The sequence below is a fragment of the Pseudomonas sp. 008 genome (assembly GCF_016861935.1).
Taxonomy (GTDB): domain Bacteria; phylum Pseudomonadota; class Gammaproteobacteria; order Pseudomonadales; family Pseudomonadaceae; genus Aquipseudomonas.
In genome coordinates, this window is the sequence record NZ_BOMA01000007.1 from 284,334 (window position 1) to 342,004 (window position 57,671).

The 57,671-nt window shown below is 60.4% G+C and carries 49 protein-coding genes (2 of these 49 cut by a window edge); 17 read left to right on the plus strand and 32 right to left on the minus strand.

Going from position 1 to position 57,671, the window contains the following annotated elements; translation table 11 throughout:
- The 6 genes from JUI81_RS16895 to JUI81_RS16920 form a co-directional block, all read right to left on the minus strand.
- Positions 1-729, minus strand: partial view of a hypothetical protein gene (locus JUI81_RS16895; protein ID WP_204124699.1) — the 5' portion only. Its footprint begins 489 nt before the window's first position; 729 of the gene's 1,218 nt are visible here — the first part of the coding sequence; it begins with the start codon at positions 727-729; its stop codon lies beyond the left edge, outside the window.
- Positions 730-779: 50 nt separating this feature from the next.
- Positions 780-1,280, minus strand: coding sequence for a CS1 type fimbrial major subunit (locus JUI81_RS16900; protein WP_204124700.1), 501 nt, complete (start codon positions 1,278-1,280; stop codon positions 780-782).
- Positions 1,281-1,294: 14 nt separating this feature from the next.
- On the minus strand, positions 1,295-2,035 hold the full coding sequence (locus JUI81_RS16905) for a molecular chaperone (RefSeq protein ID WP_204124701.1): 741 nt from the start codon (positions 2,033-2,035) through the stop codon (positions 1,295-1,297).
- 43 nt (positions 2,036-2,078) lie between these two features.
- Positions 2,079-3,344, minus strand: a complete 1,266-nt coding sequence (locus JUI81_RS16910) for a hypothetical protein (protein ID WP_204124702.1) — start codon at positions 3,342-3,344, stop codon at positions 2,079-2,081.
- 34 nt (positions 3,345-3,378) lie between these two features.
- On the minus strand, positions 3,379-5,901 hold the full coding sequence (locus JUI81_RS16915) for a CS1-pili formation C-terminal domain-containing protein (RefSeq protein ID WP_204124703.1): 2,523 nt from the start codon (positions 5,899-5,901) through the stop codon (positions 3,379-3,381).
- 109 nt (positions 5,902-6,010) lie between these two features.
- Complete coding sequence (locus tag JUI81_RS16920; protein ID WP_204124704.1) at positions 6,011-6,496, minus strand: CS1 type fimbrial major subunit; 486 nt, start codon at positions 6,494-6,496, stop codon at positions 6,011-6,013.
- Between the two features lie 509 nt (positions 6,497-7,005).
- Between JUI81_RS16920 and JUI81_RS16925 the strand changes: the two genes are divergently transcribed.
- Together JUI81_RS16925 and JUI81_RS16930 are read left to right on the plus strand one after the other, a co-directional pair.
- A complete protein-coding gene (locus tag JUI81_RS16925) occupies positions 7,006-7,587 on the plus strand; it encodes a PadR family transcriptional regulator (protein ID WP_204124705.1) in 582 nt (193 codons plus the stop codon).
- Positions 7,584-8,375 (plus strand): siderophore-interacting protein, encoded by a 792-nt coding sequence (locus JUI81_RS16930; RefSeq protein WP_204124706.1) that lies wholly within the window; start codon positions 7,584-7,586, stop codon positions 8,373-8,375. Before JUI81_RS16925 ends, JUI81_RS16930 begins: the two co-directional genes overlap by 4 nt.
- 175 nt (positions 8,376-8,550) lie before the next feature.
- Here JUI81_RS16930 and JUI81_RS16935 read toward each other — a convergent pair whose 3' ends face one another.
- The 3 genes from JUI81_RS16935 to JUI81_RS16945 all read right to left on the minus strand — a co-directional run bounded on the left by JUI81_RS16935 (position 8,551) and on the right by JUI81_RS16945 (position 10,977).
- Complete coding sequence (locus JUI81_RS16935; RefSeq protein ID WP_028939482.1) at positions 8,551-9,195, minus strand: Pr6Pr family membrane protein; 645 nt, start codon at positions 9,193-9,195, stop codon at positions 8,551-8,553.
- 2 nt (positions 9,196-9,197) lie between these two features.
- Positions 9,198-9,428 (minus strand): VF530 family DNA-binding protein, encoded by a 231-nt coding sequence (locus JUI81_RS16940; protein ID WP_018926655.1) that lies wholly within the window; start codon positions 9,426-9,428, stop codon positions 9,198-9,200.
- Positions 9,429-9,588: 160 nt separating this feature from the next.
- The gene (locus tag JUI81_RS16945; RefSeq protein ID WP_028939484.1) at positions 9,589-10,977 is read right to left on the minus strand and encodes a PLP-dependent aminotransferase family protein; all 1,389 of its coding nucleotides are present in this window, start codon (positions 10,975-10,977) and stop codon (positions 9,589-9,591) included.
- Positions 10,978-11,326: 349 nt separating this feature from the next.
- Here JUI81_RS16945 and JUI81_RS16950 point away from each other — a divergent pair, with 349 nt between their 5' ends.
- The 5 genes from JUI81_RS16950 (at position 11,327) to lon (ending at position 20,792) form a co-directional block, all read left to right on the plus strand.
- Positions 11,327-12,532, plus strand: a complete 1,206-nt coding sequence (locus JUI81_RS16950) for a benzoate/H(+) symporter BenE family transporter (RefSeq protein ID WP_019581594.1) — start codon at positions 11,327-11,329, stop codon at positions 12,530-12,532.
- Between the two features lie 139 nt (positions 12,533-12,671).
- Entirely contained in the window at positions 12,672-13,910 is a 1,239-nt protein-coding gene (gene glyA / locus JUI81_RS16955; protein WP_204124707.1) for a serine hydroxymethyltransferase, read from the plus strand.
- Positions 13,911-14,154: 244 nt separating this feature from the next.
- A complete protein-coding gene (locus JUI81_RS16960; protein WP_019581596.1) occupies positions 14,155-15,537 on the plus strand; it encodes a carbohydrate porin in 1,383 nt (460 codons plus the stop codon).
- 150 nt (positions 15,538-15,687) lie between these two features.
- Positions 15,688-18,096: a glucose/quinate/shikimate family membrane-bound PQQ-dependent dehydrogenase gene (locus tag JUI81_RS16965; RefSeq protein WP_028939485.1), complete on the plus strand. Its 2,409-nt coding sequence runs from the start codon at positions 15,688-15,690 to the stop codon at positions 18,094-18,096.
- A 278-nt stretch (positions 18,097-18,374) separates the two neighbouring features.
- Entirely contained in the window at positions 18,375-20,792 is a 2,418-nt protein-coding gene (lon, locus tag JUI81_RS16970) for an endopeptidase La (RefSeq protein ID WP_028939486.1), read from the plus strand.
- 145 nt (positions 20,793-20,937) lie between these two features.
- Here the strand turns inward: lon and JUI81_RS16975 are convergent, their stop codons facing one another.
- Positions 20,938-24,009, minus strand: coding sequence for an efflux RND transporter permease subunit (locus JUI81_RS16975; RefSeq protein ID WP_204124708.1), 3,072 nt, complete (start codon positions 24,007-24,009; stop codon positions 20,938-20,940).
- Positions 24,010-24,015: 6 nt separating this feature from the next.
- Positions 24,016-25,116 (minus strand): efflux RND transporter periplasmic adaptor subunit, encoded by a 1,101-nt coding sequence (locus JUI81_RS16980; protein WP_019581601.1) that lies wholly within the window; start codon positions 25,114-25,116, stop codon positions 24,016-24,018.
- Between the two features lie 94 nt (positions 25,117-25,210).
- Here JUI81_RS16980 and JUI81_RS16985 point away from each other — a divergent pair, with 94 nt between their 5' ends.
- Positions 25,211-25,855, plus strand: coding sequence for a TetR/AcrR family transcriptional regulator (locus tag JUI81_RS16985; protein WP_018926667.1), 645 nt, complete (start codon positions 25,211-25,213; stop codon positions 25,853-25,855).
- 36 nt (positions 25,856-25,891) lie between these two features.
- On the opposite strand, the gene JUI81_RS16990 is transcribed toward JUI81_RS16985, so the two are convergent.
- On the minus strand, positions 25,892-26,674 hold the full coding sequence (locus tag JUI81_RS16990; protein ID WP_018926668.1) for a class I SAM-dependent methyltransferase: 783 nt from the start codon (positions 26,672-26,674) through the stop codon (positions 25,892-25,894).
- A gap of 93 nt (positions 26,675-26,767) precedes the next feature.
- Between JUI81_RS16990 and JUI81_RS16995 the strand changes: the two genes are divergently transcribed.
- Complete coding sequence (locus JUI81_RS16995) at positions 26,768-27,388, plus strand: hypothetical protein (protein WP_019581603.1); 621 nt, start codon at positions 26,768-26,770, stop codon at positions 27,386-27,388.
- 35 nt (positions 27,389-27,423) lie between these two features.
- Here the strand turns inward: JUI81_RS16995 and JUI81_RS17000 are convergent, their stop codons facing one another.
- From JUI81_RS17000 to ppc, 6 genes are all read right to left on the minus strand, one after another.
- Positions 27,424-28,245 carry an oxaloacetate decarboxylase gene (locus JUI81_RS17000; protein ID WP_096481019.1) on the minus strand — a complete coding sequence of 274 codons (822 nt, stop codon included), beginning with the start codon at positions 28,243-28,245 and terminating at the stop codon, positions 27,424-27,426.
- Between the two features lie 31 nt (positions 28,246-28,276).
- Entirely contained in the window at positions 28,277-29,137 is an 861-nt protein-coding gene (locus JUI81_RS17005) for a DUF72 domain-containing protein (protein ID WP_026331883.1), read from the minus strand.
- Complete coding sequence (locus JUI81_RS17010) at positions 29,134-29,439, minus strand: hypothetical protein (protein ID WP_007940187.1); 306 nt, start codon at positions 29,437-29,439, stop codon at positions 29,134-29,136. Before JUI81_RS17010 ends, JUI81_RS17005 begins: the two co-directional genes overlap by 4 nt.
- A gap of 325 nt (positions 29,440-29,764) precedes the next feature.
- The gene (gene tsaB / locus JUI81_RS17015) at positions 29,765-30,439 is read right to left on the minus strand and encodes a tRNA (adenosine(37)-N6)-threonylcarbamoyltransferase complex dimerization subunit type 1 TsaB (RefSeq protein WP_028939490.1); all 675 of its coding nucleotides are present in this window, start codon (positions 30,437-30,439) and stop codon (positions 29,765-29,767) included.
- Between the two features lie 93 nt (positions 30,440-30,532).
- On the minus strand, positions 30,533-31,180 hold the full coding sequence (adk, locus tag JUI81_RS17020; protein ID WP_018926674.1) for an adenylate kinase: 648 nt from the start codon (positions 31,178-31,180) through the stop codon (positions 30,533-30,535).
- Positions 31,181-31,483: 303 nt separating this feature from the next.
- Positions 31,484-34,114: a phosphoenolpyruvate carboxylase gene (ppc, locus tag JUI81_RS17025; protein ID WP_028939491.1), complete on the minus strand. Its 2,631-nt coding sequence runs from the start codon at positions 34,112-34,114 to the stop codon at positions 31,484-31,486.
- A 202-nt stretch (positions 34,115-34,316) separates the two neighbouring features.
- On the opposite strand from ppc, the gene JUI81_RS17030 reads away from it, so the two are divergent.
- The 3 genes from JUI81_RS17030 to JUI81_RS17040 all read left to right on the plus strand — a co-directional run bounded on the left by JUI81_RS17030 (position 34,317) and on the right by JUI81_RS17040 (position 36,192).
- On the plus strand, positions 34,317-34,661 hold the full coding sequence (locus tag JUI81_RS17030; protein ID WP_019581608.1) for a hypothetical protein: 345 nt from the start codon (positions 34,317-34,319) through the stop codon (positions 34,659-34,661).
- A gap of 287 nt (positions 34,662-34,948) precedes the next feature.
- On the plus strand, positions 34,949-35,347 hold the full coding sequence (locus tag JUI81_RS17035; protein ID WP_019581609.1) for a DUF4398 domain-containing protein: 399 nt from the start codon (positions 34,949-34,951) through the stop codon (positions 35,345-35,347).
- A 56-nt stretch (positions 35,348-35,403) separates the two neighbouring features.
- Positions 35,404-36,192, plus strand: coding sequence for an OmpA family protein (locus JUI81_RS17040; protein ID WP_028939492.1), 789 nt, complete (start codon positions 35,404-35,406; stop codon positions 36,190-36,192).
- A gap of 254 nt (positions 36,193-36,446) precedes the next feature.
- Here the strand turns inward: JUI81_RS17040 and JUI81_RS17045 are convergent, their stop codons facing one another.
- The 14 genes from JUI81_RS17045 to JUI81_RS17110 form a co-directional block, all read right to left on the minus strand.
- A complete protein-coding gene (locus tag JUI81_RS17045; protein ID WP_007940182.1) occupies positions 36,447-36,776 on the minus strand; it encodes a hypothetical protein in 330 nt (109 codons plus the stop codon).
- Positions 36,773-37,687 (minus strand): alpha/beta hydrolase, encoded by a 915-nt coding sequence (locus JUI81_RS17050; protein WP_028939493.1) that lies wholly within the window; start codon positions 37,685-37,687, stop codon positions 36,773-36,775. Before JUI81_RS17050 ends, JUI81_RS17045 begins: the two co-directional genes overlap by 4 nt.
- A gap of 130 nt (positions 37,688-37,817) precedes the next feature.
- Positions 37,818-39,068, minus strand: a complete 1,251-nt coding sequence (locus JUI81_RS17055) for a flavohemoglobin expression-modulating QEGLA motif protein (protein ID WP_172901247.1) — start codon at positions 39,066-39,068, stop codon at positions 37,818-37,820.
- 63 nt (positions 39,069-39,131) lie between these two features.
- Positions 39,132-39,686 (minus strand): hypothetical protein, encoded by a 555-nt coding sequence (locus tag JUI81_RS17060; RefSeq protein WP_019581611.1) that lies wholly within the window; start codon positions 39,684-39,686, stop codon positions 39,132-39,134.
- 70 nt (positions 39,687-39,756) lie between these two features.
- Positions 39,757-40,473, minus strand: coding sequence for a TetR/AcrR family transcriptional regulator (locus JUI81_RS17065; RefSeq protein WP_007940176.1), 717 nt, complete (start codon positions 40,471-40,473; stop codon positions 39,757-39,759).
- A gap of 102 nt (positions 40,474-40,575) precedes the next feature.
- A complete protein-coding gene (lysS, locus tag JUI81_RS17070) occupies positions 40,576-42,078 on the minus strand; it encodes a lysine--tRNA ligase (RefSeq protein WP_018926680.1) in 1,503 nt (500 codons plus the stop codon).
- A gap of 109 nt (positions 42,079-42,187) precedes the next feature.
- A protein-coding gene (prfB, locus tag JUI81_RS17075; RefSeq protein ID WP_096481021.1) for a peptide chain release factor 2 occupies positions 42,188-43,283 on the minus strand; the annotation gives its coding sequence in 2 pieces (ribosomal slippage) (positions 42,188-43,210 and positions 43,212-43,283; 1,095 coding nt in all).
- 283 nt (positions 43,284-43,566) lie between these two features.
- A complete protein-coding gene (locus JUI81_RS17080) occupies positions 43,567-44,568 on the minus strand; it encodes a PleD family two-component system response regulator (protein WP_019581613.1) in 1,002 nt (333 codons plus the stop codon).
- A gap of 48 nt (positions 44,569-44,616) precedes the next feature.
- On the minus strand, positions 44,617-45,627 hold the full coding sequence (locus tag JUI81_RS17085; RefSeq protein WP_028939495.1) for a chemotaxis response regulator protein-glutamate methylesterase: 1,011 nt from the start codon (positions 45,625-45,627) through the stop codon (positions 44,617-44,619).
- Positions 45,624-47,933, minus strand: a complete 2,310-nt coding sequence (locus JUI81_RS17090; RefSeq protein ID WP_204124709.1) for a hybrid sensor histidine kinase/response regulator — start codon at positions 47,931-47,933, stop codon at positions 45,624-45,626. Before JUI81_RS17090 ends, JUI81_RS17085 begins: the two co-directional genes overlap by 4 nt.
- A complete protein-coding gene (locus JUI81_RS17095; RefSeq protein ID WP_028939497.1) occupies positions 47,930-48,613 on the minus strand; it encodes a chemotaxis protein CheW in 684 nt (227 codons plus the stop codon). The genes JUI81_RS17090 and JUI81_RS17095 overlap by 4 nt, the downstream gene beginning before the upstream one ends.
- Positions 48,610-49,884, minus strand: a complete 1,275-nt coding sequence (locus JUI81_RS17100) for a protein-glutamate O-methyltransferase CheR (protein WP_204124710.1) — start codon at positions 49,882-49,884, stop codon at positions 48,610-48,612. The genes JUI81_RS17095 and JUI81_RS17100 overlap by 4 nt, the downstream gene beginning before the upstream one ends.
- Positions 49,881-50,417 carry a chemotaxis protein CheW gene (locus JUI81_RS17105; protein WP_026346089.1) on the minus strand — a complete coding sequence of 179 codons (537 nt, stop codon included), beginning with the start codon at positions 50,415-50,417 and terminating at the stop codon, positions 49,881-49,883. The genes JUI81_RS17100 and JUI81_RS17105 overlap by 4 nt, the downstream gene beginning before the upstream one ends.
- Entirely contained in the window at positions 50,417-52,039 is a 1,623-nt protein-coding gene (locus JUI81_RS17110; RefSeq protein WP_019581619.1) for a methyl-accepting chemotaxis protein, read from the minus strand. Before JUI81_RS17110 ends, JUI81_RS17105 begins: the two co-directional genes overlap by 1 nt.
- Positions 52,040-52,338: 299 nt before the next feature.
- Here JUI81_RS17110 and ydcS point away from each other — a divergent pair, with 299 nt between their 5' ends.
- The 5 genes from ydcS to JUI81_RS17135 form a co-directional block, all read left to right on the plus strand.
- Positions 52,339-53,490: a putative ABC transporter substrate-binding protein YdcS gene (gene ydcS / locus JUI81_RS17115; protein WP_018926690.1), complete on the plus strand. Its 1,152-nt coding sequence runs from the start codon at positions 52,339-52,341 to the stop codon at positions 53,488-53,490.
- Positions 53,491-53,763: 273 nt separating this feature from the next.
- Positions 53,764-54,801, plus strand: coding sequence for an ABC transporter ATP-binding protein (locus JUI81_RS17120; RefSeq protein ID WP_204124711.1), 1,038 nt, complete (start codon positions 53,764-53,766; stop codon positions 54,799-54,801).
- Position 54,802: 1 nt separating this feature from the next.
- Positions 54,803-55,747 carry an ABC transporter permease gene (locus tag JUI81_RS17125; RefSeq protein ID WP_019581622.1) on the plus strand — a complete coding sequence of 315 codons (945 nt, stop codon included), beginning with the start codon at positions 54,803-54,805 and terminating at the stop codon, positions 55,745-55,747.
- A complete protein-coding gene (locus JUI81_RS17130) occupies positions 55,737-56,561 on the plus strand; it encodes an ABC transporter permease (RefSeq protein WP_019581623.1) in 825 nt (274 codons plus the stop codon). The genes JUI81_RS17125 and JUI81_RS17130 overlap by 11 nt, the downstream gene beginning before the upstream one ends.
- Positions 56,562-56,641: 80 nt before the next feature.
- Positions 56,642-57,671 carry the 5' portion of a gamma-aminobutyraldehyde dehydrogenase gene (locus JUI81_RS17135; protein WP_019581624.1) on the plus strand. It continues 395 nt past the right edge of the window, so only the first 1,030 of its 1,425 coding nucleotides appear in the window; its start codon is at positions 56,642-56,644; the stop codon falls past the right edge of the window.

The following is a 57,671-nucleotide window of genomic DNA, read 5'->3' on the forward strand; positions in this document are numbered from 1 at the left end:
GTTGAGGTTGATCAAATCGTCGTCGGGCAACATGACATCACCCATATCAAAATCCTGCTGCGGCCCTACGGTGTAGTTCATGACGCCCCGGTAAGTGCCTGTCGACATTTTCAGCGGATCGGGCGTGACCAGCTCATATGAAAAACCGACATCCTGATAGGCGAACCCAAGCGTCTCGGGAATCGGTTGGTAAGCCCGTTTCGCACAGGTCCCCGCATTGGCCGGCACTCGCCAGAAAAACGCGTAGTAATAGGTGGTCCCGTAACCCACGCCGCCATAATTGCAGGGCGCAGGCGCATTGACCCAAGAGGCGTCCCAAACACCTACGGGAAGCGCTTCCTTGATTGTGTAAGCCGCACCGATGCCATTGACGCGCATTTTTAACGTCTCGGCTTTTCCGCTGCCGTCATGGATGACCGTGACTTCCTTCCAGTACGACGGTGTCCGGAACATCGCGCCTTGACGTTCGGCATGCTCAGGCAGGATAGGCGCGATGGATCTGAATCGAATCGGTAGAGCGATGCTGAAGATGCCATCGGCGCAATAAGCCGGATGATCCTTGCAATACCCCCCTTGCGGGGTCGTGTTCTTGAATTCGTTGTGCATGGGCTTTGCCGGGTCCGGCCGAAACACTGCCGTCAGATCCACAGATACCGCGCCCGCCGACACAGTAAGTCCCCCGGTCAATAACAGCGCACTCAACTGGCTCGTTATTCTGATTTTGTCCATGATTCATACAGTCCTTTTGGGTGTTTCCATGCAAAGCCGGTGAGTGCGCATCACGCCCCCGGCAACACCGCATTGAAAATCATATTCACACTGCCGAAGTAATTACCGGGTTTGTAAACACCATCGGCCGGCGGTACAGGCACGATCTCCAGCAGCACCCGTTTACCCGGCGCCGCATCGCTCATCGATACCACTTCGCTGCTTTCCAGCTCGCTCAATACCTTGCCGTTGAACAGCACCCGCAAGCCAATGTCATGGGCATCGGTGCCGTTCGACAGATAAGGCCGGCCCTCAAGCCTTGCTTCAATCGAGCCGGCCTCATTTTTCACATCGAAGTACTTACGCAGACTGCCCAGCGTCGACGTCGTGAGGTTCCACGGCAGGCGTTGTTCAAGATGAACCCACCCAGGGTCAGAGGGGATCACGTAGAACGCCAGGGTCGGAATCGTCACGAACACCTCGAACGTACGCACTTCTCTGGCCGCATAGGCCCACGAGCTTGCCAGCAGGGCGGCAGCCAACATGGGCATGACAGTCAGTTTCTTGAACATGGTCACCATCCGGGTCAGCCCTTCACGTCGATTTTTTTGCCGCTCTCACCTTCGACCAAGGTGAAGTGGTACTCGCGACCGGCCTGCTTTTCGAACTGAAACGTGCGACCGGCCAGAATGTGATGCTTGGTCGTTGGCTGGCAGTCCTGCTCGTTCTTGATCGAGCAATCCTTGAACTCGTCGATCACCACCACCGTGTTGCCGTTGTTGCGGATCCGGTAGTTGCCCGACTCGTTCTCGATTGCGCTGTCGAAGCGCGTTTCCTTGGGCCGCACGAAAAACACCGCGCCGTAACCTGCCAGCACGGTGACCCCGGCGGACAGGGACTTTTTGTAGTCTTCGCGCTCTTCGCTGGAGACGGCGAATTCGTCTTCCTTCTCCGGTACGACCGGCACGAAACGCACCCGGAAGTAGCGCTCTCGATCGCGCTCACCCATGTACAGCAACCGTGTGCCCTGCATGCCGTTGGCCGGCACGATCAGCCGTGCGGGACTGGCCATCAAGCCATCCCGGGCATTGCCGTCGGCCTGGGTCTTGAGCGGCACTTCGCGCGAGGTGCCATCGGCTTCATAGAGGATTTCAAGGATGTTGACCTTGACGAAGGCCGTGCTGTCGCCGCCATTGAATACGCGCTTCAAGTAGGTACTTTTGTCGCCATCCAGATAGTCGTAAACGGTCCCGATATTGATGCTCGGTGCCGCGTGAGCCAGTTGCGCGAAAAGATAAAAACCAAACAGTGCCAACAGGTGTTTCATCGTACTGAACCTCGTTGAATTGAATGCTGCAAAGGGCGGCCCGCTAGATGTCTGAATCCCAGATCACCGTCACATTCCCGGAGTACTGCCGTTGTCGCTCGGGCCTTATCATTTGCGCGACTTCGTCGGGAGGAATCTCGAAGTGCAGCGTTCCCTGTCTTCGCTCCACATAGAAAGCCGGTTGAAATAATCCGGTACCGCTGCCGTCACGCAGCAGGGGGCGCCGTTCGACAGCGAGGCCATTGGCGTCGCTCAAACCGCGAGGCAGACTGACGCTGACGTTCAGGGGCACGATGTGACCGGACACCGGCTCGCGTAACGAGCAGGTCTTGCCGTCCTGGATGTATTCACACTCCAGGTTCATCTTGAAGCGCGAACTGGCCGTGATATTGAAGGTCTGGTCGCGGAACAGGCGCGTGGGTCTGCGCCCCTGCTGCAACCAGGCTTGCCAGCCGCCTTGCGGTAACAGCTCGACCCGATTGCCGCCGGGGGGTATCTCGACTTTGAGGGTGTGTTCGACGGTCAGGGTGAAGTCGAGCTGAATGATGTTGTCCGAGGGCGCGACGACATCGCCCAGATCGAAGTCGCCGCCCGGGCCGATCGAATAAACCTGCGTGCCCTGATAGACACCCGTGGACATCTTCAGCGGATCCGGCGTGCGCAGTTCGTAAGTAAAGTCCAGAGACTCGTAACCAAATCCGGGAATAAGGAATTTGGCCTGCTTGCCACACACCGTTTCTTCAGGCGTCAGCCAGAAGAATTGAAAACCGGTGTGACCGTAATAGGTTGTGGTGCCGATGGCCACGCACGGCCTTGGCGCTGTTCGCCAGTCGCTTCCCCACAAGGCCGTATGCGCCCTGACATACTCCGTTTCCCCTGTCAGCTCCATCACGGAATCGCTGAGCCTGTAAACGCCACCCATCCCGGCAATGCGCACCTCGACCGTGGCGGACTCTCCGGTCTCGCGGTTCAACACCGTCAACGCTCGCCAGGCGGCGGGCGTCTTGATCATCGCGCCTTTTCGTACGTCCTCATTGTTGGGCTGGATCGCGCCCTGGACTCCAACTTTCACGTGAGAGCGCAAACTGAATATGCCGTAACTTTTGCAGATGGCGGGGTAAGCCCAACAAAACCCAACATTGGGCGTGGTGTTCTTGAACTCGTTTTTCTGCGGGTTGCTTGGGTCAGGGTTGAAAGTGGCCGTAATCGGAAGCACGACGGCGACGGCCTGGAAGCTTGCCGCAACCAGACAGGCCCCGATGAAAAGAGCCACTAGCGTGCGCCATGGGAAAACAGTCGAAACATTCATCGATTTATGGACTCCAGAGATTGCACAACACACATCAACCGGCGCTCTGCGCGGCATCACCCACATCCGCCAACGTGTCTGGAGTGCAGCGCAAATCCCCGATCATCAACACATTGTTTTCCGTTCGCCCCTGGCTCGGGTCCAGCCGGAACTGACACAGCAACTGATTGCCGTGGCGCACTTCCAGGGTCGGTGAACCGGCGTTCATTTCCATCGAGAAGAAACCGTCCACCTCACTCACCCCACGACTGGCGTGGTTGATGATGTGGTGGCCCTTGAGCGGATTGCCCTGAGGGTCGATCAGGCGACCGAGCACGGTGAGGGTTTGCATCACGCGAATCTGCCGATAGCCCACGCCGCCCTTGTTCAGGTGATAGCTGGAACGGGCCGGTTGAATGGTCGCGGCGGGGACGTCGGTGCCCTCGAAATCGAAACTGACCGAACTGCTTTTGTAAGCCGTGATCGGCACAAAATTGCGCCCGGGTTTGAGCACCGCACTGCCACCACTCAAATCGTCGGCGCGCAGGATAATGCCGTCGATGTCCGATTCGACATCGATGATCATGCCGGCACCATTGCGGTGGTATTGGCTGGTCACGGCCATTTTTTGTCCGCCGACGGCCACGGTGCTGTCCAGGTTCAAACCGCCGGTGAGGTCGTTGTTGAACGACGAGCGCTGGATAAACCCGTCACCGTTGGCCAGGTCCGATTGCATCGACGCCATCGCGTTCAAACCGATGCCATAGGTGTCGGTGATCGCCGTGGCCGAGACGCTCTGCAGCAGGTGATCCTGCAAGTCTTTGCGGTAGGTGAGCGAGGCATTGTTGTCGCGCCCGCCGTCGCGATCGGTGCGGGTGCCGATGCTGCCGGACCACTGCTCTCCCGGGCCGCCCAGCGCGATGTTCACACTCAGGTCGAGGCCGCGATTGCGATCATTGCCCGAGCTGAAGCTGCCCGGACGGTCGAACAGCGACAGGCGCCAGTTGGCATCGCTGCCGAAAAGTCGAGTGCGTTGGCTCCATCCCAGATCCACGCCCGTCCCATTGGTGTTGCCTTCGCTGTGGGACACCCGGACGTTAGCCGAACTTTTGCTGGTAAGCCGGTGGTTTACCGATAACGACGAGTTACTGGTTTGCCCGATGAATACGTTGCGCTGTTGCACCCGCGTGCCGTCGGGCAAGGTGTCGTACAGCCGAGTGGTGTCGAGCCAGCTGCGGTTATGGCTGGCGACGAGGCTGCCGCTGCCATAAGAATAGAGTCCCTGCACATCAAGGCCGGTGCCGTAGTCTTCGGTCTTGTAGACGTTGGCGAAAAGGCTGGCGTTGTTGACGATTGCCCAGTCAACCGACGTACCGTATTGCAGCGAGTCGCGCACCTGCCGCCCTGTCAGGCCGAGGATCACACGCGGGTGCCACAGGAAGTTGAAGGCGGCACCGGCGGTTATGTCGCCGTCGGCCTGCTCTTCCCAGTTGCTGAGCAATTTGGATTCGCGACCGGCGAACAGGTTGTAGCGCCAGCGCTCGTCATGATTGCGCCAATTGTTCGGTTTGTAGACCAGCTCCAGGCTGCTGGAGGTGATCTGGCCGTCTTCGATCAGGCGCACTTCCACTTCATAAATACCGCCAGGTAACGGACGCGTATCGAGGGTCTGCAACCCTGCCGGGACGGCCTGAGTGTTGATCAGCAAACCGTCGCGATATATCTCCACAGAACCCTGTCGATTGGCCGTGACATAGATCGGATAAACCGCCGGTTTCGGATTGTTGATCGCCAGGCTGTCGGAGCTGCCATACATGACACCCAACGCGGTATCGGGGCTGGCGCCAAATGTACGCGGCTGACGGGTCAGGCCTTCGGAGTTGGGCGTGAAATAGCCCAGGCGCACAAAGTTGCCCTGCAATTCACGCTGGGTGAAAAGCTCATGCACGGCGTGATAAGTCTGGCTGTCGACACCGCCCAGGCGCGACAACTGCATATTGACCGCTTGGGTCCAGTTGCCCAGGCTGCTGCTGGCTTCCAGACCGTAACGACCACCGAGGTCCTGGTTCTGGCCGCCATTGAGGTTCAATTGGTTGCGCACGATCAAGCCAGTGCTGCCGCCTTCGGGCAGGTTGTAATACTGCTGCACCTGATCATCCCGTTCGGCGTTTTCCGTGAGGATCGACACCAGCGAGTTTTCGAGGCTGTAGTGCACGGCCAACAGTTGTTCGGGGCAGTTGGCCTGGCAGGCGCCCAGCGCCACGCCTTGTTTCAGATGGTTGGCCCAGATGTCGCGTTCGCTGGGCTTGATGGTGCTGTCGCTGACATCATTGAAGTCAACCAAGGTGATTCGATCATCGCGGGTTAATACGACCATCGCCTCACCGAGAAACTGTTGATCAAGTTCCACGCGCACCGCCAGCGGTACATCAAAGAAGTGTTCTTCGAAGTCGCTCGGTAAACCCTTGGCTTGCGCAAGCAAACTTCGAGGTGTGTGGCCGTTATCCGCTGGCGCGGCCAGGGCGGTTGCACAAAAACATAGGGCAAGCGCCGTCGCGATGGGAGTCATCGGGAACATGAACGAAATACTCTGAAGATAAGTGCGTTGAAACCCGATCGACAGGCAGTGGCTACCCATCGATCGGTAAGTGCTAACGAATAAGGCTGAGCCTTAAGTCATGGCTGACTTAGATGCGCGGAACGGCATCGAAAACCACGACTGGATTGGCCGTGTAAACACCTGTCTGAGTGCTGCCCGGCAGGGCGGCGCTAATCACCAGATCAGCCCGCATGCCGGCGTTGGATTCGATATCGCCGACCACTTCTTTGGAAGTACCGGTCAAGGTGACGCCGTTGAAGACGTAGGTCAGCGCGAGGAAGTCTTTGCCGTTGTGCAGGGGTTGCGGACCACCTTCCACATAAGCATTGACCGAGCCGAGAGAGTGACGAATGTCGTAAGTCGCACGCAGCGGGGCCAAGCTCTCGGTTACCACGTTCCAGGACATTTTTTCATCTTTACCGAAGTCAGGATTCACCGGTTGGGCGTGGAATTGCCAGGTGGGGATATTAGCGCTGATGTTGATGGACGAGCGTATCTCCTCCGCAGCGAACGCCACCGAAGAACTCAGGGCCAGGAGGGTCATCGGAACGGCGACTGCAAACTTCTTGAACATTATTAAGTACCTGTTAATTTCAAAGGATTGGTCCGTGGAAAGCATGAGTCGCCCGTATTACCGTCTTGATATAGAGGCAATCTGGCTCAACTTTCGACGAAGAGAATGATCAACCAATCCGCTGAGAAAGTAAGTACGTAACTTCCGAAGAGCATGTAGTAACAACTGCCCACAACCCGGTAGAAAAAACCCGTAAAATCAATATTTAAAACGTCCAACCGACAGAAACATACTACAAACAGTTTTATTAGAAAAAGCACACAGATTAGTTAAATACATTTCCTGTAAGAGAGGGACTACTTAGGCGCAACTATTAAAAATCATTCGCTGTTAGTTACGCACATTTAGATCAAACACTCTAAAACAACAAGCGACAAAACGACATGTCCCATGCCGCACTGAAGCCCGCCGCGATGCCCCCCTCGGGCAACGACCGTTGGTCCTGTTGGCTTGCTCTCTCAATAAGATATATCTTAAGTTGTATCTAAACACGACGAGAGAAAGCAAAAATGAGAGACCATCATTCCCCCCACCGCGAACACGGCGACGGCCGCGACGGCTTCGAAAAACGCCCAGGCCCAGGCCGCGAACGCGGTGGACGCGGACCTCGCGTATTCGCCCCTGGCGACCTGAAATTGCTTCTACTGGCGCTGATCGCCGAGCAGCCCTGCCACGGCTATGACCTGATCCGCCAGATCGAAAGCATGTTCGACGGCGCCTACAGCCCCAGCCCTGGCGTGATCTACCCGACCCTGACCTTCCTTGAAGAAAGCGAATTGATCCTGGGCGACGCCGAGGGTGGCAAAAAACGCTACAGCATCACCGACGCCGGACGTCTGTCATTAAGCGAGCAGGCGATTGCCCTGGACGGTGTGCGCATGCGCATCGAAGTCAGCAAACGCTCATTGCGCGGCCAGGACCGCCCGGCCGAGATCCATGAAGCGGTGCACAACCTGCGTCATGCCTTGCAAATGCACCATGGTCGCTGGAGCCCGGAAGAAATCCTGCGGGTGCGCGACCTGCTCAACAACACGGCCAAAGCCATCGTCGGCGGCCCCGCCGTTCAACCCGTTTCGGAGAAAGTCGAATGACCGACGTTATCGTGCCATCCCAAACCATTCACCGTGTCAGCCACGAGATCAAACGCCGTCGTCTACAAGTGCTGCGGGTGGTCGACCTGACGCCGCGCATGCGCAGGATTACCCTGGGCGGCCCGGAACTCGCAGGCTTCATCAGCCTCGGCACGGATGACCACGTCAAACTGCTGTTCCCACAAAACGCAGCGGAACAGGCAGCGCTGGAAACCCTGGTACTCGGCGCCGGCAAGGACAACGGGCCGATGCCCGCAATGCGCGACTACACGCCACGTCGTTACGACCTGGAGACGCTGGAACTGGACATCGACTTCGTGCTGCACGGCGACGGCCCTGCCTCAACCTGGGCCGAGCAGGCCAAACCCGGCCAGTTCCTGCACATCGGCGGGCCGCGTGGCTCGATGATCGTGCCGGACATCTTCGACAGCTACCTGCTGATCGGTGACGAAACCGCCCTGCCCGCCATCGCCCGCCGCCTCGAAGGCCTGGCCGCCAATCGGCGTGCACTGGTGATCGTGGAAGTGGAAAACGGCGCCGAACAACAACGCCTGGAAAGCGCCGCGCAAGTCGATGTGATCTGGGTGCTGCGCGAAGGAGGCAGAAACAACCTGCTGACCACCGTGCAACAGATCAAAGTGCCCGCCGGCAATCTGTACGCGTGGGTGGCGACCGAAACCAAAGTGTCGCGGCAGATCCGCCGGGTATTGCTCGATGAGCACGGGCTGGACGAGCAGTTTGTGAAGGCTGTCGGCTACTGGCGGCTGGAGGACAGCGACGAGGAATAAACGCTGTGCATGCTTTCTGTGGCGAGGGGGCTTGCCCCCGTTGCGTCGCGCAGCGGCGCTAAAACCTGCAACGGAGTTTTAACCGGCACAGCGTATTTGCTGATTTTGCGACTGCTTCGCAGCCGAACGGGCGCAAGCCCCCTCGCCACAAAAGCTCCCTCGCCACAGTCAGTGTTCACTTGCGATCCGTGCGCCACCGATCCAACCCGATCACCAGCAGTGAAATCAGCACAAACCCCGCCAGCAATCCCCCGGCGTTCACGAACACCTGTGGATAACCCAGTTTGTCGACATCAATGAACGGATAGGGATAAGTCGCCAGCAGATGCCCACGCCAAAGCACATAGCCGAAGTACACCAGCGGATAAATCACCCACAACGCAATGTGCCGCAGCCGCAACGTCCCCTTGGGTACACAAAACCACCAATAAACCAGGAACAGCAGCGGCATGACGTCATGCATCAACTCATCGGCCAGCCATTGCCAGCCTTCGGGATGCCATAAATGGCGCAACAACAGGCTGTACGCCACGCCGACCACCGCGATACTCACCGCAATTGCGCTGCTGACCCACGGCTGCAAAAACCAGCGTCGCGCCGCTGACTCGCGGGACGTCAGTTCGCAGGTCAGCACCACCGCCACCAGCGTGTTGGTCAGCACGGTGAAAAAGCTGAAAAAACTCACCAGCCCACCCAGCAGACTGGCCGCGATACTCCAGCGGGCATAGAGAATCAGGTACATCTGAATGCTCAAGCCCGCCCAGCCCAGAATCGCCGCCACGGCCACACAACGACGCCTCGCGGTCGAGGATTTGACCATGCTCAGACCGGGCGCTTGGTGCGCATCAGCTTCACGTACAGACGCTCGACCTTCTCCCGCGCCCACGGAGTTTTGCGCAGGAATGTCAGGCTCGACTTGATGCTCGGATCGCTCTTGAAGCAGCGGATATCGATACGCTCGGCCAGCCCCGACCATTCGTAGTGCGCAACCAGGGCGTTGAGGATTTGCTCCAGCGTCACGCCGTGCAGGGGATCAGGGTTGTGTTCGGTCATGCCGGGCCTTCGAACGATGAAAGGATGGGAAGCCGCGCACCTTAACGGAGGCTTTCGTCCGGTGGAAGGGCTCCGGACAGAGGCATTCGTCAGAGGCTGAATTAACTGTAGGCGAGTTGGCCATCATCCGAGGGACAAACGTCAGGAGATAGCGCCCGGCTCAGTAATAACGACGCGGGTCCGAATCGATCAGGCTGGCCAGCTTGGTCAGGGCAAACCGCAATTCGTCCTGGCTGGTGGGCGACATCAACACCAGTCGCACGCAGCGCGTAATGCCACTACGTTCGGCCTGGAACTGGGTACCGCTGAGGACCAGCACACCGTTGGCACGGGCCAGCATGGTGAATTCGTCGCTGGTCCAGGGTTCGGGCAATGTCAACCAGACGTGGTAGGCATACGGCTGAGTCTTGAGCTCGAAATTGGCGAAGATTTCCTGAGCGATCGCCTGCCGCCCGGCGGCTTCGTTGCGCTGAATACGGATCAGCTTTTTATCCAACCCCTCGGTGATCACATTGCTGGCCAACTGAGCGGTCAATGGCGACGGCATCCAGACGCTGCTGCGCACCATGGAGGTCAGGCGCGACAGCAGTTTCGGCGGGCTGTAGAGATAGCCAATCCGCAAGGCCGGCATGACCGACTTCGACAGACTGGTCAGGTACACCGAACGATCCGGGGCAAACGCCGACAACGGTTTGATCGACGGGTCGGTGGCCAGAAAACCGTAGATGTCATCGTCCAGGATGATGAAGTCGAACTCCTCGGCCAACGCCGCGATTTGCGCCCGACGTTTTTGCGACATGATCGCCGCCGTTGGGTTCTGGCACGTCGCCACGCAGACCAGCATCGCCGGTTTCTCACGCTGGCACAGCTCACGCAGCGCTTCGGGAATGATCCCTTCATCGTCCATTGGTACGCCACGCAGACGTCGTTCCAGGCCGTGGGCCAGGGAAATGATGCCGGGGTAGCAGAGCTCCTCGCAGAGCACCAGATCACCGGCGTTGGTCAGCGCACTCATTGCGACCATCAAACCATGCTGTGCGCCGGCGGTGATCACCACTTGCTGCCATTGCGCATCGGGCAACGAATGGCGCAGCCATTGCGCGCCCGCCTCGCGATGAGCCGGATGTCCGCCATCGGGGGCGTAATCGAGGGCATCGGCAAAATCCGTGCTTTTGGCCATGCCCACCAAGGCTCCGCGCAACCAGTATTCCAGGGTTTCGCTGTAAGGCTTGATGATCGAAAGGTCCAGTAACTCAGACTGCCCAAGATTCAGCGAGACGGCACTGTTGCTGGCCGGCAGTTCCAACTGTTTCTGGTTGAGCACATAAGTGCCGCGCCCTACTTCCCCCTGCACCAGACGCCGCCGATGGGCTTCGCTGTAGGCACGGCTGATGGTACCGGGCGTGACATTCAGCGTGGTGGCCAGCTCCCGCAGGGTCGGCAGACGATCACCTTCGTTCAACACGCCGTTGCTGATATCGCGCGCCAACGCGTCGGCAATCGACAAATACATCGGCTGGTTGAACTCGCTTAGCTGAGGAACCCACATGAATGACCGCTACCATCGTAGAAATGATGAATATCCGAGCATATCACAGGGAGGTCAGGCAACTAATAAATGGACTCAATCAATAAATTGAGTCGATTGACTCGGCGAATGAATCGAAAAGCATCTTTCACGAAAAATATTTTAAAACCACAAAATATATTTACAAATCAATTAGTTATTAAGATTAAATCCGACAAAATACACCTTGATAACAAAAAAGCATCTCGCAACAACCTACTCATCTATTGAATCAACTCAATTCATTCAAATACACTCATCTCGAATCGAAGCAATCGACTCAATCTCAATTCTGAATCACCGCGTGCCCGCCACGCCAAGTCGAGACATCATGGACACTCTCAGAAAGGATCTATCCCTGTCAGCGGTCATTGCAGGCTTCATCGCCGTGATCATTTCCTATGCCGGCCCGCTGATCATCGTGTTTCAGGCGGCCCGGGAAGCGCACCTGCCCAACGATCAAGTGTCGTCCTGGATCTGGGCCATATCCATCGGCAGCGGCATTACCGGTCTGTTATTGAGCTGGCGTTTGAGGATTCCGGTGATTACGGCATGGTCGACACCGGGTGCGGCGTTGCTGGTGTCGATGCTGCCCACGGTCTCCCTGCCCGAGGCCATCGGCGCCTATGTGGTGGCTTCGGTGATTATCGCGGTGGTCGGCTTGTCCGGCGCGTTCGACAAACTGATGAGTCGCCTGCCAAAAGCTATCGCCGCCGCCATGCTCGCCGGCATCCTGTTTCGTTTCGGCGCCGAACTGTTCACCTCGATCAAGCTGCAGCCGAGCCTGGTGCTGTCAATGATCGCGGCGTACCTGCTGTTTAAGCGCTTTTCACCGCGCTACGCCATCCTGTCGGTATTGATTGTCGGCTGCGCCGTGGCCGCCTCGTTCGGTGCACTCAACACCGGTTCGATCACCATCGATCTCGCTCACCCGATCTTCATCGCCCCGCAGTGGAGCTGGCACGCGATCATCAATATCGGCCTGCCGCTGGCCCTCGTCACCCTGACCGGGCAGTACGTGCCGGGCATGGCGGTGTTGCGCACCTCGGGCTACAACACGCCTGCGCGCTCGATCATTTCGGTCACGGCCATCGGCTCGATTTTGATGGCGCCATTCGGCTCCCATGGCTTAAACCTGGCGGCCATCACCGCCGCTATCTGCACCGGCCGCGAAGCCCATGAGGATCGCGACAAGCGCTACATCGCCGGGATCGCCTGCGGGGTGTTCTACATTCTGATGGGCATCTTTGGCGCGACCCTCGCTTCGGTATTTTCTGCCTTGCCCAAAGAGCTGATCGCCTCCCTCGCCGGCCTGGCCCTGTTCGGGGCGATCAGCGCCGGGCTGACCGGCGCCATGGCTGACGAGAAACAACGTGAAGCGGCGCTGATCACCTTCCTGGTCACCGCCTCGGGCATGAGTTTCCTGGGGCTGGCCGCGGCATTCTGGGGGCTGATCTTCGGGCTCGTGGCACATTTCGTACTGACCTACACCCGGGAAAGCAAAGCCGGCACCGTCGCCGAGGGCAGCCGACCATGACCGTTCGTTACGACTTCACGGGCAGGGTCTGAAAGACACGTCCATTTTTCTTTCCGACACCAGCAAATGCCAGTCACGGGTGCTGCCGTATCACGCGCCAGCCCCTTGGCTGAGGCACTTATTTAAAGGAATGCCCTCCATGAGCCTGCAGAATCTAGACCCCACCCTCGCTCGCCTGATCGGTCGCGAACGCAATCGCCAGGAAACCCACCTGGAGTTGATCGCCTCGGAAAACTACGTCAGCGAAGAGGTGCTGGAAGCCCAAGGTTCGGTGCTGACCAACAAGTACGCCGAAGGCTACCCAGGCAAGCGCTATTACGGTGGCTGTAAAGTGGTCGACGAGATTGAAAGCCTCGCCATCGAACGTGCCTGCAAACTGTTTGGTAGCGAATACGCCAACGTCCAGCCGCACTCCGGCTCCCAGGCCAACCAGGCCGTGTTTCTCGCTGTGCTCAACCCTGGCGACACGATTCTGGGAATGTCCCTGGCCGATGGCGGCCACTTGACCCATGGCGCCTCGGTAAACTTCTCCGGCAAGTTCTACACCGCCTATTCTTACGGCCTGGAAAAAAACAGCGAAACCCTCGACTACGCCGAGATGGAAGCCCTGGCCCGGGAACACCGGCCGAAAATGATCATTGCCGGTGCCTCGGCGTATTCCAGGACCATCGACTTCCAGCGTTTTCGCAACATCTGCGATGAAGTCGGGGCGTACCTGATGGTCGACATGGCGCACTACGCAGGACTCATCGCAGCCGGCCTGTACCCCTCGCCGGTTGGCATTGCCGACTTCGTCACCTCGACCACTCATAAAACGCTGCGCGGCCCACGGGGCGGTCTGATCCTGGCCAAACGCGAACATGCGGCGTTGCTCGACAAGACGATATTCCCGGTCTATCAGGGTGGACCTCTGATGCACGTCATCGCCGCCAAGGCCGTAGCGTTCAACGAAGCCCTCGGTGATGACTTCAAGCACTATCAGCAACGCGTCATCGACAACGCCAGGACCATGGCGGATATCCTTACTCGACGCGGCCTGCGGGTGGTGTCAGGGGGCACCGACTGCCACATGTTCCTGCTCGATCTGCGCGCCAAGAACATCACCGGAAAAGATGCCGAGGCGTTGCTCGAGAGCGCCCACATCACCTTGAACAAGAACGCGATCCCCGACGATCCGCAAAAACCTGCAATCACCAGCGGCATCCGCATTGGCACACCCGCCCTGACCACGCGGGGCTTCGGTGAAGCCGAATGCGCCGAAGTGGCCAACCTGATTGCCGACCTGCTTGAGCAACCGACCAATGCGGCGCTGCTGGACAATGTCCGTCGACGGGTGATGCATTTGTGTGAATGCTTCCCGGTCTATCTGTTGAATTAACGGCCCTGAAACATAGCGAGGCGGACTATTCTGTCCGCCTTTTTTTTTGCGCCACCTGGCACTGCGGCGACCGGTCGCAGCCGACTGTTACCAAATCCGAAATGATCCATGTCAGTAAAAGCCCTTTCTCAATGTGTTACAGAACATTATCCTTACGCCCGTCCTGCTGAAACGCTTCTCCCCTGCTGCATTCCTGCTGCGTTCAGCGCATCCCCTTTAGAAAAAGATCAAGAATTCCTTCTCTATGCCTGATTTTCAAACTCCGCGAGACAGCGCTGTCTCACCCGCTGTGTCCAGCCGAAAAGCCCTGAAGCTGATCAGCGGGTTCACCGCGCTGGGCCTTGCCACTTGCACCCAGGCCGCGCCAGCCTTCGATAGCGACTCGCCATGGATGCTGGGTGACTGGAACGGCACTCGCACCGAACTTTCGGAAAAAGGCTACGACTTCAAAGTCGATTACACCGGCGAAATGGGCAGCAACCTGCACGGTGGCTACGACCATGACCGTACCGCACGCTACAGCGATCAGTTTGCCTTGGGCACTCACCTGGACTTGCAGAAGATTCTGGGTTGGGACGACGCTGAATTTCAGCTGACCATCACCGAACGCAACGGCAACAACATCAGCAACGACCGGATCAACGACCCGCGGGTCGGCGGTTTCACCTCGGCGCAGGAAGTCTGGGGCCGTGGCCAGACCTGGCGCCTGACGCAGATGTGGTATCAGCAGAAATTCTTCGACCAGAAGCTCGACATCAAGGTCGGCCGCTTTGGCGAGGGTGAAGACTTCAACAGCTTCCCCTGCGACTTCCAGAACCTGGCGTTCTGCGGCTCCCAGGTCGGTAACTGGGTCGGTGGCATCTGGTACAACTGGCCGGTCAGCCAGTGGGCCATGCGCGTCAAATATCACCTGACGCCAGAGCTTTACGCGCAAGTCGGGGCTTACGAGCAAAACCCGTCCAATCTGGATCGTGACAACGGTTTCAAGCTCAGCGGCAGCGGCACTCAGGGCGCAATCCTGCCGGTGGAGCTGGTCTGGACCCCGAAACTCAATGGCCTGCCGGGTGAATACCGCGCTGGTTACTACTACAGCAGCGCCAAGGCCAGCGACGTCTATAAGGACAGCAATGGCCAGCCGGCCGCCCTGAGCGGCGAGGCTTACCGCAGTGCATCGAGCAAGCATGGCGTATGGCTCGGTATTCAGCAGCAACTGACCAGCCGCGCCAGCGACAATTCACGCGGCCTGAGTGTGTTCGCCAACGCCACGATGCACGACAAGAAGACCAACGCCATCGACAACTATGTCCAGGCCGGCGTCGTCTACAAAGGCCTGTTCGATGCCCGCGCCAAGGACGATATCGGCTTCGCGCTGGCCCGTGTCCACGTCAACCCGGCCTACCGCAAGAACGCCGAGGCCACCAACCAGGCCCGCGCCGTCCAGGACTTCGACGATCCGTCGTTCCTGCCCCCGCAAGACACCGAATACAGCAGCGAGCTCTATTACGGCGTGCACGTCACCAACTGGCTGACCGTGCGCCCGAACCTGCAATACATCCGCCACCCCGGTGGCGTGGACAAGGTCGATGACGCGCTGATTGGCGGGATCAAGATCCAGTCATCGTTCTGATTAAACGCATAAAACCTGTGGGAGCGGGCAAGCCTGCTCCCACAGGGACCGCATCAACCAAACACTTTTTCGATGAACCCTGCCCGCGCCAGATCGTCATCTACAGTGAACTTGCGCGGGACTACTTAAAACGTCACGGAGAACCACACTATGAGCACTGATGGTGCTTTGAGTCGAAGCCGTTTATTGCCGACCCTGCTCGGCATTCTGCTTCTACTAATGGGCCTGGCCTTGCTGGCCGGGGGGATCAAGCTGAGCATGCTCGGCGGCTCGCTGTATTACCTGCTGGCCGGTATCGGCCTGATGGTGGCCGGTGGGCTGCTGCTGGCCGACCGTTATGCGGCGCTGAGCGTGTACGCGGTGGTGCTGTTCGCCAGTACCGTCTGGGCACTGTGGGAAGTCGGTCTGGACTGGTGGCAACTGGTGCCACGTCTGGCGCTGCTCTTTACCCTCGGCATCGTCATGCTGCTGCCATGGTTTCGTCGCCCGTTGCGTCGCGGCGACTTCAACCCGGTCGGCACCGGTGTGCTGAGTGCCGCCGTGGTCATCGCCGGTGTCGCCGCGCTAGCCAGCCTGTTCACCAACCCTGGTGAAATCAAAGGCCAACTGGACCGTGACGCCGTGCCTGGCATGAGCAACACCGCCCCGGCCATGCCGGATGGCGACTGGAACTCCTACGGCCGCAGTGCCCATGGCGATCGCTACTCGCCACTGGCGCAAATCACCCCGCAGAACGTCAGCAAACTGGTTCCCGCCTGGACTTTCCGCACCGGAGACCTGCCTGGCCCGAACGATCCAGGTGAAACCACCGCCGAAAACACCCCGCTCAAAGCCAACGGCATGCTCTATGTCTGCACGCCGCACAGCCAGGTGATCGCGCTGGACCCGGACACTGGCAAGGAAATCTGGCGTTTCGATCCGAAGCTCTCCACGCAGAACGCGGCGAACTTCAAGGGTTGGGCGCACATGACCTGCCGTGGCGTGACCTATCACGATGATGCCGCCTACGCGACCGAGCAGAGCCCGACCGGCACTGCCAACGCGCCAGTGACCAGCGTCTGCCCGCGCCGGATCTTCCTGCCGACCGCCGACACCCGGCTGATCGCCCTGAATGCCGACACTGGCAAAATGTGCGAAGACTTCGGTAACGGTGGCCAGGTCGACCTGACCGCCAACATCGGCGGCTTCACCCCTGGTGGTTACTACTCCACTTCGCCACCGGCGGTCACCAAAGACCTGGTGGTGATTGGCGGCCACGTCACCGACAACGTTTCCACCGACGAGCCAAGCGGCGTGATCCGCGCGTTCGACGTGCACACCGGCAAACTGGTGTGGAACTGGGACAGCGGCAATCCGGACGACACCACGCCGATTGCCGAAGGCAAGGTCTACACCCGCAACTCGCCGAACATGTGGTCCATGTTCGCCGTCGACGAAAAACTCGGCATGCTGTACCTGCCGATGGGCAACCAGACCCCGGATCAGTTCGGTGGCGCGCGTACCCCTGAATCGGAACTGCATTCCGCCGGCCTGACCGCGCTGGACATCGCCACCGGCAAAGTGCGCTGGCACTTCCAGTTCACTCACCATGACCTGTGGGACATGGACGTCGGTGGCCAGCCAACCCTGATGGACCTGAAAACCGCAGACGGTGTAAAACCGGCGGTGCTCGCGTCCACCAAGCAAGGCAGCATCTACGTGCTGGACCGCAGCAACGGCCAACCGATCGTGCCGATCAATGAGATCCCGGTGCCGCAAGGCGCGGTGGAAGGCGACCACACTTCGCCGACCCAACCGATGTCCGACCTGAACTTCGTGCCGCCGACCCTCAAGGAACGCGACATGTGGGGCGTGACCCCGTTCGATCAGATGCTGTGCCGGATCGACTTCAAATCCCTGCGTTACGACGGCATGTTCACCCCGCCATCGCTGCAAGGCTCGATCGTTTATCCGGGTAACTTCGGCGTGTTCGACTGGGGCGGCATGTCGGTTGACCCGGTGCGTCAGATTGCTTTCGTGAACCCGAGCTACATGGCGTTCAAATCGAAACTGATCCCGGCCGCCGAAATCGCCAAACAAGGCCCTCGCGTCAGCGAAACCCAAGGCGTACAGCCCAACAAAGGCGCGCCATACGGCGTGATCCTCGAAGCCCTGCTGTCGCCAATGGGCCTGCCGTGCCAGGCACCGGCGTGGGGTTACGTGGCGGCGGTCGACCTGACCACCCACAAAACCATCTGGAAGCACAAGAACGGCACCGTGCGCGACAGTTCGCCGGTTCCGATTCCTCTGAGCATGGGCGTACCGAGCCTGGGCGGGACCTTCACCACCGCCGGTGGCGTGGCCTTCCTGAGCGGCACCCTCGACCAGTACCTGCGCGCCTACGACGTGAAAAACGGCAAGCAGCTGTGGGAAGGCCGCCTGCCGGCCGGCGCGCAAACCACACCGATGACCTACACCGGCAAGGACGGCAAGCAATACGTGCTCGTTGTTGCGGGTGGTCACGGCTCGCTGGGCACCAAGCAAGGTGACTATGTGATTGCGTACAAACTGTCGGAATAAGCGGTAGCGGCAGTTGAAACAAAGGCGACGCCCTGTGAGGGGCGTCGCCTTTTTTTGTGGGCGCTGCAATCCCCGCCATCCCCAAAATCCCTGTAGGAGCGAACTGTGGCGAGGGGGCAAGCCCCCTCACCACAGGCTTGGTCCTACAGTAGTGCGGGGCCCTTTGGAGATCCAAGACCTGTCAAAACCCTGAACACACACTCTGAAATAGCCAGGGCCATTGAAACCACCCCCCACCTGCCCCATCTAAGATCCATACCCTATTGCGCAGGTGCCCCATGACCGACCAGCAAGAATTCCCCGAAGACCCGAGCGAATACGCAGAAACAGACAACGCCGAACACCATGCACCCGGCAAAGGCCTTACCCTGCCTGGCCAGAACCTGCCGGACAAGGTCTACATCATCCCGATCCACAACCGGCCTTTCTTCCCGGCGCAAGTGCTGCCGGTGATCGTCAACGAAGAGCCGTGGGCCGAGACTCTCGAACTGGTGAGCCAGTCCGACCACCATTCCCTGGCCCTGTTCTTCATGGACGCCCCCCAGGACAACCCGCGCCATTTCGATACCAAAGCCCTGCCGGAATACGGCACGCTGGTCAAAGTCCATCATGCCAGCCGCGAAAACGGCAAACTGCAATTCGTCGCCCAGGGCCTGACCCGGGTGCGCATCAAAACCTGGCTCAAGCACCATCGCCCACCGTACCTGGTGGAAGTCGAATACCCGCACCAGCCCACCGAGCCGACCGACGAGGTCAAGGCCTACGGCATGGCGCTGATCAATGCGATCAAGGAGCTGCTGCCGCTGAACCCGCTGTACAGCGAAGAGTTGAAAAACTACCTCAACCGCTTCAGCCCCAACGATCCGTCGCCCCTGACCGACTTCGCCGCCGCCCTGACCTCGGCCACGGGCAGCGAGTTGCAAGAAGTGCTCGACTGCGTGCCGATGCTCAAGCGCATGGAAAAAGTCCTGCCGATGCTGCGCAAGGAAGTCGAAGTCGCGCGCTTGCAGAAAGAGATTTCCGCTGAAGTTAACCGCAAGATTGGCGAACATCAGCGCGAATTCTTCCTCAAGGAACAACTCAAGGTCATCCAGCAAGAGCTGGGGTTGACCAAGGACGATCGCAGCGCCGACATCGAACAGTTCGAGCAACGCCTGACGGGCAAGGTGTTGTCGCCCCAGGCGCAGAAACGCATCGTTGAGGAAATGAACAAACTGTCGATCCTCGAAACCGGATCGCCGGAATACGCGGTGACCCGCAACTACCTCGATTGGGCGACTTCGGTGCCGTGGGGCGTGTATGGCGAGGACAAACTCGACCTCAAGCATGCGCGCAAGGTGCTGGACAAACACCACGCCGGCCTCGACGACATCAAGGATCGCATCCTCGAGTTCCTCGCAGTCGGTGCCTATAAAGGCGAGATCAGCGGCTCCATCGTCTTGCTGGTGGGCCCGCCGGGCGTGGGCAAGACCAGCGTCGGTAAATCCATCGCCGAATCCCTGGGGCGGCCGTTCTATCGCTTCAGCCTCGGCGGCATGCGCGACGAAGCCGAGATCAAGGGCCATCGCCGTACCTACATCGGCGCACAACCGGGCAAGCTCGTGCAGGCGTTGAAAGACGTCGAAGTGATGAACCCGGTGATCATGCTCGACGAGATCGACAAGATGGGCCAGAGCTACCAGGGCGACCCTGCCTCGGCGCTGCTGGAAACCCTCGACCCGGAACAGAACGTCGAATTCCTCGACCATTATCTGGACTTGCGCCTGGACCTGTCGAAAGTGCTATTCGTCTGCACCGCCAACACCCTGGACTCGATCCCCGGTCCATTGCTGGACCGGATGGAAGTGATTCGCCTGTCGGGTTACATCACCGAAGAAAAAGTCGCCATCGCCAAGCGTCACCTGTGGCCGAAACAGCTGGAAAAGGCTGGCGTACCCAAAGGCAACTTGAGCATTAGCGACACTGCATTGAGGGCCTTGATCGACGGCTATGCCCGTGAGGCCGGAGTCCGTCAGCTAGAGAAAAACCTCGGCAAACTGGTGCGCAAAGCGGTGATGAAACTGCTCGACGAACCGAAAGCCGTCATCAAACTCGGCCCCAAAGACCTGGAAGCCTCACTCGGCCGCCCGGTGTTCCGCAACGAGCAAGTGCTGTCCGGCGTCGGCGTGATCACCGGGCTGGCCTGGACCAGCATGGGCGGCGCGACCCTGCCGATCGAAGCCACGCGCATCCACACCCTCAACCGAGGCTTCAAACTCACCGGGCAACTGGGGGACGTGATGAAAGAGTCGGCGGAAATCGCCTACAGCTACGTCAGCTCCCATCTGAAGCAATTCGGCGGTGACCCGACGTTCTTCGATGAAGCCTTCGTCCACCTCCACGTACCGGAAGGCGCAACACCGAAAGACGGCCCGAGCGCCGGCGTGACCATGGCCAGCGCCCTGCTCTCCCTCGCCCGCAACCAGCCACCGAAAAAAGGCGTGGCCATGACCGGTGAACTGACGCTGACCGGGCATGTGCTGCCGATTGGCGGCGTGCGCGAAAAAGTCATCGCGGCGCGTCGGCAGAAGATCAATGAACTGATTTTGCCGGAGCCGAACCGCGGTAACTTCGAGGAGTTGCCGGACTACCTGAAGGAAGGCATTACCGTGCACTTTGCCAAGCGCTTTGCGGATGTGGCGAAGATATTGTTCTGAGCCGTAACCTGATCGTTTCCATGTGTTGGGAATAATCAGACACAACAAAAAGCCCGCTGACCTTTTAATGGGTCAGCGGGCTTTTCATTTATGTCATCTACAAGGGAATGCGGTGAACCAAACCACGAGGTCGAGGCCGCCAGGATCAAACCGGTTCTTTTTTCACTCTGAACCAAGCCGCATACAACGCCGGCAAGAACAGCAACGTCAACGCCGTCGCCACAATCAGCCCGCCCATGATCGCCACCGCCATCGGCCCGAAAAACACACTGCGCGATAATGGAATCATCGCCAGCACCGCCGCCAGCGCGGTCAACACAATCGGCCGGAAACGTCGCACCGTCGCCTCGATGATCGCCTGCCAGGGCTTGAGCCCGGCAGCGATGTCCTGCTCGATCTGATCCACCAGAATCACCGAGTTACGCATGATCATCCCGGACAGCGCGATGGTCCCGAGCATGGCGACGAAACCAAACGGCTGACGGAACACCATCAGAAACAACGTCACCCCGATCAACCCCAGCGGCGCTGTCAGAAACACCATGGCAGTGCGTGAAAAACTGCGCAGTTGCAGCATCAGCAACGTCAGCACCACCACGATGAACAGCGGCACCCCGGCCTTCACCGAGTTCTGCCCACGGGCCGAGTCTTCCACCGTACCGCCGACTTCCAGCAGATAGCCGTCCGGCAGTTCGGCGCGGATCGGATCGAGGGTCGGCATGATTTGCTGCACCAGTGTCGCCGGTTGTTCCTTGCCGTAGATGTCGGCGCGAACCGTCACGTTGGGCAGGCGGTTACGGTGCCAGATGATGCCTTCTTCGAAGCCGTATTCCAGCGTGGCAATCTGCGACAGCGCCACGCTGCGACCGTTGTCGGTCGGCACGGCCAGACTCGGCAGCAACGCCAGCTCAGTGCGCTCATGCACCGTGCCGCGCAGCAGGATCTCGATCAATTCGTTGTCTTCGCGGTACTGGCTGACACTGGAGCCGGTCAGCGAGCTTCGCAGGAATCCCGAGAGGTTCGCCGTGCTCACGCCCAGCGCCCGCGCGCGGTCCTGATCGACGTTCAGGTACACGACTTTGCTCGGCTCTTCCCAGTCCAGATGCACGTTGGCCACGTGTGGATTCTCGCGAACCTTGGCCGCGACTTTACGCGCCAGGGCGCGGACGTCCGCAATGTGTTCACCGGTGACCCGGAACTGCACCGGATAACCAACCGGCGGGCCGTTTTCCAGACGCGTGACCCGCGAGCGCAGGGCCGGGAATTGTTCATTGAGGGTTTCGATCAGCCAGGTGCGCAGGGCTTCGCGGTCTTCGATGGTTTTGGCCAGGACAACAAATTGCGCAAAGCTTGCGGCCGGAAGTTGCTGGTCCAGCGGCAGGTAGAAACGCGGCGAACCGGTGCCGACATAAGCCACATAGTTGTCGATCCCGGCGTGATCCTTGAGCAGGCCTTCGAGACGCTTGACCTCCTCGGCGGTGTTGCTCAGGGAGGCACCTTCGGCGAGTTTCAGATCAACCATCAATTCCAGTCGCCCCGATGCCGGGAAGAATTGCTGCGGCACGAAACGGAACAGCACCACGGACGCGACGAACATCACGATGGTCAGCACGATCACCGTTTTGCGTCGGCGCACGCACCACTCCACCAGCCGTCTGACGCGCTGATAGAACGGCGTGCCGTAAGGGTCGGGTTGGCCGTCGCCAGTGCCGTGTTTGGCGGCGTGAATTTTCGCCAGGTCCGGCAGAAGTTTCTCCCCCAGATAAGGCACAAAAACCACGGCGGCCACCCACGACGCCAGTAGCGCGATGGTCACCACCTGAAAGATCGATCGGGTGTACTCGCCGGTGCCCGATTGCGCGGTGGCAATCGGCAGGAAACCGGCGGCGGTGATCAACGTACCGGTGAGCATCGGGAACGCGGTGCTGGTCCAGGCATAGCTGGCGGCCTTGATCCGGTCGAAGCCCTGCTCCATTTTGATCGCCATCATTTCCACGGCGATGATCGCATCATCCACCAGCAAGCCCAGCGCCAGCACCAGCGCGCCGAGGGAAATCTTGTGCAGGCCTATTCCTAAGTAATACATGCAGGCGAACGTCATCGCCAACACCAGCGGTATCGCCAGCGCTACGACCATGCCGGTGCGCACGCCGAGGGAGAAGAAGCTCACCAGCAACACAATCGCCAGGGCCTCCACCAGTACCTGAACGAACTCGCCAACACCGGTTTTCACCGCGGCGGGTTGATCGGAGACTTTGCGCAACTGCATGCCGGCCGGAAGGTTTTGCTGGATCCGGGCGAACTCGATTTCCAGCGCCTTGCCCAATACCAGAATATCGCCACCGTCCTTCATGGCCACGGCCAGACCGATGGCGTCTTCAGCCATGAAGCGCATGCGCGGCGCCGGTGGATCGTTGAAGCCACGACGAACGTTCGCCACATCACCGATGCGGAACGTGCGATCAGCGACGCGGATCGGGAAGTTCTTGATCTCGTCGACCGTCTGAAAATTCCCCGAGACCCGTAGCTGCAAACGCTCGCTGGTGGTTTCGAAGAAGCCGGCGGTAGACATCGCGTTCTGTTCTTCAAGTGCCTGCTGCACCGCCGCCAGCGGCACCCCGAGGGTGGCCAGTTTAACGTTGGAGAGTTCGATCCAGACCTTCTCGTCCTGCAACCCGAGCAGGTCAACCTTGCCCACATCCTTGACCCGTTGCAGCTGAATCTGGATGCGGTCGGCGTAATCCTTGAGCACTGCGTAATCAAAACCCTCGCCGGTCAAGGCGTAGATGTTGCCGAACGTGGTGCCGAACTCATCGTTGAAAAACGGGCCCTGGATACCCGGTGGCAGGGTCTGGCGAATATCGCTGATTTTCTTGCGGACCTGATACCAGAGGTCCGGGATATCCACCGAATGCATGGAATCGCGCGCCATGAACGTCACCTGGGACTCGCCCGGGCGGGAGAACGAGGTGATACGTTCGTACTCGCCGGTTTCCATCAGTTTCTTTTCAATACGCTCGGTGACCTGGCGCGCCACTTCCTCGGCGGTGGCCCCCGGCCAGTTGGTACGAATTACCATGGCCTTGAAGGTGAACGGCGGGTCTTCGCTTTGGCCGAGCTTGGTGTAGGACAACGCCCCGACCACAGCCAGCAGGAGCATCAGGAACAGTACGATCTGGCGGTTACGCAGCGCCCATTCGGATAGATTGAAACCCATCGGGGATTACTCCTTGTGCGCCAGATTGACCACGCGATTGGAGCGATCCACCGGGCGCACTTGCTGCCCGTCGTGAAGCACATGAACACCGGCCGCCACCACCCAGTCGCTGGCGTTCAGTCCCTCGAGTACCGGCACGGTTTTCTCGCCAAATGCACCGACCCGCACCGGAACTTTTTTCAAGGTGTTGTTGGCGCCGACCACCCACACGTAGGTGGCGCCGTTTTCTGCGGTGAGGGCCGACAGCGGCACTGACAACGGCACCACTTCGGCAGTCTGGATGAACACCCGGGCGCTCTGGCCGAGTTCGGCGGGAACCTTGCCGGCGGTAAAAGCGATACGGGCGGCAAAAGTACGGGATTTGGGATCGGCGGCAGGCGACAACTCACGGATCTGCCCAGGGAAACGCTGATCGGGTTGGGTCCAGAGCTCCACCGAGACCGGCTGACCGACCTTGAAGCGGCCGAAGCTCTGTTCCGGCAGGCTGATCAATACTTCGCGCTCGCCATCGGTGGCCAGGGTAAACACGGTTTGCCCGGCCGCCACCACTTGCCCGACTTCAACCGCACGCTTGGCCACCACGCCATCCTGCGGTGCACGCAGCACCGCGTAACTGGCCTGATTGGTCGATACGTTGAATTCGGCTTTGATTTGCTTGAGGCGGGCCTCACCGGAGCGGTAGAGGTTTTCCGCGTTGTCGTACTGCGAACGGCTGACCATCTGCCGCTCCATCAGGGTCTTGTAGCGATCACGCTCGGCGCGCACCAGGTTCAGATTGGCTTCGGCAGCCGCGACCTGGGCACGGGTGGCTTCCAGTTGCAGGCGCACGTCCTGAGGATCGAGTTCCGCCAGGGGTTGGTCAGCCTTGACCCGCTGCCCTTCTTCGACCAGTCGTCGGCTGACTTTGCCGCCAATCCGGAAGGCAAGGTCCGGCTCATACCGCGCACGGACTTCACCAGGATAACTTTCCATTGCCTGCGCCGAGGGCTCTGGCTGCACGACCATGGCCGGGCGCACGCTGACCGGAGGGGCTTCTTCATGGCCACATGCCGACAATAAAAAAGCCAGACTGACCGGCAACGCGAGGGGCAAGGCAAAGCGCAGCATGGTGAACGACCTTTCGCTAATGGGGCTTGGAATAATTATACTGACCAGTATGTTATTAATAGCAAACTCACCAGTCCAGTATTAAAAGCGAAGAATGTCAGACAATCTTTCCACCCCCAGCGGTCCGGGCCGTCCCAAGGATCTGGCCAAGCGCCGGGCAATCCTCGACGCGGCGAAAATCCTGTTTTTGAGTAAGGGATACGCCAACACCAGCATGGATGCCGTAGCGACTGAGGCCGGCGTGTCGAAGCTGACGGTCTACAGCCATTTCAACGACAAGGAGACCCTGTTCTCCTCCGCTGTCGTGGCCAAATGCGAGGAGCAATTGCCTCCGCTGGTTTTTGAATTGCCGGACGGCGTCGCCGTGGAAACCGTGCTGCTGAACATCGCACACGGCTTTCATCAACTGATCAACAGCGACGAATCGGTGAACCTGCACCGGCTGATGATGACGCTGGGCAGCCAGGACCCGAAACTCGCACAGATCTTCTTCGAGGCCGGGCCGGAACGCGTGCTGCATGGCATGGAGCGTTTGCTGAGCAAGATCGATCAGAGTGGCGTGTTGAGCATCGACAAACCGCGCAATGCCGCCGAGCACTTCTTCTGCCTGCTCAAGGGCGCGGGGAATTTCCGCTTGCTGTATGGCTGCGGCGAACCGGTAACCGGGGATGCGGCCGAAGCCCATGTGCAGGAAGTGGTGGGATTGTTTATGCGGGCGTATCGGCCGGAGTCGGCCTGATGATCGTTCCCACGCGTGGGAACGATCAGTATCGAGTCAAGGCTTGAGCGCTTTCTTCGGATAAATGTCATACCGGCTGGACTTGCCGTCCAGCGCATGGCTCGGCTTCGGCCCATCGATGCACGGCGCCTTGCGCGGGCGTTTGACCACCACCCGGTGACTGGCCAGGGCCAACGCCGCTTCGAGCAGGGCCGGCGCATCCGGATCATCGCCGACCAGCGGCCGGAACAGACGCATTTCCTTCTTCACCAACGCGGTTTTCTCACGATGGGGAAACATCGGGTCGAGGTAGATCACCTGCGGCGGCTCGCCTTCCCAGTTGCGCATCACCTCGATCGAATTGCCCTTGAGCAAACGCATCCGCGCCACGATCGGCGCCACGTCGAAGTCTTCCGCGCCGCGTGCCAGGCCATCTTCAAGCAAGGCGCCGATCAGCGGCTGGCGCTCGATCAGGCTCATCTCGCAGCCCAGGCTGGCCAACACGAACGCGTCCTTGCCCAACCCGGCCGTGGCGTCCAGCACCCGTGGCCGCACGCCCTGGGCGATGCCGACCGCCTTGGCGATCATCTGACCGCTGCCGCCGCCGTACAATCGACGATGGGCCGCGCCACCCTCGACGAAGTCGACCCGCACCGGCCCCGGTGCATCCGGCCCCAGTTGTTGCAGCTGCAACCCCTGCTCGCCCACCTGCAAGGCAAACTCGCCGTCATCCACCTGCAACGGCAAACCCAGGCGCTCGGCCCATTGCTCGGCCTGTGGCTGGAACGTCGCGCCCAAGGCCTCGACATGGATGCGGCAGGCCGCAGGTTGCTCAATCATGGGAAAACACGCTCAAAAAATTAATGATCGGCAAAAACGGCCGATAACCAAACTATCGAGCATTTTGCCAGAGCTGAGCGTCGACCGAGAAAAATGTCAGGCATTCAACGCACATCGATAGGTTACATCTCGCCCCACGGCGATTTTGGCCTGCGAAATTCCCAAGCACTGAGCGGCGTCAGTCACCTGTGGCAGGATTTTTTTGCCCAGGCCCTGGCCGATCAGTCGGGCGATGTGGTGCCGGCGTCGCTCAACTTTCCGCCGGTCGATCTCGACAGCCCGGTCGAACCGACCGTCGGCAGCGAGCTGCTGGCGCACATCATTTCCCAGCGCGAATGTGATGTGAAAGAAACCGAAGTCCGCCCGCCGGAACCATTGTTTCTGCCAATTGCCGAGTTCGAAATGGACCTGGCCGACAAACCATTCCCGCCGTTCCCGCCGGAAGAAATCGTCGCGCAACAGAAACAGCAGGATTTCGAAAGCGGCTGGGTTCGCCCGATCGTGCTCACTGCCGGTCAACCGCTGCCCGAGCCTGGTGCCGCGCCGCAACCGCGTCCGCTGCACTTGCCGATCGCCGAGTTCGAACTCGACCTGCTGGACAAACCGTTCCCGCCGTTCTCACCGCAAGAGTTGGTGGAACAACAGAAACAACTCGATTTCGATAACGGCTGGGCGCGCCCGATCGTTCTGCAGAACCTGCGCATCGCCGCATAACCCCTCAGCGGCCCAGCCATCACGGCCCGACCTCGTCAGCCTTTGAAGAATTGATTGGCCTTCTGGAACGGCATCGACCGGGAAGTGAAGCCGAAAGTCCCGTGTTGCTGGATTTCCTCGGCCGCGCGCAAGAACTCGCCATACGCTGCCAAAGCCAGGGCTGAACCGACGCTGATGCGCTTGACGCCCATTTCGCTCAACTGCGCAACCGTCAGCTTGAGCCCGCCGGACATCAACACATTCACCGGTTTCGGTGCCACGGCGCGAACCACCGCCAAGACCTCTTCGGCATTGCGCAGGCCTGGGGCGTAAAGTACGTCCGCGCCGGCCTCGGCGAATGCCTGCAAGCGGCGAATGGTGTCGTCCAGATCAGGATTGCCGTGCAAAAAGTTCTCGGCACGGGCCGTCAGCGTGAAGGGGAACGGCAAGCTGCGAGCCGCAGCGACAGCCGCTTCGATACGCGCCACCGCATGTTCGAAGCAGTAGATCGGACCGTCCTCACGCCCTGTGGCATCTTCGATCGAACCGCCGACGGCACCGGCCTGGGCGGCCCGCAAAATACTTTGCGCGCACTCGGCGGGGTCATCAGCGAAACCGTTTTCCAGATCGACCGCGACTGGCAGGTCGGTCGCCGCAACAATCGCCCGAACGTTCGCCAGGGTATCGTCGAGCGTCAGCCCACCATCGGGGCGGCCCTGGGAAAAGGCATAACCGGCGCTGGTGGTTGCCAGTGCCTCGAAGCCAAGGCTGGCGAGCATTTTCGCCGAGCCGGCGTCCCAGGGGTTGGGAATGACAAAAGTGCCCTCGCGTTCGTGCAGTGCTTTGAACGCCTGGGCTCGAAGGGTTTGCGCATCCATTGGCAGGCTCCTGAAAAAGGGAAAACCCGCTTCAGAGCAAACCAAGTTGCTCGGCGGCGGGTTCTCTGTATAGCTCAGGCAGCGGCGGCAAGCCAGGCAAACGCAGCATCAGTTGTGCGTGAAAACGTTGAGCCAGTTTTGCCGCCAGCAGGTTATCGGCGGTGTGCAGGAAGATATATGGCGTGCGGCCCTCTTCGATCCAGACGGCGATTTTCTCGACCCATGGCACCAGGAACGGATCGTTGGCTTCCAGCTCCGGATGGCCGATGAAACGCACCTGCGGAAACTGAGTGAACGCCGCGGGGCGAGGCGGCACCCTGGGCTTTTTCGATTGGGCGTGGAGCACCGAAGGATCGGTCGAGGTGCAGCTGAACAGCGCGCGCGGATCGAGGCAGATGCGCTCGACGCCACGATCCAGCAGCAGACGATTGAGCATTCGCTCGGCATCGCCCTTGGCAAAGAACTCGTCATGCCGCACTTCGACCGCCAAGGGCCGGTCCACAGCATCAATAAAACCGGCCAGCTCCGACAGTCGTTGCGGGGTGAAGCTCTTGGACAATTGCAGCCACAATGGCGAAACCCGCGCCCCCAGAGGGCTGAGCAATTGCAGGAAAGTTTCTGTGGCGGTCAATTGTTCGCGCAGGTCACCGCTGTGGCTGATGTCGCCGGGGAATTTGGCGGTGAAGCGAAAGTGTTCGGGCATGGTCTCGGCCCAGCGCTGCACGGTGGCGGCAGCCGGGCTCGCGTAGAAGGTCGTATTGCCTTCCACGGCGTTGAACACTTGAGAATAAAGATCAAGAAACTCGGTGGGCCTGGCGTCCTGTGGATACAAGTAGTCACGCCAGGCGTTTTCGCTCCAGGATGGGCAGCCGAGGTAATAAGGCAGCATCAGATGTACAGGTCGAGACCCAGCACATCCGCATCCCAGTCGACAAAAGTGGCAGTGCTCAGGTAACTGGCCAGTGCCATCGCCACGCTTTTGCTCATGGCGCGGTGATAAATCATGTCTTGTTGACGCGCGGGAAGATTGCTCAGGCGTTGCGCGGAGGCTTTAGCGGCGCGGGCGGCCAATTGCTCTTCGGTAGGGAATTCCAGCTCGCCGTCGATATCGACGGAGTCATCCTCAGACACATGGCCTTTACGAGGCTTGCGCTTGATCGGGTAGGACTGGGAGGAAACGCCGTCTATACGCATAAGTGCATGCTCGGTATCGATGATGGCAGTTTAGTGGCGCATTACCCACTTCGCAAACCGCCGAGTGATAACTAGAACACAGAAAAGCGAAAAGGTTTAAAAGCGGCGGGTAGAAACTGACAATTTGCCAAAGATGAAATGCTGATTGTGGCGAGGGGGCTTGTCGGAACGCCGCACCGCCCCGTTCGGCTGCGAAGCAGTCGCAAAACCAGCCAATGCGGTGTGTCAGGGGGCATGCGGTTGTTGGTTTTGGGGCCGCTTCGCGACCCAACGGGGGCAAGCCCCCTCGCCACAGAAGCCCCTGTTGCCACAAAGGCGGCGTGGATTACCGCGCTTTAGGGGTCGCGACTTTATCGCGCAGATACACCGGCTGCGCCTGATCGGCCACGATCGCTTCACCGCGTTCCCAGGCGAAACGCGCCAGGGTCAGCAGATCTTCGGCGTGGGGCAGCATGCTCGCGTCCTGGCCGCTCAGGTTCACTGCAATACGCTCGGCATAACCCCAACCGGTGCCCGCGCCGAACCACTCGCCGCTGGCATCGACCGGCAACGCGGCGGCTTCCGGTGGCAATACCGCTTCCTTGCCCACCAGCCGCATCTCCCCCGCCGTTTCGCGGTAGCAGCCCCAATACACCTCATCCATACGCGCATCGATGGCTGCCGCGACCTGGCTGACGCCGTGTTCGCGATAAGCCCGCTGGGCGAGCACCGCGAGATTGGAGACCGGCAACACCGGACGGTCCAGCGCAAACGCCAGCCCTTGCACCACGCCGATGGCGATCCGCACACCGGTAAACGCGCCCGGCCCACGACCGAACGCAATGGCGTCGACCGCTTGCAGCGTGGTCCCGGCATCGGCCAGCAGTTGCTGAATCATCGGCAACAGCTTCTGCGCATGCAGGCGCGGGATCACCTCGTAATGGCTCGTGACCTTGCCGTCATGCAGCAAGGCAACGGAGCAAGCTTCAGTCGCGGTGTCCAGGGCCAGCAAGGTGCTCATCGATGTATCCGTAAGAGAGGTCAGAAAAAGTGCGCCAGTATAAACAACTACGGCCCGCAAGCGGGCCGTAGAAGATGAAGCCGATCAGACTTTTCAGCTCAGTGCTTCAAGCACCTTGCCGGTAATCGTCTCAACCGAGCCGACACCCGGAATATGGCTGTACTTCGGCTTGCCCTGAGCAGCGGCCAGGCCTTGGTAGAACTCCACCAGAGGTTTGGTCTGGGAGTGGTAGACCGACAGGCGATGACGCACGGTTTCTTCGGTGTCGTCCTTGCGCTGCACCAGCTCTTCACCGGTGATGTCGTCTTTACCGGCGATTTTCGGCGGGTTGTACACGGTGTGGTACACGCGGCCGCTGGCCTCGTGAACGCGACGACCGGCGATACGCTGAACGATCTCTTCGTCATCGACGGCGATTTCGACCACGTTGTCCAGTTCCACGCCAGCTTCTACCAACGCTTCAGCTTGCGGAATGGTGCGCGGGAAACCGTCGAACAGGAAACCGTTGGCACAGTCAGGCTGCGCAATACGGTCCTTGACCAAAGCGATGATCAGATCGTCGGAGACCAGACCACCGGCATCCATGATGCTTTTGGCTTTGATGCCCAGCTCGGTGCCGGCTTTTACAGCAGCACGCAGCATGTCACCGGTAGAGATTTGCGGAATGCCGAACTTTTCGGTGATGAACTTAGCCTGAGTACCTTTACCGGCCCCGGGAGCTCCCAGCAGAATGACGCGCATTAGATGTGCTCCTCAATTTTTTATTTAGAATTACTTAAACAAAACAAAGGATTCGCCTCGTAGGGCCAATCTCAAAAAATAGGGTCGTGACCGCCCAAACGGCCAAAGGCTGATCAAGATACACAGCAGGCCCTGCCCACACAAGCCGCCGAAAGTCGGAGAAACCTGCGCAGGACGTGCCCTTTCGAAGGGGTACCCCAAGTCGCAACCCCGTCATTAACTGTCGCCTGACAGACCTTTTCGACCGCTCGCCGGCAGGCACTCGACGCTCGCGCCAGGTGCCTGTTCCCTATGACGAAAACCTTAGCCGGTATTTCGCAAACCGGCGGCAATCCCCGCCACAGACACCAGCAACGCCTGTTCTACCGGGCTGCCCTGCGCTTCATCCTGCTGCCGCGAACGGGCCAACAGTTCGGCCTGCAATAGATGCAGCGGGTCGAGGTAGGTGTTGCGCAGGCGGATGAATTCAAGGGTGTCTGGGCTATGTGCCAGTAGCTGGGACTGACCAGTCAGCCCCAGGACCACCGCACAAGCCTGCGACAATAGGTCGCGTAAATGCGCCCCCAAAGGGAGCAGATCCGGCTCGACCAGGCGCTCGTCGTAAGACTGGGCGATATCGGCGTCGGCCTTGGCCAGCACCATTTCCAGCATATCGATGCGGGTGCGGAAGAACGGCCATTGCTCGCGCATCTGCCCCAGCAGCTCCCCTTCGCCGCGCTCCAGCGCCTTGCTCAGCGCCGTTTCCCAGCCGAGCCAGGCCGGCAACATCAGGCGCGTCTGGGTCCAGCCGAAAATCCACGGAATGGCCCGCAGGCTTTCGATGCCGCCGGCGCGGCGCTTGGCCGGGCGGCTGCCCAACGGCAAACGCCCCAACTCCTGCTCTGGGGTGGACTGGCGGAAATACTCGACGAACTGCGGATTTTCCCGCACCACGGCGCGGTAAGCCTTGACCCCATCGGCGGCCAGTTCGTCCATCAAATGGCGCCAGGCAGGCTCGGGAGGTGGTGGCGGCAGCAAGGTCGCTTCCAGCACCGCCGCCAGGTACAGATTGAGGTTTTGCTCGGCGATGTCCGGCAGGCCGAATTTGAAACGAATCATTTCCCCCTGCTCGGTGGTGCGGAAACGCCCTGCCACCGACCCCGGCGGCTGCGACAGAATCGCCGCATGCGCCGGGCCGCCACCACGGCCCACGGTGCCGCCACGGCCGTGGAACAACAGCAGCTCCACTTGTTGCTCCCGGCAAATATCCACCAGACGCTCCTGCGCCCGATACTGCGCCCAGGCCGCCGCCGTGGTACCGGCGTCCTTGGCCGAGTCCGAATAGCCGATCATCACTTCCTGTGGCCCTTGCAGGCGCGAGCGATAGCCCGGCAGCAGCAACAGCTTTTCGATCACAGGGCCCGCGTTGTCGAGGTCAGCAAGGGTTTCGAACAGCGGCACCACGCGCATCGGCCGCAACACGCCGGACTCCTTGAGCAGCAACTGCACGGCCAGCACATCGGAAGCAGCGCCAGCCATGGAAATCACATACGAGCCGAGGGAAGCCCCTGGTGCCGCAGCGATTTCCCGGCACGTCGCCAGCACTTCGGCGGTGTCGGCAGACGGTTTGAAGTAGGCCGGCAGCAACGGCCGGCGATTGTTCAGCTCACGCATCAGGAAGGCGATGCGCTCTTCTTCGCTCCAGTCCTCATAACGACCGAGGCCGAGGTAATCGGTGATTTCAGTCATGGCCGCGGTATGGCGCGAGGAGTCCTGTCGCACATCGAGGCGCACCAGAAACAGCCCGAACGTCACCGCGCGGCGCAGGCAGTCGAGCAACGGGCCATCGGCGATGACGCCCATGCCGCATTCATGCAGCGAGTGGTAACACAGCTCCAACGGGTCCAGCAGGTCGCGGTTGTTTTGCAGCACATCGGCGGACGCCGGCGTGGTGGCCGTCAGGGAGGCCTGGGCCCAGTTACGGGTTGCGCGCAAGCGTTCACGCAGTTGTTTGAGCACCGCGCGGTAAGGCTCGGCGCTGTCGCCAGCCTTGGCTTTCAGGGCGTCGCTGGCCTGTTGCATCGACAATTCGGCGGCGAGGTGATCGACATCGCGCACATACAAATCGGCGGCCATCCAGCGTGCCAGCAGCAAGACTTCGCGGGTCACGGCGGCGGTGACGTTGGGGTTACCGTCGCGGTCGCCGCCCATCCACGAGGCGAAACGAATCGGTGCGGCCTCCAGCGGCAGGTGCAGGCCAGTAGCGGCATACAGGGCTTGATCGGCCTTGCGCAAATAGTTGGGAATCGCCTGCCACAGCGAATGCTCAATCACCGCAAAGCCCCACTTGGCTTCGTCTACAGGTGTCGGGCGGGTGCGGCGGATTTCTTCGGTGTGCCAGGCTTCGGCGATCAGGCGCTGCAAGGTGGTCTTGATCTGCTCGCGCTCGGCGGTGGTCAGGTCGCGATGATCCAGGGCCGCCAGTTGCGCGGCGATCGCGTCGTATTTCTGGATCAGTGTGCGTCGCGCCACTTCGGTGGGGTGCGCCGTCAATACCAGCTCGATGTCCACCCGCCCCAATTGCCGGGCCAGGGATTCGGCGTCATGGCCGGCAGTCAGCAGTCGAGCGAGCAGTTCCGGCAACACCCGGGCCTCGAACGGCGCGGGTTGTGACTCTTCGCGACGGTGAATCAGCTGATATTGCTCGGCGATATTGGCCAGGTTGAGGAACTGATTGAACGCCCGCGCCACCGGCAGCAATTCGTCCTCGCTCAACTGGTTGAGGCTGGCGCTGAGTTCGGCATCCATCGAACCGCGACGGTCGGCCTTGGCGCCTTTGCGGATTTGCTCGATCTTGTCGATAAAGCCATCCCCGTACTGCTCACGAATGGTGTTGCCCAACAGCTCACCCAACAGGTGAACGTCCTCGCGCAAGCGTGCATCAATATCGGTCATCAGCAGTTCTCCAGCGAAAATCCGGGCGGCTATGCTTTGATAATAGAGAGTGCCGTTGTAAAGCGGTTCTTACAAGTAAACCAGGGACTGCAAACCCCGAACGTTGCAGCTAGGCTCAACACCAAGCCGTACAGCGGCTTGCCACCGGCCACCGCCGGACACTCACCCGGCCTGCCATGAGCAGGTGCGTAATGAGGTCATTATGAAAATCCGCGAGCTTGCCAAGCACTGGGAAGAAAACGCCAAGGGTCGCCTGACCGACTCCGGCTACACGATTCGTCTGGACGTGGAAGCCGCCGCACGGCTGGCGGCGATTATCGATATGTACCCCAAAAGGCACCCTGAAGAACTGCTCGGAGAATTGATTGGCGCAGCCCTTGAAGAACTTGAAGAAAGCTTTCCGTATGTGAAAGGGTCAACGGTGGTCGCCACCGATGAAGAAGGCGATCCGCTGTACGAAGACGTCGGTCCGACCCCGCGTTTTCTCGCCTTGTCCCGTCGTCATTTGCACGATTTGTCGACCGATAACGACAAGCCAAAACACTGATTTGCGCGTCTTGTTCCCCTTCCGGAAATACGTATTTCCTGGCCCGTGCAGGGCCGGGAATACCCCTGTGCGCGGCTAAAGTTCCCGATTTAGAGCCTTGTCCATCAGGTCAAAGTTTTTTCGGGCGAAAGGCCATATTCTCTGAACTTTTAAAAAATGCCTCGGGTCAACCCAGTAACCACGCCTGGGATGGCCGTTTCAAAATGCTCTGGAAATCGAAGGTTGCGGCTCCTTGCCCAGGATGGATTCAGATGTATTTCAGGAGTTTTCCAACGGAGTTGAAAACCATGAAGACCAGCACTGCTTCATCCTCGTCCCCCCACCTGCACGGTCTCAAGCTGGCGGCCCTGGCCATCGGCAGCAGCCTGGTTCTGGCCGGATGCGCCGGTAACCCGCCCACCGAGCAATACGCCGTGACTCAATCGGCCGTGAACAGTGCCGTCAGCGCCGGGGGCACCGAATTCGCCGCGGTGGAAATGAAATCCGCCCAGGACAAGCTCAAACAAGCCGAAATCGCCATGCACGACAAAAAGTATGACGAAGCCAAAATGCTCGCCGAACAGGCCGAGTGGGACGCCCGAGTGGCAGAACGCAAAGCCCAGGCGATGAAAGCCGAACAGGCTGTAAAGGACTCACAGAAAGGTGTTCAGGAACTGCGTCAGGAAAGTCAGCGCACCGTGCAGTGAGCGCGCATCCCGATTTTCAGGCCTGACACTTTTATCGATAGAAAGGACGAACCGCTATGCGCAAACAACTGATGATACCCGCCCTCCTGGCCGCAAGCATTGCACTGGCTGCCTGCGCCACACCGCCCAACACCAACCTGGAGCAAGCCCGCACCAACTACGCCGGCCTGCAAGCCAACCCGCAAGCCAGCAAAGTCGCGGCACTGGAAACCAAAGACGCCAGCGATTACCTGGACAAGGCCGACAAGGCTTACCAGGACAAGGAAGACCAGAACAAGGTCGACCAACTGGCTTACCTGACCAACCAGCGCGTTGAAGTGGCCAAGCAGACCATCGCCCTGCGCACCGCGGAAAACAACCTGAAAAACGCCGCGGCTCAGCGAGCCCAGGCGCGTCTGGATGCCCGCGATCAGCAGATCAAACAATTGCAGGCCAGCCTCAACGCCAAACAGACCGATCGCGGCACGCTGGTAACGTTCGGTGACGTGCTGTTCGCCACCAACAAGGCCGACCTGAAACCCAGCGGTCTGATGAACATCAACAAACTGGCGCAGTTCCTTCAGGAAAACCCCGACCGTAAAGTGATTGTCGAAGGCTACACCGACAGCACCGGCGCGGCGTCGTACAACCAGTCGCTGTCCGAGCGCCGCGCGACCTCGGTGCAAGTGGCCCTGATCAAGATGGGTGTCGACCCGGCGCGCATCGTGGTCCAGGGTTATGGCAAGGAATACCCGGTGGCCGAAAACACCAGCGTCTCCGGCCGTGCGATGAACCGTCGGGTGGAAGTGACCATTTCCAACGACAACCAGCCGGTGATACCGCGTTCGGCTATCAGCTCGAACTAAGTTTCACCTGCTGAAACACAAAAGCCCCGCCTGATCGGATCAGGCGGGGCTTCTTATTGATCGAATACTTGTCCTGGGGCCAAGCAACCCTGTGGCGAGGGGGCTTGCCCCCGTTCGGCTGCGAAGCGGTCGTGAAACCATCCCACAAGGTGTACCTGACAACACGCGAATGCAGGTTTTAGGGCAGCTTCGCGACCCAACGGGGGCAAGCCCCCTCGCCACAAGGGTTCATCATTGCCAATGGAGGTGGGATTTTACTGTTCGAGTTTTTGCGGGGTTTCCTGGCCCATGCAGCGCACGGCTTTTTTCTTGTTGTTGACCAGTACGCCGGTCAGGCCTTTCTGTTCGGTATCAAACATCACCAGCACGCCATCGATGCACTGCGCCACTTGCGCGGCTGGTTCCAGGGAGATTTTGTAGTCTTCGCCCGGCACGGTCTTGAGCATGGTGAAGTCGCTGAGCAGCAACGCATCCTCGGGTTTGGCGAAGTGCAGGTAGCCGTACCACCACAGGGCCCCGACGGTGCCGAGGATGCTGCAAATACCGGTGATGATCAGCGGGATGGCGTTACGTTCTTCACTCATTGCGGACTCTCTGGTGGTTCATCTTCAGAATTCGGGGGTGCCGGGTAGTTGGGGATTTCACCCAGGCGGCGCAGGCCGTTGAAATGCTGCGGGTCTTCGAGGTAGCGCAGCATGACTTTGCGCCAGACCGGGTCGGCGAAGGTTTGCACATGACCGCCACGGGTCAGTTGCAGCACTCGCGGCGGCGGCGCAGCTTGATACAGTCGGATGCCGTTGGAAAGGGGCACCAGCGGATCATCGATACTGTGATAGATCAGTTTCGGTACACCATTGAGCTGCGTCATGGAACGGATCGCGCTATCGCCATCCGGCACCAGCCAGGACAACGGCACCTGGAACGGCCAGGTCATCCAGGAGGTGCTAAGGGCGAAACGCCCGACATCGCGGTAGCTGGCAGGCACGCCATCGAGCACGAAAGCCTTGAGTTGCCGCTGGCGCTCGGGATGCTGGGCCAGGTAATGCACGGCCATCGAACCGCCAAGGCTCTGACCGAGAAGGATCAACGGCTTGCCCTTGACCTCCGGCGCCTGGTCGAGCCATGTGAAGGCGGCGTCGATGTCCTGATAAATCTCCGGTAACGCCGGCTTACCTTCGGACAACCCGTACCCGCGATAGTCCACCAGCAACACCTGATAGCCCTGCTTCGGCAACCACCAGCTCGCACCCAGATGCCACGCCAGGTTGCCGCCGTTACCGTGCAGGTGCAGCACAGTGCCTTTGACTTCGACGCCTTTTTTCGCCGGCAGCCACCAACCATGCAGTTTGAGGCCGTCGGCAGTGGTCAGGGTGACGTCGCGATAGTCGAGCTTGGCTTTTTCCGGGGTGAACGGCTGGCCGGGCTCGGGGTAGAACAGCAAAGAGCTGCAACCGCCGAGGGCCAGGAGCAGGCAGAAGATGCCGAGGATTCTCATCCGGTGAAGCCTCAATGTGGGTGATCGTTCCCATGCTCCGCGTGGGAATGCATACCGTGACGCTCTGCGTCACAGTGGACGCGGAGCGTCCATGGCGGCATTCCCACGCAGAGCGTGGGAATGATCTGAATCAAAGGATATTGGAGTAATCCGCTTCGATCCGGTCCAGGCTCAGGTGGTTGAGGAAGTTGGAGAAGCACATCCACGCCGACAACGCGTTCATGTCGCGGAACTGCTCGGGCAGGTACTTGGGCGGCACCACCAGGCCTTCGTCCACCAATTGGCGCAAGGTCCGCATGTCCTCCAGCGTAGTCTTGCCGCAGAACAACAGCGGTATCTGCTCCAGCTTGCCTTTGCGCACGGCCAACTGAATGTAGTTGTAAATCATGATAAAGCCCTTGAGGTAGGACAAGTCTTTGGTAAATGGCAGACCATTGGGCACCGAGCCGCGGAACACCCGACTGGCATTGCCGTAGCTTTCGGCCATTTCAAAGCCCTGAGCCCGGAAGAACTCAAAGATCTGCAAGAAGTCCGCGCCCTCCTCCACCATATGAATGGCGCGGGTGCGGTTGGTGAGTTTGCGCAAGCGGCTCGGGTAGGAGGCGAAGGTGATGATTTCCATCAGGATCGCCAGGCCTTCCTGAGTCACGGTGGACGACGGCGGGCCCTTGGACAGGAACGTACAGATCGGCTGGTTCAGGCCGTTGAGGGTGGTGCCCACATGCACCAGCCCTTCATGGACTTCCAGCGCACGCACGTCGCGATTGTTGAACATCGCGTCGGTGCGGATCTTGATGTAGTCGGCGCCGGCTGCCGCGTCGGCGACGATCCCGTCGGACTCGAACACCCGGATGGTTTCCTCGTTTTCGCCAAACACCTTGTTCAACCGATGTTGCAGCAGGTCGACGGCTTCCTTGGCCGTGAGGACTTTCGGTTCGTCCTTGAGATCGCCACGGCCGTCGATGTTGTTCAGGTAATCGGAGAGCATCAGCCCCAGGTCGGCCAGGGTCGGGTCGCCGGCGTGAAACGCATCGGAGGCCGCGCCGTACAATTCCTGGGAAATCAGCCCGAAATCCTCGGTGCCGCGCGCTTCAAGCATGCGCACCACCATGCGGTATTCCTTGCACATACGGCGCATGATCTGCCCGACCGGGTTGAACTGGCCGAGTTGCCGAGTGATGTCGCGCTCGATGTTCTGGAATTCCAGCTTCACTTTGCTGGAGTCGAACGACAGCGGTCGATTGAGGTAGTAGTCGCGGTCCACGGCCGGCATTTCCTTGCCCTTGCCCTTGAGGAACCCCTTGCGAATACTGTCATCCCACTTGACCGCATCCAGAATGCGAATCGGCGTTTGCGCCAGCACTATGCGATCGGACAACATGCGTATCGTCTGCTGGTATTCGTCCACCCGAGACTCCTGTAGTAAAGCTGTTACGTGCTGGGTTTATTTGGTTTTGGCCAGGCGCTGATAGCGTACCGCTTCGACGAACACATCGGAATTGGCCGGGTCGTCGAGGTAGGCGAATACCTGATCCAGGCTGTTGTTGATCAACACCCCATCGCCATCTTCAGTCTGAAAGCCTTCGCCACTGAGGGCTTCTTGCCCCATGGCCTGTCTGATCTGCTCAAGGTCGAGGTTGTAGACCACCAGTTCGTGCTTATCGTTGAGCTCGAAACCGGCGATGGTGAAATGCCCGCCGAACTGCGCCGGCACCTTCGCCGACAGGTACCAGCGATTGCCATGGCGCGACACCGTGAAGGGATAGGCTTCGCGCTCATGGGGTTTGGCCTTGAAGTAGCTGACCGCCTGGTAGTGATTGTCGCCGACGCGTGTCAGTTCCAGGTTCATCGGCTCGCCCCAGGCGTTGGTGCTGGCCCATTTGCCGAGCAGCCCTTTGGGCGCGGGCTCGCTGGCGGGCAGCGACTCCTTGAAGGTCACCAGGCAGCCACTGAGCAGCAGGAACGACAAGGCGATCACCACGACACGCCAGGCTTTCATTCAACACTCCCTATCGACACACGATGCCCCCTACTGGCCACTCTCCCACAGGGTTGAGTCCCACAAGGGGTTACACCGACGCCAGCACCAGGTGCATGTAGCGGGTCAGGATGCCGAGCATTTCCTCTTCGGCAACAGGCTCGGCATCGTTGAGCAGGCCCTGATATTCCATCCGTCCGACAATCGCCGTCAACACTTTGGCATCTTGTTGTGGCTCGCGGGATCCCAATACTTCGAAAAGCTGGCAGGTGCCCTGCAAGAGAATTTGCTGATGGGAACGCACCAACAACGCCAGACGCGGGTTAAGCAACGCTTCCTGGCGGAAGGCTTGCTCGGCCATCAAGTGCTCGCGGCGATTGATCAATTGCCGATGAACATAGTCAGCCATCAGCCGTGCGATATCGTCCGCCAGCTGCGAGCGCGACTCGGCGGTGCCATCACCGCTGACAACCATCTCGCGCAACAGGCCTTCGTTGCTGGCCCACAACCGGGCCATGTATGCCGCGCTGCGTTCCACGTATTGGGCAAAGGTATCGGTGAGCAGGTCATCGATGTCCTTGAAATAGTAGGTGGTGGCCGACAGCGGCACACAGGCCTCGGCGGCCACCGCACGGTGACGCACGGCACGCACGCCATCACGTACGACAATGCGCATCGCCGCGTCGAGAATGTCCTGTCGACGCTGTTCGCTGCCCTGTCGGCTGGCCTTGCGGCCCTGGTACTGAACACTTTCAGCGACCGCAGTGGCGATATCCGCTGCACCTTCTTGAGCAATTGCACGATTCACGACAGGTATTCCTCTCTAACGTCAAAAGTAACCAATTGATACGTTTGTACCAGACAGGCAATAAAAAGCCGCCTGTTTTAGGCGGCTTTTTAATTGAAACATTTACGCTTGCGGACGCATGTGCGGGAACAGGATCACGTCGCGGATCGACGGTGAGTTGGTCAGCAACATCACCAGGCGGTCGATACCAATCCCTTCACCAGCGGTCGGCGGCATGCCGTACTCCAGCGCGCGAACGAAGTCGGCGTCGTAGTGCATGGCTTCATCGTCGCCAGCGTCCTTGTCGGCCACCTGTGCCATGAAGCGCTCAGCCTGGTCTTCCGCGTCGTTCAACTCGGAGTAGGCGTTGGCGATTTCACGGCCGCCGATGAACAGTTCGAAACGGTCGGTGACGTTCGGGTTCTCGTCGTTACGACGGGCCAGCGGCGACACTTCGAACGGGTACTGGGTAATGAAGTGCGGCTGTTCCAGCTTGTGCTCGACCAGTTCTTCGAAAATCATCACCTGCAGTTTGCCCAGGCCTTCGAAGCCGAGCACCTTGGCGCCGGCCTTCTTGGCGATGGCGCGGGCCTTGTCGATGTCGTTCAGGTCGGCAGCGGTCAGTTCCGGGTTGTACTTGAGGATCGAGTCGAACACCGACAGGCGCACGAACGGCTCGCCGAAGTGGAACACCTTGTCGCCGTAAGGCACGTCGGTGCTGCCCAGAACCAGCTGCGCCAGTTCGCGGAACAGTTCCTCGGTCAGGTCCATGTTGTCTTCGTAGTCAGCGTGGGCCTGGTAGAACTCGAGCATGGTGAACTCGGGGTTGTGCCGGGTCGAGACGCCTTCGTTACGGAAGTTGCGGTTGATTTCGAAGACCTTTTCAAACCCGCCAACAACAAGCCGCTTGAGGTACAGCTCCGGCGCAATGCGCAAGAACATCTGCATATCCAGCGCGTTGTGGTGAGTTTCGAACGGCTTGGCCGCCGCACCACCCGGAATGGTTTGCAGCATCGGCGTTTCGACTTCCAGGAAGTCACGCTTCATCAGGAAGCTGCGGATGTGCGCAATCACTTGCGAACGCACGCGGAAGGTCTGGCGCACGTCTTCGTTGACGATCAGGTCGACGTAACGCTGGCGGTAGCGCTGCTCGGTGTCGGACAGCCCGTGGTGCTTGTCCGGCAGAGGGCGCAGGGATTTGGTCAGCAGGCGCACGTTGGTCATTTCAACGTACAGGTCGCCCTTGCCAGAACGGGCCAAGGTGCCTTCGGCGGCAATGATGTCGCCCAGGTCCCAGGTTTTCACCGCGGCCAGGGTTTCTTCGGACAGGGTTTTACGGTTGACGTAAACCTGGATGCGCCCGGACATGTCCTGAATCACCATGAACGAGCCACGGTTGAGCATGAGACGACCGGCAACCTTGACCGGGATCGCAGCCTCTGCCAGCTCTTCCTTGGTCTTGTCCGCGTACTTCTTCTGCAAGTCTTCGCAGTAGGCGTCGCGGCGGAAGTCGTTGGGGAAGGCCTGGCCCTTGGCGCGCTCGGCAGCAAGCTTTTCCTTGCGCAGGGCGATCAGGGAGTTTTCTTCCTGTTGCAGGGCTTGCGGGTCGAGTTGTAGGTCGCTCATGTCTTTAAATATTCCATCAGGTTCGTTGCCCCGGCCTTCGGCCGGGGATCGCTGGCAAGCCAGCTCCTACAGGGATCGCGCTGTATCAGGCGATCCTGTATTGCACGTCTTACAGCCCTTGTTTCAGGCTCGCCACCAGGTATTCGTCGATGTCGCCGTCGAGCACCTTGTCGCAGTCGCTGCGTTCGATGTTGGTGCGCAGATCCTTGATCCGCGAGGCATCGAGCACGTACGAACGGATCTGGTGACCCCAGCCGATGTCCGACTTGGTGTCTTCCAGAGCCTGGGAGGCGGCGTTGCGTTTCTGCACTTCCTGCTCGTACAAGCGCGCCCGCAACATTTTCATCGCGGTGTCTTTGTTGGCGTGCTGGGAGCGTTCGTTCTGGCAGCTGACCACGGTGTTGGTCGGTACGTGAGTAATCCGTACGGCCGAGTCGGTGGTGTTTACGTGCTGACCACCGGCACCGGAGGAGCGGTAGGTGTCGATGCGCAGGTCCGACGGGTTGATGTCGATTTCGATGTTGTCATCGATTTCCGGCGACACGAACACGGCCGAGAACGAGGTGTGACGACGGTTGCCGGAGTCGAACGGGCTCTTGCGCACCAGACGGTGCACGCCGATTTCGGTACGCAGCCAGCCAAAGGCGTATTCACCCTTGATGTGCACGGTCGCACCTTTGATACCGGCGACTTCACCGGCCGACAATTCCATGATGGTCGCGTCGAAACCGCGTTTATCCGCCCAGCGCAGGTACATGCGCAGCAGGATGTTGGCCCAGTCCTGGGCCTCGGTACCGCCGGAGCCGGCCTGGATGTCCAGGTAGGCGTTGTTCTGGTCCATCTCGCCGCTGAACATGCGACGGAATTCGAGCTTCTCGAGGGCTTCGCGCAGGCGCTCCACTTCAAGGGCTACGTCGTCGACGGCGGCCTGGTCTTCTTCCTCGGCAGACATCAACAGCAGGTCCTTGGCATCAGCCAGACCGCTGGACATTTCGTCGAGGGTTTCTACGATCTGGGCCAGCGCAGAGCGCTCGCGACCCAGGTTCTGAGCGTACTCAGGGTTGTTCCAGACACTCGGATCTTCAAGCTCGCGATTGACTTCGGTCAGACGCTCATGCTTTTGATCGTAGTCAAAGATACCCCCGAATAGTTTCGGAGCGCTCGGACAGGTCCTTGATACTGTTAAGGATCGGGTTGATTTCCATGGCGGGCAGCACTCGTTGGCGAACTTTTGAAAGCCGGCGAGTATAACGTAATCACGCTGTCAAGGCAGCCCGCCTGGCGGCTTTAGGGGCGAATGGTTTACGGAATAACGCGGGGGGCCCGTAGCAGCTGCCGAGCCCGCGAGGCTGCGTTCGGCGGCGCAGCCGTCGTAAAGTCAGACAACGCGGTCATTCAGGCAAACCGCATACACAGGACTTGCGAGGACTTCGTCCTCGAACGCAGCCTCGCGGGCTCGGCAGCTGCTACAGCGCTACGGTCAGCGGGTTACTCAATTCCCACCTGATTGCGCCCATTGTTCTTCGCCAGGTACAGCCCCTTGTCCGCCGCCGAGATCAATTGCCGGCAGTCGCTGCCCGGCTGCGGGATCACGGTCGACAGGCCGATGCTGATGGTCAGGCACGAACCTTCGGTCGGGAAAATGTGCGGGATCTTCAACCCGACCACGGTCTGGCGCAGTTTTTCCGCCACCAGCCGCGCACCGCCCGGCGAGGTGTTGGGCAAGACCAGGACGAACTCTTCGCCGCCGTAACGGGCCGGCAGGTCCGATGGCCTGGCGCTGGCGTCGCGAATGGCCGTGGCGACTTTGCGCAGGGCTTCATCGCCTTCGAGGTGGCCAAAACTGTCGTTGTAGGACTTGAAATAGTCGACATCGATCATCAGCAACGACAATTGCGTCTGGTCACGCAACGAACGCCGCCACTCCAGTTCCAGGTATTCGTCGAAGTGCCGACGGTTCGACAGCCCGGTCAGGCCGTCGGAGTTCATCAAGCGTTGCAGCACCAGGTTGGTGTCGAGCAACTGTTGCTGGCTGACCCGCAACGCACGGTACGCCGCGTCACGCTGCAGCAGGGTCATGTAGGAGCGCGAGTGATAGCGGATGCGCGCCACCAGTTCGATGTTGTCCGGCAGCTTGACCAGGTAATCGTTGGCCCCGGCGGCAAACGCCGCGCTCTTGATCAGCGGGTCTTCCTTGGTCGACAGGACAATGATCGGAATATCCTTGGTCGCCGGGTGATTACGGTATTCGCGCACCAGGCTCAAGCCGTCGAGGCCGGGCATGACCAGGTCCTGAAGGATCACCGTCGGCTTGATGCGGATCGCCTGGGCGATGGCCTGGTGCGGGTCGGCGCAGAAGTGGAAGTCGATGTTCTCTTCGTTCGACAGACCACGGCGCACCGCCTCGCCGATCATCGCCTGATCGTCCACCAACAACACCATGGCGGCGTTTTCGTCGGTTTTGAAGTCGTCGAGCTGTAATTCATTCATGTGCGGTCACCTGAGTACTGCTTGGGCCACGATTGCTGCTAATGATAGTCATTTTTGGAAAATCTCCAGCAAACGTGGCGCTATCTTGTCCAGTGGGCGGATTTCCACGGCAGCGTCGATGGCTGCGGCCGCCTTGGGCATTCCGTACACGGCACTGCTGTTCTGGTCCTGAGCGATGGTCAGGTAGCCCTGTTGGCGCATGAGTTTAAGCCCCTGGGCGCCGTCACGCCCCATACCGGTCAGTAGAACGCCCACGGCATCACCGCTCCAGTAATTGGCCACACTCTCGAAAAACACATCGATCGAAGGCCGATAGATCTCGTTGACCGGTTCGGCGGTGTAGGCCAGCGTGCCGTTTTTCAGCAAGCGGATATGGTGATTGGTACCGGCCAGCAGGATCGTGCCGCTTTGTGGCGGTTCGCCTTCCTGGGCCAGGCGCACGTCCAGGCCGCTGGCGCTGGCCAGCCATTCGGCCATGCCGGCGGCGAACACCTGATCCACATGCTGGACCAGCACGATAGCCGCCGAAAAATCCCGGGGCAGGCCCTTGAGCAGCACTTCCAGCGCCGCCGGCCCGCCAGCGGATGAACCGATCGCCACCAGGCGCTGGCGCGAGGCCGAGTGGCGGTGCGGGCTCGGTGTCGATCGCTCCCGATTGCTGTGGTCACCGATCAACCAGCCAATATTGAGGATCTTGCGCAGCAGCGGCGCAGCGGCTTCCTGAGGGTTACCAGCGCCCAGCGCCGGGGTATCGACCACATCAAGCGCGCCGTAGCCCATGGCTTCGAACACCCGGTGCACGTTCTGCTGGCGGTCGACGGTGACGATGACGATCGCGCACGGGGTCTCGGCCATGATCCGCCGGGTCGCTTCCACGCCGTCCATCAATGGCATGATCAAATCCATCAGGATCAGATCCGGAGTGTATTCGGCGCAACGTTGCACCGCCTCCGCCCCGTTGCTGGCGACCCAGACCACCTCGTGCGCCGGTTCGAACGCCAGGGCGCGGCGCAAAGCCTCTACCGCCATGGGCATGTCGTTGACGATGGCGATTTTCATGTGCGCGCCCCTCCAATGAGCTCAACGACCGCATCCAGTAAGGCGTCATCATGAAAACTGGCCTTGGCTAGATAATAGTCGGCGCCGGCGTCCAGTCCACGGCGACGGTCTTCTTCGCGGTCCTTGTAGGACACCACCATCACCGGCAGCGACTGCAGGCGATTGTCGCGACGCAATAAAGACACCAGCTCGATGCCGTCCATGCGCGGCATGTCGATGTCGGTGATCAGCAGATCGAAATCCTCCGAACGCAGGGCATTCCAGCCATCCATACCGTCCACCGCCACGGCGACGTCGTAGCCGCGATTGAGCAGCAACTTGCGCTGCAACTCACGAACGGTCAGCGAATCGTCCACCACCAGAATCCGTTTACGCGCGGCTTCAACAGCCTGATTGGCGTGCCGGGCAATGCGCTCCAGACGCCCGGTATTGAGCAGTTTGTCCACCGAACGCAGCATGTCTTCGACGTCGACGATCAGCACCACCGAGCCGTCGTCGAGCAAAGCCCCGGCGGAAATGTCCTGTACCTTGCCCAGACGCTCGTCCAGCGGCAGCACCACCAGCGTCCGCTCGCCGATAAACCGCTCGACCGCCACCCCGTAGATCGCCTCGCGCTCGCGGATGACCACGACTTTGAGGGTCTGCGCGCTGTTCTGGCTCGCCGGCCGATGCAATAGCTGACTGGCGGCGACCAGCCCGACATGCCGGCCTTCGTACCAAAAGTGCTGCCGGCCTTCGACCTGCACGATGTCTTCCGGCTCCAGGTCGCACATGCGCTCGATGTGCGCCAGCGGGAAGGCATACGCCTCGTCACCGACTTCCACCACCAGGCTGCGCACTACCGACAGCGTCTGCGGCACTTCAAGATGGAAACGACTGCCCGCGCCCGCCGTCTGCTCCAGCACCACGGCGCCGCGCAACTGCCGGACCATGTGCTGAACCGCATCCAGCCCGACGCCGCGCCCGGAGACTTCGGTGACCGTGTCGCGCAGGCTGAAACCCGGCAGAAACAGGAACGTCAGCAGCTCTTCTTCGCTCAACTGCGCGGCAGTCTCGGCTGGGGATAACTGCCGCTCGACGATCGTGCGGCGGACCTTTTCCAGGTCGACGCCATTGCCATCATCGCTCAGTTCCAGCACCAGCAGACCGGCCTGATGGGAGGCTCGCAAACGGATCACGCCTTCCTCCGGTTTGCCGGCCAAGCGCCGCTGTTCCGGGGTTTCGATACCGTGATCCACCGCATTGCGCAGCAGGTGCGTCAGCGGCGCTTCGAGTTTTTCCAGTACGTCGCGGTCGACTTGAGTCTTGTCGCCCTCGATCTCCAGCCGCACCTGTTTGCCAAGGTTGCGCCCAAGATCGCGGACCATGCGTACTTGACCGCTCAGCACGTCGGCGAACGGCCGCATGCGACAGGCCAGCGCGGTGTCATACAACACCTGTGCGCGCTGGCTGGCGTGCCAGGCGAACTCGTCCAGTTCGGCGTTTTTTTCCACCAGCAATTGCTGGGACTCGGCCAGCAATCGGCGGGCGTCACCCAAGGCTTCCTGGGCTTCGAGGCTCAAGGCATGGTCCTTGAGATGAACGTTGAGGCTTTCCAGCGCCCGCAGGCCATTGCTCTGCATGCGTTTAAGGCGCTGCATGGTGGCCAGGTGCGGCTTGAGGCGCTGGGTTTCCACCAGGGATTTACTCGACAGGTCGAGCAGGCTGTTCAAGCGCTCGGCCGTGACGCGCAATACACGCTCGCCAGTGTCGGTGGCGCGCCTGGTCTTGGACGCAGGCTCGGCGGGCTCTGCCTGGGGTGTTTCAACGAGTGTGTCGACGGGTGTTTCGGCAGCACGACCGGGCGGCTCGACCCTGGGTGTCGGCGGTTCGAGCTGAGGTTCTGCCATCGGCAGCGCGATGGGGGCAACCGTCGCCATGTGTTCAAGCAGCCGTCCCATCAAGACGACATAAGCGTCGATATCCGCAGGCGCCGGAGCATTGTTCGGCGTCGCAATCCGCATCAGCAGATCGGTGCCCTGCAACAGCGCATCAATGTGTTCGGGTCGCAGGTACAGGCGCCCTTCCTGGGCGCTGACCAGGTAATCCTCCATCACATGGGCAACACTGACCCCGGCATCGACGCCGACAATTCGCGCCGCGCCCTTGAGCGAATGGGCCGCGCGCATGCACGACTCGAGATAATCGGCCTGGGTCGGATCGCGCTCCAGCGCCAGCAGACCGGCGCTCAGCACCAGGGTCTGGGCCTCGGCTTCCAGGCTGAACAGCTCCAGCAAGGAGGCGTCACGCATTTGGTCGGGGGTCATGTGAGGCTCCGGGTCACGGCAGACAGCAGCTGCTCTTCATCCAGCCAACGCAGGCTGCGACCTTTGAATGGCAAGACTCCGCGGGTGTATTTGGCGCTGGCCTGGGTGCCGGACTGGGACGCGGCATCGAGAATGCGCTCGTCGATGGCGTGAATCCCGTCCACTTCGTCCACCGGCACCACTACCGGCCCGCCGTGGGCGGCGATGATCAGCATCCGCGGCGTTACCCGCGCACCAGGCGCCACGCCACTGGTGTCGTCGAGCCCCAACAGCTCCACCAAAGACAGGCACGCCACCAAGGCACCGCGCACATTCGCCACGCCGAGCAATGCCCGGGAACGCTGGTGCGGCAAGGAATGGATCGCTTGCAGCGGCGCCACTTCGACCAGGCTGCGAGTGGCCAGGCCCAGCCACTCTTCGCCGAGGCGAAACATCAGTAGCGAGCGGGTTTTCACCTCACTCTCGGCCACCGTGGAGATTTGCCCACGGTCGCCCTGCGACAAGGCGTAACGGTCGAGCAAGCGCGTGGCGGCAGCCGAATACACCGCGCAATTGCGGCAATGAATGTGCTCGCTCAGCAGCGGGCAGGACTGGTCGCCGTGGATACCGATGCGGTTCCAGCAGTCGTCGATGGCCTGGGCATCTTCATGGGTGACGCTCAAGGTGTCGGAGGCGTTCATCGTTTACGCTCACTGTCAGCGGCGCGCTCGCTGCGGGCGGCGCGGGCCTGCAATCGTCTGGCACCCGCCGTGTCGCCCTGGGATTGCAGCAAGGCCGCCAGGTGCATCAACGCGTCGGGGTGTTGCGGTTCGAGGTACAACGCCTTGCGATAAAACCCCTGGGCCTCCAGGGCACTGCCGGCGACATCGCTGAGCAGCCCCAGCCAATAGAACACTTGGGCCACCGGTTCGTGACTGCGCAAATAACTTTCGCACGCGGCGCGGGCCTCGGCACTTTTGCCTTCATTGGCCAGCGCGGCGATATTCGCCAACAGCGTGGCGGCGTCCGAAGAAGTGGCCGAAGGGATGGCGGCAGCCCGAGGCATCGGCACGACCGTCGCAAAAGGCCGACTGCGCACAGGCGGCGGAGTCATGCTGCGCAACGGTTGCTGCACGGGCAGCGACATCGGCGCGAAGGTCGCAAGCGGCTCGAGCGCGCTCTGGCGACTGAAGGCAAACGACTGCGGGATACCGATCGAGCGCATGCCGAAACGGCCGAGCAGACTGCCCTCGGCCGGGCCGATAAACAGCACGCCGTCGACGTGAGTCAGGCGCTTGAGCACTTCGAACACTTGCTGCTGGGTCGGCTGGTCGAAATAAATCAGCAGGTTGCGACAGAACACGAAGTCATAGGGCGGCTCGTTGACCAGCAAGGTCGGATCCAGCAGGTTACCGACCTGTAGACGCACCTGTTCGAGCACGCGCCCGTTGAGGCGATAGTTATCGTGTTCAGCGGTGAAATGGCGCTCGCGAAACTCGATGTCCTGGCCACGAAACGAATTCTTGCCGTACAGCGCGAGCCTGGCCTTTTCCACCGACAGCGGGCTGACGTCCATGCCGTCGACCTTGAACTGGTGCGGCGCCAGCCCGGCATCAAGCAATGCCATGGCGATCGAGTACGGTTCTTCGCCGGTAGAACACGGCAAGCTGAGAATCCGCAGGGCGCGCATGTTGTTGATCGCTGCCAGCCGCTTGGCCGCCAGCTTCGCCAGCGTGGCGAAGGATTCCGGGTAACGGAAGAACCAGGTTTCGGGGACGATCACCGCTTCGATCAGCGCCTGCTGTTCGTCGCGCGAGCCCGACAATGTGTGCCAGTACTCATCGGCCGTCCGCGCCCGAACCGCCGTGATGCGCTGGCGCACCGCGCGCTCGATGAGCGCCGGGCCGACCGAGCCGACATCCAGGCCGATACGCTCCTTGAGGAAATCGAAAAACCGTTGATCGCTGCTCATCCCTGCTCCTCAAACTGCGCCAGGTCCAGCGGCGGCGAGGGAAACAATAAGGCGCGAACCTGTGCATCCAGTAAATCGGCAACCCGCACCCATTGCAGCAGCCCCTGGGCATCTTCGCGCACCGGGCCGAGGTACGGCGCCTGGCGATTGTCCAGGCCATAAGGCTGAAAGTCCGCCGGGTTGCAGCGCAACGTGTCGGTGACCTGCTCCAGAATCAGCCCGAGCAATTGCGCAGGCCTCGCCTCATCCGGCCGATAGTGCACCAACACCAGCCGCGTGCTGGTGCGGGCCTGGGCCGGTTGGCCAAACGTCAGCGCGCTGAGGTCGATCACCGGCACCACCGCGCCACGATAGGCGAACACCCCCGCCACCCAGTCCGGCGCCCGGGGAATGGGCTTCAACGGCAGTTGCGGCAGTACTTCAGCCACCTCAATGGCCTGCAAGGCGTAGCGCTCATTGCCGATGCGGAACACCAGAAACAACGACTGCTTCGTCGGCATCGCCACGCCGCGCCTGGCCGTAAGTTCGCTCATCAGACTTTGAATCGCGAGACACCGCCACGCAGCCCCACGGCCACCTGGCTCAGTTCGTCGATGGCGAAACTGGCCTGGCGCAAGGACTCAACCGTCTGGCTGCTGGCATCGCCCAACTGCACCAGCGCGTGGTTGATCTGCTCGGCGCCGGTGGCCTGAGCCTGCATGCCTTCGTTGACCATCAACACCCGCGGCGCCAGCGCCTGAACCTGATGAATGATCTGCGACAGCTGCTCGCCCACCTGCTGCACCTCGGACATGCCGCGGCGCACTTCCTCAGAGAACTTGTCCATGCCCATGACCCCGGCCGACACCGCCGACTGGATCTCGCGCACCATCTGCTCGATGTCGTAGGTGGCCACGGCGGTCTGGTCTGCCAGACGTCGCACTTCGGTGGCGACCACGGCAAACCCGCGACCATACTCGCCGGCCTTCTCGGCTTCGATCGCGGCGTTCAGGGACAACAGGTTGGTCTGGTCGGCGACTTTGACGATGGTCACCACCACCTGGTTGATGTTGCCGGCCTTCTCATTGAGGATCGCCAGTTTGGCATTCACCAGATCTGCCGCGCCCATCACCGAGTGCATGGTGTCTTCCATGCGCGCCAAGCCTTGCTGACCAGAACCGGCCAGCACCGAAGCCTGGTCGGCGGCGGTGGAGACTTCGGTCATGGTACGCACCAGGTCGCGCGAGGTGGCGGCAATTTCACGGGACGTCGCACCGATTTCGGTGGTGGTGGCCGCGGTTTCGGTGGCGGTGGCCTGTTGCTGTTTGGAGGTCGCGGCGATTTCCGTGACCGACGTGGTGACCTGCACCGAGGAGCGCTGGGCCTGGGACACCAACGAGGTGAGTTCGGTCATCATGTCGTTGAAGCCGGTTTCCACCGCGCCGAACTCGTCCTTGCGATCAAGATTCAGGCGACTGCTGAGATCGCCAGTGCGCATGACTTCGAGGATATCCACAATGCGATTCATCGGTGCCATGATCGCGCGCATCAGCAGCAGGCCGCAGAGGCCGGCGACGATGATTGCCACCAGCAAAGAGACGCCCATGCTGATTTTGGCGGCCGTCACCGCGTCACTGATGGCCAGCGTGGATTGTTCAGCCAGAGCGTGATTATTTTCAAGAAGGCTGTTCAATTGCTTGCGCCCATTGACCCAGGCCGGCGTCAGTTTTTGCTCCAGGGCAAGAACCGCCTGGTCGTACTCTTTGCGCTGATAGAGATCGAGAACGTTGGTCATTTCTTTGTTGTAGAGCTGATGACGCACTTCGAACTCGTCGAACAGGACCTGGTCGTCCTTCGTGAAAATGGTTTTGCGGTAGTTGGCTATTTGCTCGTTCAAGCGCTCTTCGAAGCTTTTGTACATGGTCTGGTCGGCGACGGTCATTTCGCGATGCCCGGAAAGGCCGACAAGCTGTTGGGTGAGGTTAAAACTGTCGACCCACGCACCGCGGATCATCGAACTGAAATACACCCCCGGGACCGCATCGGTGCGGACCGATTCTGCGCCGGCGTCGATCTTCATCAGCCGAGAAAAAGACACCACAACCATCAGCAGCATGATTGCGATAATTACCGCAAAGCTCGCCAAAATGCGTTGGCGCAACGTCCAGTTCTTCACAGTCAGTCCTCGGTGCGGATCAAATTGCGGGGGAGTATAGCTGAGGGCGATGTTTCATTTATAAGACGCTGAGCATCGTTTCTCATCCCGCCAATAAAAAGCACGGATTCGGCAGAAACATCACATCCCGCATTGGAAATTTGTCGACCGTGACATCGGGCACTAGTCTGGATAAACCCATGACACAGCCCGGCCTCAGTCAGCCTCCCACAAAGCGCACTACGCTAATAACAAGCCACTCATGGCGAACTACCCCGTTCAACGCTGTCCCGACCCTAATTAAAGAAGAGGGAAACCCCATGTTCGAACACAAGACCGCACTGCTCAGTGCAATCGCCACGGCGCTTCTGGCCAGCGCCAGCCTGCAGGCCGCCGAACCGCTGAAAGCCGTCGGTGCCGGCGAAGGTCAGCTGGATATTGTTGCCTGGCCCGGCTATATCGAACGGGGCGAAAGCGACAAGGCCTACGACTGGGTCAGCGCTTTCGAGAAGGAAACCGGCTGCAAGGTCAACGTCAAGACGGCCGGCACGTCCGATGAAATGGTCAGCCTGATGGCCAAGGGCGGTTACGACCTGGTGACGGCGTCCGGCGATGCCTCCCTGCGCTTGATCGCCGGCAAGCGCGTCCAGCCGATCAACACCGCATTGATCCCCAACTGGAAGAATCTCGATCCGCGCCTGAAGGATGGGCCGTGGTACGTGGTCGACAAGCAAACCTATGGCACCCCGTACCAATGGGGGCCGAATGTGCTCATGTACAACACCAACGTGTTCAAACAGCCGCCGACCAGTTGGAGCGTGATACTCGAAGAGCAGAAACTGCCCGACGGCAAATCCAACAAAGGCCGCGTGCAGGCGTATGACGGCCCGATCTACATCGCGGACGCGGCGCTGTACCTGAAAACCGCCAAGCCGGAACTGGGCATCAAAGACCCTTACCTGCTCGACGAAAAACAGTACAAGGCCGTTCTCGACCTGCTGCGCGCCCAGCAAAAGTTGATTCACCGCTACTGGCACGACACCACCGTGCAGATGAGTGATTTCAAGAACGAAGGCGTGGTGGCCTCCAGTTCCTGGCCGTATCAGGTCAACGGCCTGATGAACGAGAAACAGCCAGTCGCCTCGACCATCCCCAAAGAAGGCGCCACCGGGTGGGCCGACACCACCATGATGCACGCCGAAGCCAAGCACCCGAACTGTGCCTATAAGTGGATGGACTGGTCGCTGACGCCGAAGGTCCAGGGCGATGTGTCCGCCTGGTTCGGCTCGCTGCCGGCGGTTCCGGCGGCGTGCAAGGCAAGCGAACTGTTGGGGGCCGAGGGGTGCAAGACCAACGGTTTCGACCAGTTTGACAAGATCGCCTTCTGGAAAACCCCGCAGGCTGAGGGTGGCAAGTACGTACCTTATAGCCGTTGGACCCAGGACTACATCGCAATTATGGGAGGCAGGTAATACACCGCCTCTTGTGGCGAGGGAACTTTGTGGCGAGGGGGCTTGCCCCCGTTGGGTGGCGAAGCCGCCCTGGAACCAGTCACCGCGGTCTAGCAGATAAACCGCGCTCTCCTTTTCAGGGCTGCTACGCAGCCCAATGGGGCGGTGCGGCGGTCCGACAAGCCCCCTCGCCACAGTGAGCATTCCAGCTAAAAAAGCACACCGATTCAGCTTTTTCAGAAGTCCAGGCAGGGGCCGCTGTGATGGGCCCCGCTTTTTGGGAGCACTGTATCCATGACGCTTGCAGTCCAGTTCACCAACGTATCCCGTCAGTTCGGTGAGGTGAAGGCCGTTGACCGGGTTTCCATCGACATCCAGGACGGCGAGTTCTTTTCCCTGCTGGGCCCTTCTGGCTCGGGTAAAACCACCTGCCTGCGCCTGATCGCCGGTTTCGAACAGCCGAGCACCGGCTCCATCCGCATCCATGGCTTGGAGGCCGCCGGGCTGCCGCCGTATCAGCGCGACGTGAATACCGTGTTCCAGGATTACGCGCTGTTCCCGCACATGAACGTACTCGACAACGTCGCCTACGGTTTGAAAGTCAAAGGCGTCGGCAAGACCGAACGCCACAAACGTGCCGAAGAAGCCCTCGACATGGTCGCCCTCAACGGCTACGGCGAGCGCAAACCGGTGCAGCTGTCGGGCGGCCAACGCCAGCGTGTGGCCCTGGCTCGCGCGTTGGTCAATCGCCCTCGCGTGTTGTTGCTCGACGAACCCTTGGGCGCCCTCGACCTGAAGCTGCGCGAGCAAATGCAAGGCGAACTGAAGAAGCTGCAACGTCAGCTCGGCATCACCTTTATCTTCGTCACCCACGACCAGACCGAAGCGTTGTCGATGTCCGACCGCGTGGCGGTGTTCAACAAGGGGCGTATCGAACAGGTCGACACGCCACGCCACCTCTATATGAAACCGACAACCACCTTCGTCGCCGAATTCGTCGGCACGTCCAATGTGATACGCGGTGATCTGGCCCGGCAGTTGAGCGGCAATCCTCAGCCGTTTTCGATCCGCCCGGAACACGTGCGTTTCGCCGAAGGGCCGCTGGCCAGCCATGAAATAGAAGTCAGCGGCCTGCTCCACGACATCCAGTACCAGGGCAGCGCCACCCGCTATGAACTGAAACTGGAAAACGGCCAGACCCTGAACATCAGCCAGGCCAACGTCCAGTGGCTGGACGTCAGTGCGCAACATCAGCCCGGGCAACGCGTCAGCGCTCGCTGGGCGCGCGAGGCGATGATTGCGCTGCACGACAATGTTGTAGGCGGGGTATGAGATGGACAGCGTGATCTCTCGCACCCCGGCCAACGGCTCGCCGCTGCGCCGGTTTTCCAACCTGCTGTACCGGCGGCCGAACCTGTATCTGTCGCTGCTGCTGGTGCCGCCGTTGCTGTGGTTTGGCGCCATCTACCTCGGCTCGCTGCTGACCCTGCTGTGGCAAGGCTTCTACACCTTCGATGACTTCACCATGACGGTCACCCCCGACCTGACCCTGGCGAACTTCGCAGCGCTGTTCCAGCCATCTAACTTCGACATCATCCTGCGCACCCTGAGCATGGCCATCGTCGTGTCGATCGCCAGTGCAATCGTGGCCTTCCCGATCGCCTACTACATGGCGCGCTACACCAGCGGCAACACCAAGGCGTTTTTCTACATCGCGGTGATGATGCCGATGTGGGCCAGTTACATCGTCAAGGCTTATGCCTGGACCTTGCTGCTGGCCAAGGGCGGCGTGGCCCAGTGGTTCGTTCAGTACCTGAACCTGGAGCCGGTGTTGCAGTTCGTACTCGGGATGCCGGGAGTGGGTGGCAGCACCCTGTCGACCTCGCACCTGGGGCGGTTCATGGTGTTTGTCTATATTTGGCTGCCGTTCATGATCCTGCCGATCCAGGCGTCACTGGAACGCCTGCCGCCGTCCTTGCTGCAAGCTTCGGCGGACCTGGGCGCCAAGCCGCGTCAGACCTTCATGCAAGTGATTCTGCCGCTGTCGATTCCGGGGATCGCGGCCGGTTCGATTTTCACGTTTTCACTGACGCTGGGCGATTTCATCGTGCCGCAACTGGTGGGCCCGCCGGGCTACTTCGTCGGCAGCATGGTCTACGCCCAGCAAGGGGCGATCGGCAACATGCCGATGGCGGCGGCCTTCACGCTGGTGCCGATCGTGCTGATCGCCATTTACCTGTCCATCGTCAAACGCCTGGGGGCCTTCGATGCGCTCTGACGCTTCTTCTCAAGACCGGGCGTCCCTGGGCCTGCGCATCGCCGCCTGGGGCGGGTTGCTGTTCTTGCACTTCCCGATCCTGATCATCTTCCTCTATGCCTTCAACACCGAAGACGCGGCGTTCAGCTTTCCGCCCAAGGGCTTCACCCTGAAGTGGATCGCCGTGGCGTTCTCGCGGCCCGACGTACTGGAGGCGATCAAGCTGTCGCTGCAGATCGCCGCCATCGCCACGCTGATTGCGTTGATCCTCGGCACCCTCGCCTCGGCGGCGTTGTACCGGCGGGACTTCTTCGGCAAGCAAGGCATCTCGCTGATGCTGATCCTGCCGATCGCATTGCCGGGGATCATCACCGGGATCGCGCTGCTGGCGACCTTCAAGACGCTGGGGATCGAGCCGGGGGTATTCACCATCGTGATCGGTCACGCGACCTTCTGCGTAGTGATCGTCTACAACAACGTCATCGCCCGATTGCGCCGCACGTCCTACAGTTTGATCGAAGCCTCGATGGACCTCGGCGCCGACGGCTGGCAGACCTTCCGCTACATCGTCCTGCCGAACCTCGGCTCGGCGTTGCTGGCTGGCGGCATGCTGGCGTTTGCCCTGTCGTTCGACGAAATCATCGTCACCACCTTCACCGCCGGCCACGAACGCACCTTGCCGCTGTGGCTGCTCAACCAGCTCAGCCGCCCACGGGACGTGCCGGTGACCAACGTCGTGGCGATGCTGGTCATGATGGTGACCATGTTGCCGATTCTCGGCGCGTATTACCTGACCCGTGGTGGGGAGAGTGTCGCCGGTAGCGGCGGAAAATAACTGACCACTGGAAACCGGATCCTGTGGGAGCAGGGGCCAGTTCCCACAAAAAGAAAACAACAGCTTCGGAGGATAAAGCCATGCAAACCAAACTCTTGATCAATGGCCAACTGGTCGCTGGGGACGGCCCCGCCCAAGCCGTGTTCAACCCGGCCCTCGGTCGTGTACTGGTGGAAATCAACGAAGCCAGCGAAGCCCAGGTCGACGCCGCCGTGCGCGCCGCCGATAGCGCCTTTGAAGGCTGGTCGCAAACCACACCGAAAGAACGCTCGCTGTTGCTGCTCAAACTCGCCGACATCATCGAAGCCCATGGCGAAGAGCTGGCCAAACTGGAGTCGGACAACTGCGGCAAACCCTACAGCGCCGCGCTGAACGACGAGATCCCGGCGATTGCCGACGTGTTCCGATTCTTCGCCGGGGCCAGCCGTTGCATGGGTGGCGCGCTGGGGGGTGAATACTTGCACGGCCACACCTCGATGATCCGCCGCGACCCAGTGGGCGTGATTGCCTCCATCGCGCCATGGAACTACCCGCTGATGATGCTCGCCTGGAAAGTCGCCCCGGCCCTGGCCGCCGGTAATACCGTGGTGCTCAAGCCGTCGGAACAAACCCCGCTGACCGCCCTGCGCCTGGCAGAACTGGCGTCGGAGATTTTCCCGGCGGGTGTGCTTAACCTGGTGTTCGGTCGTGGTCCTACCGTTGGCACCCCACTGGTCACCCACCCGAAAGTGCGCATGGTGTCGCTGACCGGTTCCATCGCTACCGGCTCGAATATCATTTCCAGCACCGCCGGCAGCGTCAAACGCATGCACATGGAACTGGGCGGCAAGGCGCCGGTGATCATCTTCGACGATGCCGACATCGACGCCGCCGTGGAAGGTATTCGCACCTTCGGTTTCTACAACGCCGGCCAGGACTGCACTGCCGCTTGCCGCATCTACGCTCAGGCAGGCATCTACGACACCTTCGTCGAGAAGCTCGGCGCCGCGGTCAGCAGCCTCAAGTACGGCTTGCAGGATGATCCATCGACGGAGCTTGGCCCATTGATCAGCGCGCAACATCGTGACCGCGTGACCGGGTTTGTCGAGCGGGCCATGGCGCAACCGCACA

Coding starts and splice junctions, on each gene's coding strand:
- JUI81_RS16900 (WP_204124700.1), bottom strand. CDS start 1,280: ATGTTCAAGAAACTGACTGTCATGCCCATGTTGGCTGCCGCCCTGCTG.
- JUI81_RS16905 (WP_204124701.1), bottom strand. CDS start 2,035: ATGAAACACCTGTTGGCACTGTTTGGTTTTTATCTTTTCGCGCAACTG.
- JUI81_RS16910 (WP_204124702.1), bottom strand. CDS start 3,344: ATGAATGTTTCGACTGTTTTCCCATGGCGCACGCTAGTGGCTCTTTTC.
- JUI81_RS16915 (WP_204124703.1), bottom strand. CDS start 5,901: ATGTTCCCGATGACTCCCATCGCGACGGCGCTTGCCCTATGTTTTTGT.
- JUI81_RS16920 (WP_204124704.1), bottom strand. CDS start 6,496: ATGTTCAAGAAGTTTGCAGTCGCCGTTCCGATGACCCTCCTGGCCCTG.
- JUI81_RS16925 (WP_204124705.1), top strand. CDS start 7,006: ATGAGAGACCATCATTCCCCCCACCGCGAACACGGCGACGGCCGCGAC.
- JUI81_RS16930 (WP_204124706.1), top strand. CDS start 7,584: ATGACCGACGTTATCGTGCCATCCCAAACCATTCACCGTGTCAGCCAC.
- JUI81_RS16935 (WP_028939482.1), bottom strand. CDS start 9,195: ATGGTCAAATCCTCGACCGCGAGGCGTCGTTGTGTGGCCGTGGCGGCG.
- JUI81_RS16940 (WP_018926655.1), bottom strand. CDS start 9,428: ATGACCGAACACAACCCTGATCCCCTGCACGGCGTGACGCTGGAGCAA.
- JUI81_RS16945 (WP_028939484.1), bottom strand. CDS start 10,977: ATGTGGGTTCCTCAGCTAAGCGAGTTCAACCAGCCGATGTATTTGTCG.
- JUI81_RS16950 (WP_019581594.1), top strand. CDS start 11,327: ATGGACACTCTCAGAAAGGATCTATCCCTGTCAGCGGTCATTGCAGGC.
- glyA (WP_204124707.1), top strand. CDS start 12,672: ATGAGCCTGCAGAATCTAGACCCCACCCTCGCTCGCCTGATCGGTCGC.
- JUI81_RS16960 (WP_019581596.1), top strand. CDS start 14,155: ATGCCTGATTTTCAAACTCCGCGAGACAGCGCTGTCTCACCCGCTGTG.
- JUI81_RS16965 (WP_028939485.1), top strand. CDS start 15,688: ATGAGCACTGATGGTGCTTTGAGTCGAAGCCGTTTATTGCCGACCCTG.
- lon (WP_028939486.1), top strand. CDS start 18,375: ATGACCGACCAGCAAGAATTCCCCGAAGACCCGAGCGAATACGCAGAA.
- JUI81_RS16975 (WP_204124708.1), bottom strand. CDS start 24,009: ATGGGTTTCAATCTATCCGAATGGGCGCTGCGTAACCGCCAGATCGTA.
- JUI81_RS16980 (WP_019581601.1), bottom strand. CDS start 25,116: ATGCTGCGCTTTGCCTTGCCCCTCGCGTTGCCGGTCAGTCTGGCTTTT.
- JUI81_RS16985 (WP_018926667.1), top strand. CDS start 25,211: ATGTCAGACAATCTTTCCACCCCCAGCGGTCCGGGCCGTCCCAAGGAT.
- JUI81_RS16990 (WP_018926668.1), bottom strand. CDS start 26,674: ATGATTGAGCAACCTGCGGCCTGCCGCATCCATGTCGAGGCCTTGGGC.
- JUI81_RS16995 (WP_019581603.1), top strand. CDS start 26,768: ATGTCAGGCATTCAACGCACATCGATAGGTTACATCTCGCCCCACGGC.
- JUI81_RS17000 (WP_096481019.1), bottom strand. CDS start 28,245: ATGGATGCGCAAACCCTTCGAGCCCAGGCGTTCAAAGCACTGCACGAA.
- JUI81_RS17010 (WP_007940187.1), bottom strand. CDS start 29,439: ATGCGTATAGACGGCGTTTCCTCCCAGTCCTACCCGATCAAGCGCAAG.
- tsaB (WP_028939490.1), bottom strand. CDS start 30,439: ATGAGCACCTTGCTGGCCCTGGACACCGCGACTGAAGCTTGCTCCGTT.
- adk (WP_018926674.1), bottom strand. CDS start 31,180: ATGCGCGTCATTCTGCTGGGAGCTCCCGGGGCCGGTAAAGGTACTCAG.
- ppc (WP_028939491.1), bottom strand. CDS start 34,114: ATGACCGATATTGATGCACGCTTGCGCGAGGACGTTCACCTGTTGGGT.
- JUI81_RS17030 (WP_019581608.1), top strand. CDS start 34,317: ATGAAAATCCGCGAGCTTGCCAAGCACTGGGAAGAAAACGCCAAGGGT.
- JUI81_RS17035 (WP_019581609.1), top strand. CDS start 34,949: ATGAAGACCAGCACTGCTTCATCCTCGTCCCCCCACCTGCACGGTCTC.
- JUI81_RS17040 (WP_028939492.1), top strand. CDS start 35,404: ATGCGCAAACAACTGATGATACCCGCCCTCCTGGCCGCAAGCATTGCA.
- JUI81_RS17045 (WP_007940182.1), bottom strand. CDS start 36,776: ATGAGTGAAGAACGTAACGCCATCCCGCTGATCATCACCGGTATTTGC.
- JUI81_RS17050 (WP_028939493.1), bottom strand. CDS start 37,687: ATGAGAATCCTCGGCATCTTCTGCCTGCTCCTGGCCCTCGGCGGTTGC.
- JUI81_RS17055 (WP_172901247.1), bottom strand. CDS start 39,068: ATGTTGTCCGATCGCATAGTGCTGGCGCAAACGCCGATTCGCATTCTG.
- JUI81_RS17060 (WP_019581611.1), bottom strand. CDS start 39,686: ATGAAAGCCTGGCGTGTCGTGGTGATCGCCTTGTCGTTCCTGCTGCTC.
- lysS (WP_018926680.1), bottom strand. CDS start 42,078: ATGAGCGACCTACAACTCGACCCGCAAGCCCTGCAACAGGAAGAAAAC.
- JUI81_RS17080 (WP_019581613.1), bottom strand. CDS start 44,568: ATGAATGAATTACAGCTCGACGACTTCAAAACCGACGAAAACGCCGCC.
- JUI81_RS17085 (WP_028939495.1), bottom strand. CDS start 45,627: ATGAAAATCGCCATCGTCAACGACATGCCCATGGCGGTAGAGGCTTTG.
- JUI81_RS17090 (WP_204124709.1), bottom strand. CDS start 47,933: ATGACCCCCGACCAAATGCGTGACGCCTCCTTGCTGGAGCTGTTCAGC.
- JUI81_RS17095 (WP_028939497.1), bottom strand. CDS start 48,613: ATGAACGCCTCCGACACCTTGAGCGTCACCCATGAAGATGCCCAGGCC.
- JUI81_RS17100 (WP_204124710.1), bottom strand. CDS start 49,884: ATGAGCAGCGATCAACGGTTTTTCGATTTCCTCAAGGAGCGTATCGGC.
- JUI81_RS17105 (WP_026346089.1), bottom strand. CDS start 50,417: ATGAGCGAACTTACGGCCAGGCGCGGCGTGGCGATGCCGACGAAGCAG.
- ydcS (WP_018926690.1), top strand. CDS start 52,339: ATGTTCGAACACAAGACCGCACTGCTCAGTGCAATCGCCACGGCGCTT.
- JUI81_RS17120 (WP_204124711.1), top strand. CDS start 53,764: ATGACGCTTGCAGTCCAGTTCACCAACGTATCCCGTCAGTTCGGTGAG.
- JUI81_RS17125 (WP_019581622.1), top strand. CDS start 54,803: ATGGACAGCGTGATCTCTCGCACCCCGGCCAACGGCTCGCCGCTGCGC.
- JUI81_RS17130 (WP_019581623.1), top strand. CDS start 55,737: ATGCGCTCTGACGCTTCTTCTCAAGACCGGGCGTCCCTGGGCCTGCGC.